The 56,545-nt window shown below is 70.7% G+C and carries 50 protein-coding genes, 1 tRNA gene and 2 pseudogenes (1 of these 53 cut by a window edge); 24 read left to right on the top strand and 29 right to left on the bottom strand.

Annotated features, from left to right (window positions below; translation table 11 throughout):
- Positions 1-611, top strand: partial view of a LacI family DNA-binding transcriptional regulator gene (locus QNO09_RS20920; RefSeq protein WP_283971745.1) — the 3' portion only. It extends 442 nt beyond the left edge of the window; the window shows 611 of its 1,053 coding nt (coding positions 443-1,053); its start codon lies off the left edge, out of view; it ends in the stop codon at positions 609-611.
- Positions 612-891: 280 nt separating this feature from the next.
- Here the strand turns inward: QNO09_RS20920 and prcA are convergent, their stop codons facing one another.
- The 6 genes from prcA to arc form a co-directional block, all read right to left on the bottom strand.
- Positions 892-1,635: a proteasome subunit alpha gene (gene prcA / locus QNO09_RS20915; protein ID WP_283971744.1), complete on the bottom strand. Its 744-nt coding sequence runs from the start codon at positions 1,633-1,635 to the stop codon at positions 892-894.
- A 68-nt stretch (positions 1,636-1,703) separates the two neighbouring features.
- Positions 1,704-2,549, bottom strand: a complete 846-nt coding sequence (gene prcB, locus QNO09_RS20910) for a proteasome subunit beta (protein WP_283971743.1) — start codon at positions 2,547-2,549, stop codon at positions 1,704-1,706.
- The gene (locus QNO09_RS20905) at positions 2,501-3,112 is read right to left on the bottom strand and encodes an endonuclease VII domain-containing protein (RefSeq protein WP_283971742.1); all 612 of its coding nucleotides are present in this window, start codon (positions 3,110-3,112) and stop codon (positions 2,501-2,503) included. Before QNO09_RS20905 ends, prcB begins: the two co-directional genes overlap by 49 nt.
- Before the next feature lie 44 nt (positions 3,113-3,156).
- Positions 3,157-3,375 carry a ubiquitin-like protein Pup gene (locus QNO09_RS20900; RefSeq protein ID WP_283971741.1) on the bottom strand — a complete coding sequence of 73 codons (219 nt, stop codon included), beginning with the start codon at positions 3,373-3,375 and terminating at the stop codon, positions 3,157-3,159.
- 178 nt (positions 3,376-3,553) lie between these two features.
- Complete coding sequence (dop, locus tag QNO09_RS20895; RefSeq protein WP_349636978.1) at positions 3,554-5,065, bottom strand: depupylase/deamidase Dop; 1,512 nt, start codon at positions 5,063-5,065, stop codon at positions 3,554-3,556.
- A gap of 234 nt (positions 5,066-5,299) precedes the next feature.
- Positions 5,300-7,066, bottom strand: a complete 1,767-nt coding sequence (arc, locus tag QNO09_RS20890) for a proteasome ATPase (protein ID WP_283971740.1) — start codon at positions 7,064-7,066, stop codon at positions 5,300-5,302.
- Positions 7,067-7,311: 245 nt separating this feature from the next.
- On the opposite strand from arc, the gene QNO09_RS20885 reads away from it, so the two are divergent.
- Positions 7,312-7,617, top strand: a complete 306-nt coding sequence (locus tag QNO09_RS20885; protein ID WP_283971739.1) for a ferredoxin — start codon at positions 7,312-7,314, stop codon at positions 7,615-7,617.
- Between the two features lie 59 nt (positions 7,618-7,676).
- Here QNO09_RS20885 and QNO09_RS20880 read toward each other — a convergent pair whose 3' ends face one another.
- The 3 genes from QNO09_RS20880 to QNO09_RS20870 form a co-directional block, all read right to left on the bottom strand.
- Entirely contained in the window at positions 7,677-8,255 is a 579-nt protein-coding gene (locus tag QNO09_RS20880; RefSeq protein ID WP_283971738.1) for a hypothetical protein, read from the bottom strand.
- A gap of 317 nt (positions 8,256-8,572) precedes the next feature.
- Positions 8,573-9,475 (bottom strand): tRNA (adenine-N1)-methyltransferase, encoded by a 903-nt coding sequence (locus tag QNO09_RS20875; RefSeq protein WP_283971737.1) that lies wholly within the window; start codon positions 9,473-9,475, stop codon positions 8,573-8,575.
- A 38-nt stretch (positions 9,476-9,513) separates the two neighbouring features.
- Positions 9,514-11,268 carry a site-2 protease family protein gene (locus tag QNO09_RS20870; protein ID WP_502962332.1) on the bottom strand — a complete coding sequence of 585 codons (1,755 nt, stop codon included), beginning with the start codon at positions 11,266-11,268 and terminating at the stop codon, positions 9,514-9,516.
- A gap of 784 nt (positions 11,269-12,052) precedes the next feature.
- Between QNO09_RS20870 and QNO09_RS20865 the strand changes: the two genes are divergently transcribed.
- Positions 12,053-13,078: a RecB family exonuclease gene (locus tag QNO09_RS20865; protein WP_283971735.1), complete on the top strand. Its 1,026-nt coding sequence runs from the start codon at positions 12,053-12,055 to the stop codon at positions 13,076-13,078.
- A gap of 54 nt (positions 13,079-13,132) precedes the next feature.
- Positions 13,133-13,804 carry a response regulator gene (locus QNO09_RS20860; protein WP_030606450.1) on the top strand — a complete coding sequence of 224 codons (672 nt, stop codon included), beginning with the start codon at positions 13,133-13,135 and terminating at the stop codon, positions 13,802-13,804.
- 84 nt (positions 13,805-13,888) lie between these two features.
- Here the strand turns inward: QNO09_RS20860 and QNO09_RS20855 are convergent, their stop codons facing one another.
- The 4 genes from QNO09_RS20855 to metH all read right to left on the bottom strand — a co-directional run bounded on the left by QNO09_RS20855 (position 13,889) and on the right by metH (position 21,937).
- Positions 13,889-15,475, bottom strand: a complete 1,587-nt coding sequence (locus tag QNO09_RS20855) for an ABC transporter substrate-binding protein (protein ID WP_283971734.1) — start codon at positions 15,473-15,475, stop codon at positions 13,889-13,891.
- A 107-nt stretch (positions 15,476-15,582) separates the two neighbouring features.
- Positions 15,583-17,187: an ABC transporter substrate-binding protein gene (locus QNO09_RS20850; protein WP_283971733.1), complete on the bottom strand. Its 1,605-nt coding sequence runs from the start codon at positions 17,185-17,187 to the stop codon at positions 15,583-15,585.
- 409 nt (positions 17,188-17,596) lie between these two features.
- Positions 17,597-18,298, bottom strand: coding sequence for an HAD family hydrolase (locus QNO09_RS20845; RefSeq protein ID WP_283971732.1), 702 nt, complete (start codon positions 18,296-18,298; stop codon positions 17,597-17,599).
- Between the two features lie 123 nt (positions 18,299-18,421).
- Positions 18,422-21,937 carry a methionine synthase gene (metH, locus tag QNO09_RS20840; RefSeq protein ID WP_283971731.1) on the bottom strand — a complete coding sequence of 1,172 codons (3,516 nt, stop codon included), beginning with the start codon at positions 21,935-21,937 and terminating at the stop codon, positions 18,422-18,424.
- Positions 21,938-22,306: 369 nt separating this feature from the next.
- Here metH and QNO09_RS20835 point away from each other — a divergent pair, with 369 nt between their 5' ends.
- From QNO09_RS20835 to QNO09_RS20820, 4 genes are all read left to right on the top strand, one after another.
- Entirely contained in the window at positions 22,307-23,080 is a 774-nt protein-coding gene (locus QNO09_RS20835; protein ID WP_283971730.1) for an IclR family transcriptional regulator, read from the top strand.
- A gap of 265 nt (positions 23,081-23,345) precedes the next feature.
- Positions 23,346-24,140: an MIP/aquaporin family protein gene (locus tag QNO09_RS20830; RefSeq protein ID WP_283971729.1), complete on the top strand. Its 795-nt coding sequence runs from the start codon at positions 23,346-23,348 to the stop codon at positions 24,138-24,140.
- Positions 24,141-24,225: 85 nt separating this feature from the next.
- Positions 24,226-25,764, top strand: coding sequence for a glycerol kinase GlpK (glpK, locus tag QNO09_RS20825; RefSeq protein WP_283971728.1), 1,539 nt, complete (start codon positions 24,226-24,228; stop codon positions 25,762-25,764).
- A gap of 8 nt (positions 25,765-25,772) precedes the next feature.
- Complete coding sequence (locus tag QNO09_RS20820) at positions 25,773-27,389, top strand: glycerol-3-phosphate dehydrogenase/oxidase (protein WP_283971727.1); 1,617 nt, start codon at positions 25,773-25,775, stop codon at positions 27,387-27,389.
- An 84-nt stretch (positions 27,390-27,473) separates the two neighbouring features.
- Here the strand turns inward: QNO09_RS20820 and QNO09_RS20815 are convergent, their stop codons facing one another.
- Positions 27,474-28,691 (bottom strand): IS30 family transposase, encoded by a 1,218-nt coding sequence (locus QNO09_RS20815; protein WP_502962331.1) that lies wholly within the window; start codon positions 28,689-28,691, stop codon positions 27,474-27,476.
- A gap of 129 nt (positions 28,692-28,820) precedes the next feature.
- On the opposite strand from QNO09_RS20815, the gene QNO09_RS20810 reads away from it, so the two are divergent.
- Entirely contained in the window at positions 28,821-29,492 is a 672-nt protein-coding gene (locus QNO09_RS20810) for a FadR/GntR family transcriptional regulator (protein WP_283971726.1), read from the top strand.
- A 156-nt stretch (positions 29,493-29,648) separates the two neighbouring features.
- Positions 29,649-30,632: a PAC2 family protein gene (locus QNO09_RS20805; RefSeq protein WP_283971725.1), complete on the top strand. Its 984-nt coding sequence runs from the start codon at positions 29,649-29,651 to the stop codon at positions 30,630-30,632.
- Between the two features lie 71 nt (positions 30,633-30,703).
- On the opposite strand, the gene mshC is transcribed toward QNO09_RS20805, so the two are convergent.
- From mshC to QNO09_RS20785, 4 genes are all read right to left on the bottom strand, one after another.
- Positions 30,704-31,933 carry a cysteine--1-D-myo-inosityl 2-amino-2-deoxy-alpha-D-glucopyranoside ligase gene (mshC, locus tag QNO09_RS20800; protein ID WP_283971724.1) on the bottom strand — a complete coding sequence of 410 codons (1,230 nt, stop codon included), beginning with the start codon at positions 31,931-31,933 and terminating at the stop codon, positions 30,704-30,706.
- Positions 31,934-32,193: 260 nt separating this feature from the next.
- On the bottom strand, positions 32,194-33,024 hold the full coding sequence (locus tag QNO09_RS20795) for an SCO1664 family protein (RefSeq protein WP_283971723.1): 831 nt from the start codon (positions 33,022-33,024) through the stop codon (positions 32,194-32,196).
- Entirely contained in the window at positions 32,988-33,575 is a 588-nt protein-coding gene (locus QNO09_RS20790) for a DUF3090 domain-containing protein (RefSeq protein WP_283971722.1), read from the bottom strand. Before QNO09_RS20790 ends, QNO09_RS20795 begins: the two co-directional genes overlap by 37 nt.
- Positions 33,576-33,653: 78 nt before the next feature.
- Positions 33,654-34,340: a histidine phosphatase family protein gene (locus tag QNO09_RS20785; protein ID WP_283971721.1), complete on the bottom strand. Its 687-nt coding sequence runs from the start codon at positions 34,338-34,340 to the stop codon at positions 33,654-33,656.
- Positions 34,341-34,401: 61 nt separating this feature from the next.
- On the opposite strand from QNO09_RS20785, the gene QNO09_RS20780 reads away from it, so the two are divergent.
- The gene (locus QNO09_RS20780; protein ID WP_283971720.1) at positions 34,402-35,397 is read left to right on the top strand and encodes a magnesium and cobalt transport protein CorA; all 996 of its coding nucleotides are present in this window, start codon (positions 34,402-34,404) and stop codon (positions 35,395-35,397) included.
- Here the strand turns inward: QNO09_RS20780 and QNO09_RS20775 are convergent.
- Entirely contained in the window at positions 35,375-36,196 is an 822-nt protein-coding gene (locus QNO09_RS20775) for a ferritin-like domain-containing protein (protein ID WP_283971719.1), read from the bottom strand. The two genes, QNO09_RS20780 and QNO09_RS20775, sit on opposite strands and share 23 nt — an antisense overlap.
- A gap of 252 nt (positions 36,197-36,448) precedes the next feature.
- On the bottom strand, positions 36,449-37,504 hold the full coding sequence (locus tag QNO09_RS20770; protein WP_283971718.1) for an LLM class F420-dependent oxidoreductase: 1,056 nt from the start codon (positions 37,502-37,504) through the stop codon (positions 36,449-36,451).
- 209 nt (positions 37,505-37,713) lie between these two features.
- Here QNO09_RS20770 and QNO09_RS20765 point away from each other — a divergent pair.
- The 3 genes and pseudogenes from QNO09_RS20765 to QNO09_RS20750 form a co-directional block, all read left to right on the top strand.
- Positions 37,714-38,814 (top strand): annotated as a pseudogene (locus QNO09_RS20765) (pectate lyase family protein); the annotation flags it as partial.
- A gap of 112 nt (positions 38,815-38,926) precedes the next feature.
- The gene (locus QNO09_RS20760; protein ID WP_283971717.1) at positions 38,927-39,910 is read left to right on the top strand and encodes an aldo/keto reductase; all 984 of its coding nucleotides are present in this window, start codon (positions 38,927-38,929) and stop codon (positions 39,908-39,910) included.
- Entirely contained in the window at positions 39,907-42,345 is a 2,439-nt protein-coding gene (locus QNO09_RS20750) for a helix-hairpin-helix domain-containing protein (RefSeq protein ID WP_502962330.1), read from the top strand. Before QNO09_RS20760 ends, QNO09_RS20750 begins: the two co-directional genes overlap by 4 nt.
- Positions 42,346-42,404: 59 nt before the next feature.
- On the opposite strand, the gene QNO09_RS20745 is transcribed toward QNO09_RS20750, so the two are convergent.
- Positions 42,405-43,106, bottom strand: coding sequence for a hypothetical protein (locus tag QNO09_RS20745; RefSeq protein WP_283971714.1), 702 nt, complete (start codon positions 43,104-43,106; stop codon positions 42,405-42,407).
- Positions 43,107-43,153: 47 nt separating this feature from the next.
- Between QNO09_RS20745 and QNO09_RS20740 the strand changes: the two genes are divergently transcribed.
- Positions 43,154-43,342 (top strand): DUF5703 family protein, encoded by a 189-nt coding sequence (locus QNO09_RS20740; RefSeq protein WP_283971713.1) that lies wholly within the window; start codon positions 43,154-43,156, stop codon positions 43,340-43,342.
- Positions 43,343-43,422: 80 nt separating this feature from the next.
- Here QNO09_RS20740 and QNO09_RS20735 read toward each other — a convergent pair whose 3' ends face one another.
- The 3 genes from QNO09_RS20735 to QNO09_RS20725 all read right to left on the bottom strand — a co-directional run bounded on the left by QNO09_RS20735 (position 43,423) and on the right by QNO09_RS20725 (position 46,113).
- Positions 43,423-44,274 (bottom strand): chaplin, encoded by an 852-nt coding sequence (locus QNO09_RS20735; protein WP_283971712.1) that lies wholly within the window; start codon positions 44,272-44,274, stop codon positions 43,423-43,425.
- A 130-nt stretch (positions 44,275-44,404) separates the two neighbouring features.
- Positions 44,405-44,638 (bottom strand): chaplin ChpH, encoded by a 234-nt coding sequence (chpH, locus tag QNO09_RS20730; RefSeq protein WP_283971711.1) that lies wholly within the window; start codon positions 44,636-44,638, stop codon positions 44,405-44,407.
- 149 nt (positions 44,639-44,787) lie between these two features.
- A complete protein-coding gene (locus QNO09_RS20725) occupies positions 44,788-46,113 on the bottom strand; it encodes a M20/M25/M40 family metallo-hydrolase (RefSeq protein WP_283971710.1) in 1,326 nt (441 codons plus the stop codon).
- 196 nt (positions 46,114-46,309) lie between these two features.
- On the opposite strand from QNO09_RS20725, the gene QNO09_RS20720 reads away from it, so the two are divergent.
- Together QNO09_RS20720 and QNO09_RS20715 are read left to right on the top strand one after the other, a co-directional pair.
- A tRNA-Leu gene (locus QNO09_RS20720) sits at positions 46,310-46,394 on the top strand.
- Positions 46,395-46,457: 63 nt separating this feature from the next.
- Entirely contained in the window at positions 46,458-46,832 is a 375-nt protein-coding gene (locus QNO09_RS20715) for a YchJ family protein (RefSeq protein ID WP_283971709.1), read from the top strand.
- A gap of 3 nt (positions 46,833-46,835) precedes the next feature.
- On the opposite strand, the gene QNO09_RS20710 is transcribed toward QNO09_RS20715, so the two are convergent.
- On the bottom strand, positions 46,836-47,537 hold the full coding sequence (locus QNO09_RS20710) for a FadR/GntR family transcriptional regulator (protein WP_283971708.1): 702 nt from the start codon (positions 47,535-47,537) through the stop codon (positions 46,836-46,838).
- Positions 47,538-47,674: 137 nt separating this feature from the next.
- On the opposite strand from QNO09_RS20710, the gene QNO09_RS20705 reads away from it, so the two are divergent.
- From QNO09_RS20705 to QNO09_RS20695, 3 genes and pseudogenes are all read left to right on the top strand, one after another.
- Positions 47,675-48,193 carry a gluconokinase gene (locus tag QNO09_RS20705; RefSeq protein ID WP_283971707.1) on the top strand — a complete coding sequence of 173 codons (519 nt, stop codon included), beginning with the start codon at positions 47,675-47,677 and terminating at the stop codon, positions 48,191-48,193.
- Between the two features lie 54 nt (positions 48,194-48,247).
- The gene (locus QNO09_RS20700; protein WP_283971706.1) at positions 48,248-49,645 is read left to right on the top strand and encodes a GntT/GntP/DsdX family permease; all 1,398 of its coding nucleotides are present in this window, start codon (positions 48,248-48,250) and stop codon (positions 49,643-49,645) included.
- Positions 49,646-49,658: 13 nt separating this feature from the next.
- Positions 49,659-49,882 (top strand): annotated as a pseudogene (locus QNO09_RS20695) (SDR family NAD(P)-dependent oxidoreductase); the annotation flags it as partial.
- A gap of 23 nt (positions 49,883-49,905) precedes the next feature.
- Here QNO09_RS20695 and QNO09_RS20690 read toward each other — a convergent pair.
- The 4 genes from QNO09_RS20690 to QNO09_RS20675 all read right to left on the bottom strand — a co-directional run bounded on the left by QNO09_RS20690 (position 49,906) and on the right by QNO09_RS20675 (position 53,877).
- The gene (locus tag QNO09_RS20690; protein ID WP_283971705.1) at positions 49,906-50,529 is read right to left on the bottom strand and encodes a cytochrome b/b6 domain-containing protein; all 624 of its coding nucleotides are present in this window, start codon (positions 50,527-50,529) and stop codon (positions 49,906-49,908) included.
- Complete coding sequence (locus tag QNO09_RS20685) at positions 50,513-51,238, bottom strand: molybdopterin-dependent oxidoreductase (protein WP_283971845.1); 726 nt, start codon at positions 51,236-51,238, stop codon at positions 50,513-50,515. Before QNO09_RS20685 ends, QNO09_RS20690 begins: the two co-directional genes overlap by 17 nt.
- A 111-nt stretch (positions 51,239-51,349) precedes the next feature.
- The gene (locus tag QNO09_RS20680) at positions 51,350-52,885 is read right to left on the bottom strand and encodes an APC family permease (RefSeq protein WP_283971704.1); all 1,536 of its coding nucleotides are present in this window, start codon (positions 52,883-52,885) and stop codon (positions 51,350-51,352) included.
- A 35-nt stretch (positions 52,886-52,920) separates the two neighbouring features.
- A complete protein-coding gene (locus QNO09_RS20675) occupies positions 52,921-53,877 on the bottom strand; it encodes a hypothetical protein (RefSeq protein WP_283971844.1) in 957 nt (318 codons plus the stop codon).
- 363 nt (positions 53,878-54,240) lie between these two features.
- On the opposite strand from QNO09_RS20675, the gene QNO09_RS20670 reads away from it, so the two are divergent.
- From QNO09_RS20670 to QNO09_RS20655, 4 genes are read left to right on the top strand one after another with little or no spacing between them, the layout of a single operon-like run.
- Entirely contained in the window at positions 54,241-55,146 is a 906-nt protein-coding gene (locus tag QNO09_RS20670; protein ID WP_283971703.1) for a DMT family transporter, read from the top strand.
- A 45-nt stretch (positions 55,147-55,191) separates the two neighbouring features.
- Positions 55,192-55,707, top strand: a complete 516-nt coding sequence (locus QNO09_RS20665; protein ID WP_283971702.1) for an NUDIX hydrolase — start codon at positions 55,192-55,194, stop codon at positions 55,705-55,707.
- 38 nt (positions 55,708-55,745) lie between these two features.
- Positions 55,746-56,138, top strand: a complete 393-nt coding sequence (locus QNO09_RS20660; protein ID WP_283971701.1) for a YidH family protein — start codon at positions 55,746-55,748, stop codon at positions 56,136-56,138.
- A complete protein-coding gene (locus tag QNO09_RS20655; protein WP_283971700.1) occupies positions 56,135-56,470 on the top strand; it encodes a DUF202 domain-containing protein in 336 nt (111 codons plus the stop codon). Before QNO09_RS20660 ends, QNO09_RS20655 begins: the two co-directional genes overlap by 4 nt.
- The last annotated feature ends 75 nt before the right edge of the window (positions 56,471-56,545 follow it).

Here is a 56,545-nt window from a genome sequence, read left to right as displayed (position 1 = left end):
ACGCCCTCACCGCGATCCGCGGCGAGGCACTGCCGCTGGTCATGCTGGACAGCGACCCGGACGGCAGCCTGGGGGCGGCAACCGTGAACCTGGACATCGCCGACGGAATCCGCCAGGCAGCGACTCACCTGCTCTCGCTGGGACACCGCCGCTTCCTCCACCTCGCGGCGGACGTCCCCTCCTGGACCTTCGACGTACGCGCCCGGGAACTGGCGGCACGGCTGGACGAAGTACCGGGCACCTCCGTCCGCACGGCCCACTCCCCCATCTCCATCAACGGAGCCGTGACCGCCGCCCAAACGGCCCTCACCGCTCCCGGCCCCCGCCCCACCGCCGTCCTCTGCGACGACGACCAACTCGCGGCCGGCACCTACAAGGCGGCCCGCCGCCTGGGCCTGCGCATCCCGGACGACCTGTCGGTCACGGGCGTCGACGACCTGGCCCTGGCCACAGCCATGGACCCGGAACTCACGACGGTCCACCTCAACGCCGAGCTCTTCGGCGAGCGCGGCATGCGGGCCCTGCTGGCCGTCCTGGAAGACCGCACACCCGAGAGCGGGGACATCCCGGTCCACCTGGTGGTACGAAGCTCCACGGCACCGCCTCGTTGACTGTGCCGCTGCGTCGGTGCCGGGGTGGGCGGGTCCGCGACCCGGCGGTGCGGGGTGCCTCCCCCAAGCTCTTCGAGCAGGGGGTACCCCCAGCGCCCACCCGTGCCACCCCAGGCGGCACGCATGCCCGCAGGCTGAGCGGACCCTTTCCGAGGACGGAGACCTCCGGCACGGCCCCGACCCACCACCCGGCGAGAAGGCGAAACAGACGCCCACCCGCACACGGCAACGCGCCCCGGCCACGAACGCACAGGCCGGAGCGCGCCACACCACGCCAGCACTACTCGGCGTCCTCCGACGCCCCCTCCGCCTCACCGCCGGCGGCACCCGCATCGAGCAACCGCGACAGCTGAGGACCGCTGATCCGCCTGAACTTGCGCTTCTGCGGACGCGTGCGGTCCAGCACCGCCACCTCCAACCGCTCCGCGGGAATCTCCCGCTCGCTGCCGTTGGTGTCGCGGGACAGCGCCTGCACCGCGAGCTTCAACGCCTCCGCGAGCGTCATGCCCTCCTGGTGGCGCTGGTCCAGATAGCTGCTGATCTGCTCGGCGTTACCGCCCACCGCCACCGAGCCGTGCTCATCCACAATGGAGCCGTCATGCGGCAACCGGTAGATCTGATCACCCTCGGGCGTCTCACCGACCTCGGCGACGACCAGCTCCACCTCGTACGGCTTCTCGGCGGCGCTGGAGAAGATCGTGCCCAGCGTCTGCGCATACACGTTCGCCAGGCCCCGGGCCGTCACATCGTCCCGGTCATAGGTGTAACCCCGCAGATCGGCGTAGCGCACCCCACCGATCCGCAGGTTCTCGTACTCGTTGTACTTGCCGGCGGCCGCGAAACCGATCCGGTCATAGATCTCGCTGAACTTGTGCAGCGCACGGGACGGGTTCTCCCCGACGAACACGATGCCGTCGGCGAACTGCAGCACGACCAGGCTGCGACCACGGGCGATGCCCTTCCGGGCGTACTCCGCCCGGTCGGCCATGGCCTGCTGGGGTGAGACATAGAACGGCGTCGACACCGGTTATCCGTCCCTCTCTTGAAGATTCCGTCGATTCACAGGACCACCCTCACGAACACGACCGCCGCCTACAGCAGCGCGGCCCGCGGCCCGTCGGGCTGCTCCAGCCGCCGCTCGAGAATCGAGCGCGCGATCTCGGAGGCCTCGGTCTCGGTGAGCCGGCGGAAGCCGTCGTCGGTGATCACGGTGACGATGGGATAGATCCGGCGGGCGACATCGGGACCGCCGGTCGCCGAGTCGTCGTCTGCCGCGTCGTAGAGCGCCTGGATCACGAGCGTCGTGGCCTCGGCCTCGCTGAGGTCGTCCCGGAACAGCTTCTTCATCGCACCGCGCGCGAAGATCGACCCGGAACCCGTGGCCGCGAAGTTCAGCTCCTCGGAGCGACCACCGGTGACGTCGTAGGAGAAGATGCGGCCCTTGCCACGGTCCACGTCGTACCCGGCGAACAGCGGCACCACCGCCAGGCCCTGCATGGCCATGCCGAGGTTGGAACGGATCATCGTCGACAGCCGGTTCGCCTTGCCCTCCAGAGACAACTGCGCACCCTCGACCTTCTCGAAGTGCTCCAGCTCCAACTGGAACAGCTTCACCATCTCGACGGCCAGCCCCGCCGTGCCGGCGATCCCCACCGCCGAGTACTCGTCGGCCGGGAAAACCTTCTCGATGTCCCGCTGCGCGATCACATTGCCCATGGTGGCCCGCCGGTCACCGGCGAGGACCACACCCCCGGGAAACGTCACGGCGACGATCGTGGTGCCGTGCGGCGCCTCGATCACACCCTGGGTGGGGGGCAGTTGCCGGTTGCCGGGCAGGATCTCCGGCTGGTGCTCGGACAGGAAGTCCATGAAGGAGGAGGACCCTGGCGTCAGGAAGGCAGCCGGTAGACGCCCGGTGCTACGAGTGTTGGCTTCCACGCGATTCCTTCCACATAAGCGGCAGCCCGCCTTATGGCATCGGGCCGATCCTTGAACTGCCCCAGTGCAGCGTTGCAGCTGAAGCACAGTACGCCTCGGACCCTACCCGTCTTGTGGCAGTGATCCACATGCTCGGGCACGGCCGACAGACAAATGCAACACACGCCTGCTTGAGAGGCGATCAGACGATCGCGTTCGGCTTCCGTGATGCCGTACTGGCGCTTCAGATGCCCTTGCCGACCCTGCACCGCCCGGCATGCCTTGCAGCGCGTTGACAGTCCGTCGGAAGCGGTCGCGTTACGGTGCCACTCGCTGTGAGGCTTGATCTCGCCACACGTCCGACAGAGCTTGTATCCAGCCGGAACGTCGACCCGCTCGCGGACCGGCTTCCCCACGGCCGCCCGGCGCCGCCGGTAGTGCGCGGCGCTGTACTCCGCCACGCACTCCCGGCAGTGCACCCGGAGGCCATCTCGCCGATTCTTGTCACGGGCAAATGCAGCAAGTGGCAGATCTCGCCGACACTTCCTGCATTGCTTCGCGTTCGGCTCGCTGGCCGCTTCCATCCCCCGCCACCTTCAAATCAAAGGCTAAAGCGCGCCATTGGCCTTCACTGCCCGCCTTTTTGCACGAAGCTTCGAACGAAATCCTCGGCATTTTCCTCGAGTACGTCGTCGATCTCGTCCAGAACCGAGTCCACGTCGTCGTTCAGTTTCTCCTGACGCTCCTTGAGGTCCTCGGAGCCCTGCGCGTCCTGCGCCTGCTCCTCGACCTCCTCGGTGGACCGGGTGGCCTTCTGCTGTCCGCCGCCGGTGTCCTTGGTCGCCATATCCCTCACCCCGCTCGGTTCGCCCGACACAGTTGCTCGGTCAAGATCAGACCCTACTCGCCGGGTCTGACAATGGCCCCGCAGTTGCTCCAACGTACGGGGACCATCTCGATGATTCCCGGACCAGGGCTTTTCCACCCTGCCCGGCCGGTTCCCGGCGAGTACCCGCTCAACGCGTTCACCCGCCCGAAAGCACCCTGACCAGGTCTTCCGCGGTGCGGCAGCGGTCCAGGAGCTCCTTGACGTGATTACGCGTTCCGCGAAGCGGTTCCAGGGTTGGGACGCGCTGCAGCGAGTCCCGGCCCGGCAGGTCGAAGATCACCGAGTCCCAGGAGGCCGCCGCCACGTCGTCCGCGTACTGCTCCAGGCAGCGCCCGCGGAAGTAGGCGCGCGTGTCCTCGGGCGGCACCGTGCGGGCCCGCTCGACGTCCCCGTCGGTCAGCAGCCGCTTCATGCGCCCGCGGGCCACCAGACGGTTGTAGAGGCCCTTCTCGGGCCGCACGTCGGCGTACTGGAGGTCGACCAGGTGCAGTCGGGCGGCGTCCCAGTCAAGGGTGTCCCGGCGTCGGTAGCCCTCCATGAGCTCCCGCTTGGCGACCCAGTCCAGCTCTCCGGCCAGGCTCATCGGGTCGTGCTCCAGACGGGTGAGGGTGTCCTCCCAGCGGGACAGGACGTCCTTGGTCTGGTCGTCGGCGTCGGCGCCGTACCGCTCCTCCACGTACTTGCGCGCCAGCTCGTAGTACTCCATCTGCAGCTGGACCGCGGTGAGCGTGCGGCCGCTGCGGAGTGTGATCAGGCGTTTGAGGGACGGGTCGTGCGAGACCTGGTGGAGGGTGCGGACGGGCTGGTCGACGGCCAGGTCGACGGCGATGAAACCGTCCTCGATCATCGACAGCACCAGCGCGGTCGTGCCCAGCTTGAGGTAGGTCGAGATCTCCGACAGGTTCGCGTCGCCGATGATCACGTGCAGGCGGCGGTACCTCTCGGCGTCCGCGTGCGGCTCGTCACGGGTGTTGATGATGGGGCGCTTGAGCGTCGTCTCGAGGCCGACCTCGACCTCGAAGTAGTCGGCTCGCTGGCTGAGCTGGAAGCCGTGCTCGTGCCCGTCCTGGCCGATGCCGACGCGGCCCGCTCCGGCGAAGACCTGACGGGAGACGAAGAACGGGGTGAGGTGGCGCACGATGTCCGAGAAGGGGGTCTCCCGCTTCATCAGGTAGTTCTCGTGCGTGCCGTAGGACGCGCCCTTGTTGTCGGTGTTGTTCTTGTACAGGTGGATCGGTTGGGCACCGGGCAGCTGGGCGGCCCGTTCCGCGGCTTCGGCCATGATCCGTTCGCCGGCCTTGTCCCAGAGGACGGCGTCGCGGGGGTTGGTCACCTCGGGGGAGCTGTACTCGGGGTGTGCGTGGTCGACGTAGAGCCGTGCGCCGTTGGTGAGGATCACGTTGGCCAGGCCGATGTCCTCGTCGGTGAGCTGGCTGGAGTCGGCGGCCTCACGGGCGAGGTCGAAGCCTCGCGCGTCCCGCAGCGGATTCTCCTCCTCGAAGTCCCAGCGGGCCCGGCGGGCCCGGTGCATCGCCGCCGCGTAGGCGTTCACGATCTGGGACGAGGTGAGCATGGCATTGGCGTTGGGGTGGCCGGGGACGGAGATCCCGTACTCCGTCTCGATGCCCATTACTCGCCGTACGGTCATGCGGCCCTCCTTGCCCGGCGGCGCCCTCGGTCGTGGGCGCCGCTCAGATACCGCTGGCGCTCGGTTGCGTGTGCGGTGCCCGTCCCCGCACTGCGCGACGTGGCGGTATGCAAGAGCCTAGAACGCCTTTGCGCTGGTGGGGAGATCATTTGCGTCATTGCGTTGCTCCAGCCGTGGCCTGAAAAACAGTCGGCTGCGGGTACCCGTCGAGGGCACCCGCAGCCGCCCTGCCTTTTACAGGTACTGACCGGTGTTCGCCACCGTGTCGATGGAGCGTCCGGTGTCCGCACCCTGCTTTCCGGTGATGAGCGTACGGATGTACACGATCCGTTCGCCCTTCTTTCCGGAGATCCGGGCCCAGTCGTCCGGGTTGGTGGTGTTGGGCAGGTCCTCGTTCTCCTTGAACTCGTCCACGCAGGCCTGGAGGAGGTGGGAGACGCGCAGGCCCTTCTGGTTCTTCTCGAGGAAGTCCTTGATCGCCATCTTCTTGGCGCGGCCGACGATGTTCTCGATCATGGCGCCGGAGTTGAAGTCCTTGAAGTAGAGGACTTCCTTGTCACCGTTGGCGTAGGTGACCTCCAGGAAGCGGTTCTCCTCGGATTCGGCGTACATGTGTTCCACAGCCGTCTGGATCATGCTCTGGACCGTGGAGGCCTTGGAGCCGCTGTGCTCGGCGAGGTCGTCGCCGTGCAGCGGGAGACGCTCGGTGAGGTACTTGCCGAAGATGTCCTTGGCCGCCTCGGCGTCCGGACGCTCGATCTTGATCTTCACGTCGAGTCGGCCGGGCCGCAGGATGGCCGGGTCGATCATGTCCTCGCGGTTGGAGGCGCCGATCACGACCACGTTCTGCAGGCCCTCCACACCGTCGATCTCGGCGAGCAGCTGCGGGACGATGGTGTTCTCCACGTCCGAGCTGACTCCGGAGCCACGGGTGCGGAAGAGGGACTCCATCTCGTCGAAGAAGACGATGACGGGGGTGCCCTCGCTGGCCTTCTCACGGGCCCGCTGGAAGACGAGGCGGATCTGCCGCTCCGTCTCACCGACGTACTTGTTCAGGAGCTCGGGGCCCTTGATGTTGAGGAAGAAGCTCTTGCCGGCGGCCTGGCCGGTCACTTCGGCGACCTTCTTGGCCAGTGAGTTGGCCACGGCCTTGGCGATGAGTGTCTTGCCGCATCCGGGGGGCCCGTACAGCAGGACACCCTTCGGTGGCCGCAGTTCGTGCTCCTTGAACAGGTCCGGGTAGAGGTACGGCAGCTCGACCGCGTCGCGGATGGCCTCGATCTGGCCGCCGAGACCGCCGATCTGCTCGTAGCCGATGTCGGGGACCTCTTCGAGGACGAGTTCCTCGACCTCGCTCTTCGGAACGATCTCGTAGACGTAGCCCGAGCGGGGTTCGAGCAGCAGGGCGTCACCGGGGCGGATGTTCACGTCCAGCAGTGGCTCGGCAAGCCGTACCACCCGCTCCTCGTCGGTGTGCCCGAGCACGAGGGCCCGCTCGCCGTCCTCGAGGATCTCCTTGAGGGTGACGATGTCACCGACGCGCTCGTACTCCATGGCCTCGACCACGTTGAGCGCTTCGTTGAGCATTACTTCCTGGCCGCGCCGGAGCTCTTCGAGCTCGACGCCGGGGCTGACGTTCACCCTGAGCTTTCGACCGCCGGTGAAGATGTCGGCGGTGCCGTCCTCGTTGGCCGTCAGGAAGACACCGAAGCCGGCCGGCGGCTGCGCGAGCCGGTCGACTTCTTCCTTGAGAGCCACAATCTGGTCACGGGCCTCACGGAGCGTGTTGGCGAGTCGCTCGTTCTGCGCGGACACGCCGGCCAGATTGGTCTGCAGCTCGACGATCCGCTCTTCGAGAATCCTCGTGTGTCGCGGAGAGTCGGCGAGCTTGCGTCGCAGGACGGCGATCTCCTGCTCAAGGTAGGCGATCTGCCCGGCCGGGTCGTCGGACCCGCGTCCCGGGCGGATGCCGCGGTTCATGTCGTCGTCGTGGGCTGCCACGGTCCTCACCTCCTCCAAGGGGAGCTGGACGCTTCCAGACCCTACCTGGGCGGGTGTCGATTGAAACCCCTAGATCACAAAGACGGTCGGGGTGTGTCCGATCTTCACCCTTGCGCTCTCCCTCACGCCAGGGGAATACCCAGCGAACATGATTGGAACCCAGCCGAGGGTAGGGTCGAACTGTTCAACACCCGCCGGAGCTGGCCGGATTCCCGGCGCGGCTCGGCGGAGAAACGGCAGGAGAGATGAGCGTGCAGCAGGTGGCCGGGGCCGACGGCGAGGAGCTGGAGGTCTGGATCGACCAGGACCTGTGTACCGGTGACGGCATCTGCGCCCAGTACGCGCCCGAGGTGTTCGAGCTGGACATCGACGGTCTGGCCTATGTGAAGAGCGCCGACGACGAGTTGCTCCAGGGCACGGGCGCGACAACGCCCGTTCCGCTCCCGCTCCTCACGGACGTGATCGACTCCGCGAAGGAGTGTCCGGGCGAATGCATCCACGTACGTCGGGTTTCGGACAGGGCCGAGGTCTTCGGGCCGGACGCAGAGTGACTACTTCTCTACGTACCGTTACTACTGTCTGATATCTCACACGCTTCGGCTCACGCCCCTCATACGCTGCGGGCCCCGGCCGGAGTGGAGCGGACGAACGAGCCGTTCTGCCAACGCCATTTCGCGTCGCTCTTCTCGTCGGGACAGCAACGCGGCACGTCGGCAGAGGAGTAGCCGAGCAGTGTGGCCGTGACGGCGCCGGAGCGGACGGCGAAGTCGGTGACGATGGTGCCGTCCTCGGGGTCGAGCAGTGTGGCCACGACCCGCGGCTTGCCGCCGTCGGCGTCGCGCGTGAGGACGTACACGCCGTCCGGCGGGGTGCCCATCGGGGAGTCGCAGTGGATCACGGCGACCGTCTCGGGTCTGCCGTCGCCGTCGAGGTCCCCGGAGGCCCGTTTCTTCACCACGGCCTTCACCGGGCCGCAGTCGAGTGGGAACGTCACCGCGTTCGGGTCGGGTGGAGTCGTGTGCGCCGGAGCGCTCTTGGTCACGGGGGCGGCCGGCTGGGCCGCCGTCGCCGCGCCGGGCTGCAGGACCGAGGAGAAGGCGACGACGCCGGCGACGGCCGTCGCGGTGGCGAGCCAGTGGATGGGACGGGTGTGGGTGTGGGCGAGCTCCGGGACGGCGGAAGACTGCACTAGGAGTGTCTCCTGAGGCTGTGCCGGTGGGGTGGCCAGCATGGTGCCACACGTCACACCGCGAGGGAACGGCGGGGTGTGCATGTCCGTTGCCTGGGAAGTCAGAAGGGTTACGGTTCCTGCCGCTGTGTCAGCGGGCTTGTGCGGTCACGGCTCCTGCCGCGGCGCGACAGGGGCCGTGACGGTCTTCGTGCAGGTCAACGGCGTCGCGCGAGGGTTCACCCGGGGCGGCAACGGAAAGGCGCCGTGGCGCAGTTCCGGTAGGGATCCGGGAACTGCGCCACGGCGCCTGTGCGTTGACGCGGTGGCGGGTCGGCTCAGCGGGCGGCGCCGCCGTCGGCGTTGGGGCCGGCGTAGTCCTCGCCGTAGGCGCCCTTGGCGGGGCGGCGGCGGCGCATGGGCGGCTCGACGCCGTCGGCGAGGCGCCGGGCGGTGAGCAGGAAGCCGGTGTGGCCGATCATGCGGTGGTCCGGGCGGACGGCCAGGCCCTCGATGTGCCAGTTGCGGATCATCGTCTCCCAGGAGGTCGGCTCGTTGAAGCAGCCGATCTCGCGGATGGACTCGACGGTCCGGGCGAGCTGGGTGGTGGTCGCCACGTAGCAGCACAGGATGCCGCCGGGCACGAGTGCCTTGGAGACGGCCTCCAGGCACTCCCAGGGGGCGAGCATGTCGAGGATGACGCGGTCGACGTCGGCGTCGGACAGGTTGTCCTGGAGGTCGCCGACGGTGAGCTGCCAGGCGGGGTGCGGGCCGCCGAAGTAGCGCTCCACGTTCGCCTGGGCGATCTCGGCGAAGTCCGCCCGGCGCTCGTAGCTGTGCAGCATGCCCTGGTCGCCGATGGCCCGCAGCAGGAAGCTGCTGAGCGAGCCGGAGCCGACGCCGGCTTCCACGACGCGGGCGCCGGGGAAGATGTCGGCGAAGGCCAGGATCTGCCCCGCGTCCTTGGGGTAGACCACGGCGGCGCCGCGGGGCATGGACAGGACGTAGTCGGGGAGCAGGGGGCGCAGCGCGAGGTAGGCGACGTTTCCGGTGGTGCGGACAACGCTGCCCTCGGGAGCACCGATCAGTTCGTCGTGCGGGAAGGAACCCTTGTGGGTGTGGAAGTTCTTCCCGGCCTCGAGCGTGAACGTGTAGTGGCGGCCCTTGGGGTCGGTCAGCTGAACCTGGTCCCCGACCTTGAAGGGCCCGCGCCTGCGGGCGGCACCGGTCGGTTCGGACATGTGACCAGCCTACCGGCCCCGGAGAGGGCCACCGACCACTAGGACGGCCTCGCCATCGCCTTGACGAAGGCGCGCTCCACGTCGGCCGCCGACAGGACGCCGTAGATCTCGCCGGTCTCCTCCACCACCAGGTACTCGGTGGCGGGGGTGGCGCGCAGGGCGTCCAGGAGTTCCTCGCCCGACAGTTCCGCCGAGACGCGCATGCCGTCGGTGAGGTCCTGGGCGAGGCCGCTGACGGCGACCCAGGGGCGGCGGTGCTCGGGCACGCCGGCGATGGCGGCCTCGCGGACGAGGGAGACGGGGCTGCCGTTCGCGTCGACGACGACCAGGGCGCGGGCGCCGGCGGAGTTGGCTCGGCGCAGGGCTTCCGAGAGGGGGGTGTGGGACTCGACCGGGACGGCACGGCGGGTGAGCGCACGGGCGCGCAGTTCGGGGAGGTGCTCGCGCAGGCGGGCCATGCGCAGGCTGTTGCCGGCGCCGGTCCAGATGATCGCGGCGAGGATGGCGGCGAGCAGGGCGTCGAGGACGGTGTCCATGCCGACGTTGTCGACGGCGTCGGTGCCGAGGGCACCGGACTGGGTCAGCAGGGGCAGTCCGATGAGCACGCAGACGGCGAGGGCGCGGCCGACCCAGGCGGCGGCGATGGTGCCCTTCATCGGCTTGCCGGTGATCTTCCACACGACGGCGCGGAGCATGCGTCCGCCGTCGAGGGGCAGGCCGGGCAGGAGGTTGAACGCCGCCACGATGAGGTTGGAGATCATCAGGCCCGCGAGCAGGACGCCCGGGACGGTGCCGGGTTCCACGGCTTGCATGGCGGCGTAGAAGACACCGGCGAGGACGAGGGAGAGCAGGGGCCCGACGAAGGCGAGCACGAATTCCCGGCCGGGGGTCTCGGCCTCCTTCTCGATCTCGGAGACGCCGCCGAAGAACTGGAGCCGGATGCGGCGGACCGGGAGCTTGAAGCGGAGGGCGGCGACCGTGTGCGCGAGTTCGTGGATGAGCACGGAGGCGTAGAAGGCGACCGCGAAGAACAAGGAGACCAGGTAGCGGGCGGCCCCGAGCTCGGGCAGCACGCGCTCCAGCTGGCCGCCGAAGACCCAGGTGATCAGCGCGGCGACGAGGAACCAGCTCGGCGCGACGTACACGGGCACGCCGAAGGGCCGCCCCATGAGCAGCCCGGCCCGCGGCTCGGGCCGCTGGGGGGCGGGGCCCTTGCCGTCGGCGGAATGCGCGAGGGGACGGTCGCCGTGGGCAGGGGCAGGGGCGCGGCCGGAAGGCTCGTGGTCGCCGGAGTCCGGCACCGGGGCCTTGTGCAACCGGTCGGTCTCGGGCCGGCCGGTGGCGGGGGCCGAGTGGGGGCCACTGGCGTAGGCACGGTCGGGGTGGGTGTCGCCCTCCGGCGGGCGACCGTCGTGCTTGCCCCGGGCGGGGGCCGCGTGGGAACCGTCGGCGGAGGCCCCGGGCGGGCTGTCGGCGGGCGCTCCATGCGGACCGTCGGCGAAGGCCCCGTGTGAACCGTCGGCGGACGCCGCGTGCGGACCGCCGCTGAACTCTCCGTGCGGGCCGTCGGCGGACGCCGAATGCGGACCGCCGCTGGACGCTCCATGCGGGCCGTCCGCTGACGCTCCGTGCGGGCCGTCGTCGGGCGCTCCGTGCGGGCCCTCCGCCGAAACCGCATGCGAACCGACGCTGGACACTCCGTGCGAGCCGTCGGTGGAAGCCGCATGCGGACCGTCGGCAGGCGCTCCGTGCGGGCCATCCGCCGAAACCGCGTCCGGGCCGTCGCTGGACACTCCGTGCGGGCCATCCGCCGAAACCGCGTCCGGACCGTCGCTGGACGCTCCGTGCGGGCCCTCCGCCGAAACCGCGTCCGGGCCGTCGCTGGACACTCCGTGCGGGCCCTCCGCCGAAACCGCGTCCGGGCCGTCGCTGGACGCTCTGTGCGGGCCCTCCGCCGAAGCCGCGTGTGGGTTCCCGGCGTAGGCGGTGGGTGGGGCATCGGTGGAGGCCGGGGGTTCGGGCTCGGTAGCGGCCGGGGGATCCACAGGGGGCGGGGGTGGGGCGGGGGTGTCGGCGGGCTCGTCGGGGGAGCCGCCGGTGGCGGGGGCCCGGTCCGGGGACGGGTCGTCCTCGCGGGCGTCCGGCCGGGTTGCCGGTGTGTCCGTCGCCGGGGCGTCGGCGGGACCGTTGGGCACGACGGGTTCTGTTCCTGGGGTGTGTGCTGCCCGGGTGGGCCGCTCAGGCGTGAAACGCCGCTCGTCCGTGGGCTGTTCGTCGGCGGGGGTCGGGTCGGCGGACCGGGCCGGAAGCCCCGTGTGGCGCTCGGCCGACTCGTCGTTGCCGGACTGCGGCCGCCCGCGCCCGCCGCTCTCGTCCACCGGTGTCCCCTCGATCGAAGCGTCTCCCGCGCCTGCCGGACGGGAGGGTCTCGAGTCGATGGTATGCGTCCGTCGAGGTGCGTTTCGCCCCGGCACCCCCGGTGTTTCCCGGACCTCCCCTCCCCTCACGGCTTCTGACCTCGCGCACGGCGCGACCGCGACTGGGTCACTGTCAGTGGCGGGCCGTATGGTCTGGGGCATGGAGACGAGCACCGAGGGCGCGGCGCAGCCCGACAGCAGCCCGGCCGCGGCGGTGGATCCGCCGGGATCGGCCGGGCCCGCGACGGCAGCAGGGGAGACGGTGGAGACGACCGCCCCGACCGGCCCCGCCGCCATAGCGCCCGCCTCGCTGTCCCCCTCGCGCGCCAGTGACTTCATGCAGTGTCCGCTGCTCTATCGCTTCCGGGTCATCGACCGGTTGCCGGAGAAGCCGAGTGAGGCGGCGACGCGGGGCACGCTGGTGCACGCGGTCCTGGAGCGGCTCTTCGACGCCCCGGCCGCCGAGCGTACGGCGCCTCGGGCCAAGTCCCTGATCCCCGGCCAGTGGGACCGGCTGCGCGAGACGCGGCCGGAGGTGGTGGAGCTGTTCGCCGACGATCCGCAGGGTGAGCGGCTGGCTCGCTGGCTGGGCGAGGCGGAGCAGCTCGTCGAGCGCTGGTTCACCCTGGAGGACCCCAGTCGGCTGGAGCCGGCCGAGCGGGAGCTGTTCGTCGAGACGGAGCTGGAGTCGGGGCTGCGCCTGCGCGGCATCATCGACCGGGTGGACGTGGCTCCCACGGGCGAGGTCCGGATCGTCGACTACAAGACGGGCAAGGCGCCCCGGCCCGAGTACTCCGAGGGCGCGCTGTTCCAGATGAAGTTCTACGCCCTGGTGGTGTGGCGGCTGAAGAACGTGATCCCCCGGCGGCTCCAGCTGGTGTACCTCGGCAGCGGCCAGGTGCTGACCTACGACCCGGTCCTCGCCGACCTGGAGCGGGTGGAGCGCAAGCTGCTGGCGCTGTGGGAGGCGATCCGGCTGGCCACCGAGACGGGTGACTGGCGGCCGCGCCCCACGAAGTTGTGCGGCTGGTGCGACCACCAGGCCCACTGCCCGGAGTTCGGCGGCACTCCCCCGCCCTATCCGCTGCCGGTGCGCGCGGCGGAGCTGCCGGTGCAGGGGGCCGGTCAAGGCGGGCCCGGCGCCGGTCCCGCCGGTGACGCGGTCGTCGCCGGTGAGGGCGGCTGAGTCCGGCGGGCCCGCGCAGGGCAGAATGGGGCCGGACTAGCGAAGGAGACTTACGTGGCCATCCGCGTCCTATTGGTCGACGACCAGCCGCTGCTCCGTACCGGCTTCCGGATGATCCTGGAGGCCGAGCAGGACCTCGCGGTCGTCGGCGAGGCCGGAGACGGCCTCCAGGCGCTCGACCAGGTGCGGGCCCTGCAGCCCGACGTGGTCCTGATGGACATCCGCATGCCGCGGATGGACGGTGTGGAGGCGACCCGGCAGATCACCGGGCCCGGGCGGGACGGTCCGGCGAAGGTTCTGGTGCTGACCACTTTCGACCTCGACGAGTACGTGGTGGAGGCGCTGCGCGCCGGGGCCAGCGGGTTTCTGCTCAAGGACGCGCCCGCCAATGAGTTGGTGCAGGCCATCCGGGTCGTGGCCGCGGGTGAGGCGATGCTCGCGCCGAGCATCACGCGCCGGCTGCTCGACAAGTACGCCACGCATCTGCCGTCGGGTGACGAGCCGGTGCCGGACACGCTGCACACGCTCACCGACCGCGAGGTCGAGGTGCTGAAGCTGGTGGCGCGCGGGCTGTCCAACGCCGAGATCGCCGCGGACCTGTTCGTCAGCGAGACGACGGTCAAGACGCACGTGGGGCACGTGCTGACCAAGCTGGGCCTGCGCGACCGTGTGCAGGCCGCGGTGTACGCGTACGAGAGTGGGCTGGTGCGCCCCGGCGCGCAGTAGCGCCCCGGTCGGCCGATACACGAGAGGGCGCCCCCCGCCGAGCGGGAGGCGCCCTTCTCCACACCTCTGCGTGCTACCGACGCGTCAGGCGTCCTTGCTGAGTTCCCAGAAGCGGAACACAGTCGACGCATCGAGGCAGTACTCCAGGCCGTAGACGCCGTCGCGGACGACCGCGTACTGCTTGGCCTGCCACACCGGCAGGACGGGGAGTTCGGCGGCGACGATGTCCTGCAGCTCGCCGTACTCCTTGTCCGTGGCGGCCCGGTTGGTCAGGGCGGCGGTGCGCGGGATGAGCGAACCGGTGATCGTGTCGTTGGTGTAGTTGTTGCTCAGCACGTTGCCCTTGCCGAAGAAGGGGGCCGTGAAGTTGTCGGCGTCCGGGTAGTCCGGCACCCAGCCCTTCACGTACACGCCGTACTTGCCGGCGGCGATGTCCTTCTCGTACTGGCCGAACGGGACGGACTTGACGCTCGCGTCGAACAGGCCGCTGGCGTTGAGCTGGCCGGCGATGGCGGTCAGCTCCTGGTCGGTGGCGGGGCCGTAGCGGGACGGGGTCGACCAGAGGGTCAGCTTCACCTTGCGGGTGATGCCGTCCTCGCGCAGCGCGGCCTGGGCCTTGGACCGGGAGGGGCGGGCGCCGTAGGTGTCGAAGAAGGCCGTGTTGTGGCCTGCGATGCCCGCCGGGATGATCGAGTACAGCGGGGTGGCGGTGCCCTGGTAGACGTCCTTGATGAGGGCCTCGCGGTCGAGCAGGTGGGCGATGGCCTTGCGGACGCCGAGCTTTCCGGCGACCGGGTCGTCCATGTTGAACACCAGGTGCTGGACCTCGGCGCTGCTGCCCTCGACGACCTCGACGCCGCCGGTGCCGTCGTCGGCCTTCTCGGTGTCCGCGATGTCGCCGGCGGTGAGACCGCGGTAGGCGATGTCGACGTCGCCCTTCTGGATGGCCTGTTTCAGGGCCGTCTGGTCACCGTCGAAGAACTTGAGCGTCACGCCGGTGTTGTTCACCTCGGCGGTGCCCTTGTAGTTCTCGTTGACGGAGAAGACCGCCTGACCGTCGTCGAACGAGTCGAGCTTGTAGGGGCCGGAGCCGACCGCCTCGCCGTCCTTGCGGAGGCCGTCCGGGTCGTACTGGCTGTGGTCGACGATGGAGCCGGCGCCTGAGGCGATCTTGCTCGGGAAGGTGGCGTCGGCCGTGTTGAGCCGGAAGACGACCGTCTTCTCGTCCGGCGTCTCGACCTTCTCCAGCATGGGGAACATGATCGCGGGCCCGTCGGGGTCGTTGATCTTCAGCATGCGGTCGAAGGAGAACTTGACGTCCTTCGAGGTGAGTTCGTTGCCGTTGCTGAACTTGAGGCCGTCCTTCAGCGTGCACGTGTAGACCGTGGTCCCCGTGTCGGTGAAGGCGCAGGTCTCGGCGGCCTCCGGCTGAGGTTCCGTGGCGCCCTTGGAAAAGCTCAGCAGGGACTGGAAGACGTTGTTGAACAACAGCCAGGAGCCGGGGTCGTAGCCGGAGGCCGGGTCCGTGGCCAGGATGTCGTCGGACATCCCCACCACCACGTTGGAGCCGTCCCCCGCGGAGTCTCCGCTCTCCGTGCCACAGCCGGTCAGCAGTCCGGAGGCGAGGCCCGCCACGATGGGCAGAGCCGGCCACTGGTTGCGTATCTTCACGTGTGTGCCTTGTCGTCGGTTCTCGAGAACCCCCGGAGCGTGTTCCTGGCTCCGGGGCACGGCTCCCCGGGGTCTCGGTCAGGGGCCCCGGGGATCCAGCGGGTCCGTCAGCCGCTCACACCCCGCCCGAGTTCCCACAGCTGGAGCGTCGAGGCGGAGTTGAGGGCGTACGCGGTACCCGTGATGTCGTCGCGCGCGGCGACGTACTGCTTGCCCTGCCACAGGGGCAGCATCGGCACGTCACTCGCGACGATGTCCTGAATGTCCGTCAGGCTGGTGGAGGCGGACAGTCGGTCGGCCTCGCGGCGGGACTCCGGGATCAGGGTGTCGCGGATCTGCCGGTTGTCGTACGGCGAGCCGAGGGTGTTGTCGGCGTCGAGGAACGGTGCGAGGAAGTTGTCGGCGTCCGGGAAGTCGGGGAACCAGCCCATGCCGTAGACGTCGTACTCGCCCTTCTTCTCGGCCGGGCGGAACGTGTCCCACGGGGTGCCCTTGATGCCGACCTCGAACAGCCCGCTGGAGTTCAGCTGGTCGCGCAGGACCTCGAACTCCTTCTTGGTGGCGGGGCCGTAGTGGTCGGTCGTGTAGTGCAGCGTGAGCTTCACCGGGGTGCTGATGTTCGCCTGGTTGAGCAGGGAGCGGGCCTTGGTGACGCTCGGCTCGCCGTACTTGTTGAAGAACGAGTTGGAGTGGCCGGTGACGCTGGCCGGGACGAGCGAGTACAGCGGCTCGGCCTGGGAGCCGTAGACCTTGGAGATCAGGGCGCTGCGGTTGACGACCTGGGCCATCGCCTGGCGCACGGCCTTGGACTTCACGCTGGGGGCGTCGGTGTTGAAGCCGAGGTAGCGGATCTCCAGGCCGGGCATTTCGACGAGGTCGACATCGGTGTCCGCGTCGCCCGAGAGCTCGCGGATCTGCTCCGGCGACATGGCGCGGGCCATCAGGTCGATGTCGCCCTTGTCCAGCGCCTCGCCCATGGCCTCGGCGTCCTTGAAGGAGACCATGTCGACCTTGTCGTTGTTCACCTCGAGGGTCCCCCGGTACTCGGGGTTCCTGGTGAACTCGGCCTCGACCAACTCGCCGTTCTCGACGTCGGCCTTGAGGGTGTACGGGCCGGAGCCGTCCAGCTCGAAGCCGTCGCGCAGCTTGTTCTTCGGGTAGTCGTCGGGGTTGACGATGCCCGCGACCGGGGTCGACAGCTTGTACGGGAACGTCGCGTCGGCGGTCTTGAGGTGGAAGATGACCTCGCGGTCGCCCTGCGTCTCGACGGTGTCGACGGTGGACAGCAGTGCGAACACGCCGCTGTCGGCCTTGAGGGAGCGGGCGCGGTCGATGGAGTACTTCACATCGGCCGCGGTGATGGAGTCGCCGTTGGCGAACTTCAGGCCGTCGCGCAGGGTGCAGGCGTAGCGCTCGTTGCCGGTGTCGGTGAAGCCGCAGCGCTCGGCGGCCTCCGGTACCGGCTCGCCCTCGCCGCGCGGCTGGATCATCAGGGTCTGCACGGTCTGGCGCAGGATGTTCCAGGTGCCGACGTCGTAGGCGTACGCCGGGTCGAGGGGCGCCGGGGCGTCCTTCGAAGCGGTGAACCGGTCCGTGGTGCCGACGACGATCGCGCCGCTGTCGCCGCTCCCGCTGCCGGACCCGCCGCAGGCGGCGAGCACCGGCGCGAGCAGGCCGATCACGGCCGGCAGCACCAAAGTCTTGCGGTTCATGCTCGAGTTTCTCCAGAGCTGTCGACTCCGTGTACCCGGCATGCAGGGGTGGCGCAGCGGATCACGGGGGTGGGGCGATGTTCTCGCGACGAGATTAGTCGGGGCCGGCAGGAGGGTTCGCAACGGCCGGAGTTGAGCACCCATCACGCTGCGGAACCGGGTGCGGACACACCGAAAACCCGACAGTGGAAGCATTGGTGCAGCGTTTCATCAATCGGGACACAAGGGCGCGCCCGCAGCCCCCCGGAGGGGGTGCGCAGCACATGGCGGAACCGCTGTCGAGCCCGGACCGCGTGGGGAACGTCACACGCGTAAACAGGTTCGAGGGTACGGGAATTCGCGGCTCCGGGGGAGTTCGAATTCGCCTTCGGAATTGCCGTTCTAACGCCGCTGCACGCTGGGTGAACGCCTAGCGCATTTCCGTCATCAGCCCGTGCAGAAATGTCAGGTTCACCTCTTCGAGGGAGGTGACGACCGTGCGGCGCAGGGAGGGGGCGATGGGGGCCACGGAGGGCACGGCCACGACCTGGCAGCCCGCGGCCTCGGCGGAGGCGACTCCGGTGGCGGTGTCCTCGATGACGGCGCACCGGGCCGGGTCGGCGCCGAGCCCGGATGCGGCGGCCAGGTAGGGGTCGGGGTGGGGCTTGGTGCGCGGCACCTCGTCGCCGGCCACCGTGAGGCTGAAGTGGTGGGCGCCCAGCGTGGTCAGCACCCGGTCGATGATGCGCCGGTGCGAGGCGGAGACCAGGGCGGTGGGGATCTCGTACTCGTACAGCTCGGCCAGCAGCCGTCCGGCGCCCGGCATCAGCGGCAGGGCGCGGCCGATGCGCGCCTCGAAGCCGTCGTTCAGGAGCACCGTGAGTTCGTCGAGGGTGATGTCGGCGCCGGTGGCCTCGATGAGGAAGCCCGCGCTGCGGGTCATGGGGCCGCCGACCACGACATGGCGCCAGGACTCGTCGAGCGTGTGACCGAGGGAGGCGAAGACCTCGACCTCGACGTCCCACCAGAAGCCCTCGGTGTCCACCAGGGTGCCGTCCATGTCGAGCAGCACGGCTTGCAGTGCTGAACCTTCGGCCGTCAGGGTGCCGAGCGCGGGGACCGTACTGGTCATCCACGTACCTCCTTGAGGGACGTTCAGGCCGGTTCCCTGGAGGGAACCGGCCTGCGGTGGACCGACCAGTCTACGTCGTGCGCGGACGAAACGCTTCTTTTGGCCCGGGCGCCCGGAAGGGGCTCAGCGGGCGTTGAAGTACTTCGCCTCCGGGTGGTGGATCACGATGGCGTCCGTGGACTGCTCCGGGTGCAGCTGGAACTCCTCGGACAGCTGGACGCCGATGCGCTCCGGTTCGAGCAGGTCGGCGATCTTGGCCCGGTCCTCCAGGTTGGGGCAGGCGCCGTAGCCGAGGGAGAAGCGGGCGCCGCGGTACTTGAGCTCGAACATGCCCTGCATGCCGTCCGGGTCCTCGCTCGCGAAGCCGAGTTCGGAGCGCACGCGGGCGTGCCAGTACTCGGCGAGCGCCTCGGCCAACTGCACGGACAGTCCGTGCAGTTCGAGGTAGTCGCGGTAGGCGTTGGCCTCGAAGAGCCGTGCGGTCTCCTCGCCGATGCGCGAGCCGACGGTGACGACCTGGAGGCCCACGACGTCGACCTCACCGGTCTCCTCCGGGCGGAAGAAGTCGGCCAGACACAGGCGGCGGCCCCGGCGCTGGCGAGGGAAGGTGAAGCGGGTGCGCTCGTTGCCCTGCTCGTCCAGGATGATCAGGTCGTCGTCCTTGGAGACGCACGGGAAGTAGCCGTAGACCACGGCCGCCTCCAGCAGGTTCTCCGTCTGGAGCCGGTCCAGCAGGCCGCGCAGCCGGGGCCGGCCCTCGCTCTCGACGAGTTCCTCGTAGGAGGGGCCCTCACCGGTGCGGGCCTGCTTGAGGCCCCACTGGCCCTTGAACAGGGCGTCCTCGTCGAGCCAGCTCGCGTACTCCTTGAGCTGGATGCCCTTGATCACGCGGGTGCCGCGGAAGGGCGGCTCGGGGACGGGGTTGTCGGTGGCCACGTCGGAGCGGACGTGCCCCTCCTCGGGGCGCTCCTCCACGGCGGCCGGGGCCGCCGCCCTGACCCGGCGCTGCTTGAGCTCGGGCAGCTTCGCGCCGGGCACGCCCCGCTTGACGCCGATGAGGGCGTCCATCAGGCGCAGGCCTTCGAAGGCGTCGCGGGCGTAGCGGACCTCGCCCTCGTAGATCTCGTGCAGGTCCTGTTCGACGTAGGCCCGGGTGAGGGCGGCGCCGCCGAGGATGACCGGGAAGTTCGCCGCCAGACCGCGCTGGTTCAGCTCCTCCAGGTTCTCCTTCATGATCACTGTGGACTTGACCAGCAGACCGGACATGCCGATGACGTCGGCCCGGTGCTCCTCGGCGGCGTCCAGGATCGCGGAGACCGGCTGCTTGATGCCGAGGTTGACGACGTTGTAGCCGTTGTTGGTCAGGATGATGTCGACGAGGTTCTTGCCGATGTCGTGCACGTCTCCGCGCACGGTGGCGAGCACGATGGTGCCCTTGCCGTCCTCGTCGGTCTTCTCCATGTGCGGTTCGAGGTGGGCGACGGCCGTCTTCATGACCTCGGCGGACTGGAGGACGAACGGCAGCTGCATCTGGCCGGAGCCGAACAGCTCGCCGACGACCTTCATGCCCTCCAGGAGGGTCTCGTTGACGATGTCGAGCGCGGTCCGCTCTTGGAGGGCCTGGTCGAGGTCCGCTTCGAGGCCGTTCTTCTCGCCGTCGATGATGCGCCGCTTCAGGCGCTCGTCCAGCGGCAGGGCGGCCAGCTCCTCGGCCTTGCCGGCCTTGAGGGACTTGGCGGTGGCGCCCTCGAACAGCTGCATGAGCTTTTGCAGCGGGTCGTAGCCCTCGGCGCGGCGGTCGTGGATGAGGTCAAGGGCCGTCTTGACCTCCTCCTCGCTGAATCGGGCGATCGGCAGGATCTTGGAGGCGTGCACGATCGCCGAGTCCAGGCCGGCCTTGACGCACTCGTCGAGGAAGACGGAGTTCAGCAGGATGCGGGCGGCCGGGTTGAGGCCGAAGGAGATGTTGGACAGGCCGAGCGTGGTCTGCACCTTCGGGTGGCGCCGCTTGAGCTCGCGGATGCCCTCGATGGTGGCGATGCCGTCCTTGCGGGACTCCTCCTGGCCGGTGCAGATGGTGAAGGTCAGGCAGTCGACGAGGATGTCCTCCTCGTGGATGCCCCAGTTGCCGGTCAGGTCGTCGATGAGCCGCTCGGCGATCTCGACCTTCTTCTCGGCGGTGCGGGCCTGGCCCTCCTCGTCGATGGTGAGCGCGATGAGGGCGGCGCCGTGCTCCTTGGCGAGGGCCGTGACCTGGGCGAAGCGGGACTCGGGGCCGTCGCCGTCCTCGTAGTTCACGGAGTTGATCACGGCCCGGCCGCCGAGCTTCTCCAGGCCGGCCCGGATGACGTCGACCTCGGTGGAGTCCAGCACGATCGGCAGCGTGGAGGCGGTGGCGAAGCGGCCGGCCAGCTCCTCCATGTCGGCGACGCCGTCGCGTCCGACGTAATCCACGCACAGGTCGAGCATGTGCGCGCCCTCGCGGATCTGGTCGCGGGCCATCTCCACGCAGTCGTCCCAGCGGCCCTCCAGCATGGCCTCGCGGAACTTCTTGGAGCCGTTGGCGTTGGTGCGCTCACCGATCGCCAGGTAGGAGGTGTCCTGCCGGAACGGCACGGTCTGGTACAGGGAGGCCGCGCCCGGCTCGGGCTGCGGGCTGCGCTCGCTCGGGGCGACGTCCCGGACGCGCTCGACCAGCCGGCGCAGGTGCTCGGGGGTCGTGCCGCAGCAGCCGCCGACGAGGGAGAGGCCGTAGTCCCGGACGAAGTTCTGCTGGGCGTCGGCCAGGCCCTCGGGGTCGAGCGGGAAGTGGGCGCCGTCCTTGGTGAGGATGGGCAGGCCGGCGTTCGGCATGCAGAGCAGCGGGATGCGCGAGTGACGCGTCAGGTAGCGCAGGTGCTCGCTCATCTCGGCCGGGCCGGTGGAGCAGTTCAGGCCGATCATGTCGATGCCGAGGGGCTCCAGCGCGGTCAGTGCCGCGCCGATCTCGGAGCCGAGCAGCATGGTGCCGGTGGTCTCGAAGGCCATGGAGCACAGCAGGGGCACCTCGACGCCGACGGCCTCCATGGCCCGGCGGGCGCCCAGGACGGACGCCTTGGTCTGGAGCAGGTCCTGGGTGGTCTCCACGAGCAGCGCGTCCGCGCCGCCGGCGAGCAGGCCCTCGGCGTTGGCCTGGTAGCCGTCACGGATCGTGGCGTAGCCGACGTGGCCGAGCGTGGGCAGCTTGGTGCCGGGACCGACGGAGCCGAGCACCCAGCGCGGGCGGCCGTCCCGGGCGGCGTACTCGTCGGCCACCTCGCGGGCGATCCGGGCACCCGCCTCGGACAGCTCGTGCACCCGGTCGGCGATCTCGTACTCGGCGGCGGCGGTGTGGTTGGCGCCGAAGGTGTTGGTCTCGACGCAGTCCACGCCGACCGCGAAGTAGGCGTCATGGACCGAACGGACGATGTCCGGCCGCGTCAGGTTGAGGATCTCGTTGCAGCCCTCGAGATTCTCGAAGTCCTCGAGCGTGGGGTCCTGCGCCTGGAGCATGGTGCCCATGGCTCCGTCGGCCACGACCACGCGGGTGGCCAGGGCTTTTCGGAGCGCGGACACACGGGTCCGGCTGTCTGCGGAAGGGGTCGGCGGCAACGAGGCCATGTAAAGGGCTCCCTCAAATGCGACGGCTGTCGGCTTTGCGGCTTCCCGGACAGCCTGAGGGCTTCCGGGGAAGGGCGCACCGCGCCAGCGTAACCGGGAGTGGGCTTGGATGGACAGCGCGTCCACGAGCCGGACGCGGCCGTACGGCCGGCAGCGGCAGCGCCTCGGATTCCCCGACCGTGACCGGTGCGCGTCGCCCGGGCAGGACGGGGCGCGGGAGACGTCCGGCGCGCCGGCCGGTCATGGCGTGCAACAAATGGCGACGTGCCATTAGCGAGAGGTCGGCATCGACCGGTAGTGTTCGACATTGCCGAACGAGGGCTGTGGTGCCGCTTGTCGGCGGTCGAAGGGGACGGAGGCAGTACGGCGATGGCACGGAACATCCAGTCGCTCGAACGGGCGGCCGCGATGCTGCGGCTGCTCGCGGGCGGCGAGCGGCGGCTCGGCCTGTCGGACATCGCCTCGTCGCTGGGCCTGGCCAAAGGCACCGCCCACGGCATCCTGCGCACCCTCCAGCAGGAGGGCTTCGTGGAGCAGGACGACGCGTCCGGGCGCTATCAGCTGGGCGCGGAGCTGCTGCGCCTGGGCACCACCTACCTCGATGTGCACGAGCTGCGGGCGCGCGCCCTGGTGTGGACCGACGACCTGGCCCGTTCCAGTGGCGAGAGCGTCTACCTGGGCGTCCTGCACCAGCAGGGCGTGCTGATCGTGCACCACGTGTTCCGGCCCGACGACAGCCGGCAGGTCCTGGAGATCGGGGCCATGCAGCCGCTGCACTCCACGGCCCTGGGCAAGGTGCTGTCGGCCTACGACCCGGTGGCGCACAGCGAGGCCCTGGAGGCCGACCGCAAGGCCTTCACCGACCGGACCGTGTGCGAGCCGGAGGACTTCGAGCACCTCCTCGACGTCACGCGCGCGCGGGGTTACGCGGCCGACGTGGAGGAGACCTGGGAGGGTGTGGCCTCCCTCGCCGCCCCCATCCACGACCGGCGGCGCATGCCGGTCGGCGCGGTCGGCATCACCGGCGCCGTGGAGCGGCTGTGCCGGTCCGAGGAGGAGGGCGCGCTGCGGCCCGAGCTGATCGCGGCGGTACGGGACTGCGCCCGCGCGGTCTCGCGCGATCTGGGCGCCGGGCGGTTCTGACGGCACACGAGTGGACCGGGGCGTCGTACGGCGTTCCGGTCCTCGGCATGTCCGCGCTCACCTGCGGCAAAGATCCTTGAGTCCGGGGCGATCAGTAACGATCGTGTTTTCGACAACACAGCTCTTGACGTGCTCGTAACGCCGAAGCAAGACTCCCGTCCATCGGTCGACATTGTCGAACAGCTACCGGCAATACGCGCTAGAGTGTGACAAGGCCAGGCCGGTATCGCACTTCACCCCTGGACGAAGGACAAAGGAGTCGCGGGTGTCCAGCTCCGACATCTTCATCGGCGAGACCATCGGTACCGCCATACTCATCCTGCTCGGCGGCGGCGTCTGCGCCGCCGTGACGCTCAAGGCTTCCAAGGCCCGCAACGCCGGCTGGCTCGCCATCACCTTCGGGTGGGGCTTCGCGGTGCTCACGGCCGTCTACACCGCGGCGCCGCTGTCCGGCGCCCATCTGAACCCGGCCGTGACCGTGGGCATCGCGATCAAGGACGGCGACTGGAAGAACGTCCCGGTCTACCTGGCCGGACAGATCCTCGGCGCCATGATCGGTGCCGCCCTGGTCTGGATCGCCTACTACGGACAGTTCCACGCGCACCTCACCGACCGCGAGGTCGTCGGCGGTCCGGGCGCGCAGGACACCGCGGTCAAGGCCGTCGAAGCCCAGGAAAAGGGCGCCGGCCCCGTGCTGGGCGTCTTCTCCACCGGCCCCGAGGTCCGGGTCGCCTGGCAGAACGTCGCCACGGAGATCATCGGCACCATCGTGCTGGTCCTCGCCGTGCTCACCCAGGGCCTGAACGACAACGGCAACGGCCTGGGCACCCTGGGCGCCCTGATCGTCGCGCTCGTGGTGGTCTCCATCGGCCTGTCCCTCGGCGGCCCGACGGGTTACGCCATCAACCCGGCCCGTGACCTCGGTCCGCGCATCGTGCACGCCCTGCTGCCGCTGCCCAACAAGGGCGGCTCCGACTGGGGCTACGCCTGGGTTCCGGTGGTCGGCCCGCTGATCGGCGGGGCCATCGCCGCAGGCATCTACAACGTCGCGTTCGCCTAGGAGCGGCATTCATCCCCGCTTCGCGAAACTCTCGGCACGCGCCGTACGTAAAGCCCCATAAACACGGAACTTTCCAGGAGACACAGTGACCGACGCGCACACCGCCGGCCCCTTCATCGCCGCCATCGACCAGGGCACGACCTCCAGCCGCTGCATCGTCTTCGACCGGGACGGCCGGATCGTCTCGGTCGACCAGAAGGAGCACGAGCAGATCTTCCCGAAGCCGGGCTGGGTCGAGCACAACGCCACCGAGATCTGGACCAACGTCCAGGAGGTCGTCGCCGGGGCCATCGAGAAGGCCGGCATCACCCGCGACGACATCAAGGCCATCGGCATCACCAACCAGCGCGAGACGACCGTGCTGTGGGACAAGAACACCGGTGAGCCCGTCCACAACGCCATCGTCTGGCAGGACACCCGCACCGACGCCCTGTGCCGTGAGCTCGGGCGCAATGTCGGCCAGGACCGCTTCCGCCGCGAGACGGGCCTGCCGCTGGCCTCCTACTTCGCCGGCCCGAAGGCCCGCTGGCTGCTCGACAACGTCGACGGGCTCAAGGAGCGCGCCGAGGCCGGCGACATCCTCTTCGGCACCATGGACAGCTGGGTCATCTGGAACCTGACCGGCGGCACCGACGGCGGCAAGCACGTCACGGACGTCACCAACGCCTCGCGCACCATGCTCATGAACCTGCACACCATGCAGTGGGACGACAAGATCTGCGAGTCCATCGGCGTCCCGAAGCAGATCCTGCCCGAGATCCGCTCCTCCGCAGAGGTCTACGGCGAGATCACCGGCGGCAAGCTGGGCGACCTGCTCGGCGGCATCCCCGTCGCCTCCGCGCTCGGCGACCAGCAGGCGGCCCTGTTCGGCCAGACCTGTTTCGCCGAGGGCGAGACCAAGTCGACCTACGGCACCGGCACCTTCATGGTGATGAACACCGGTGACAAGATCATCAACTCCTACAGCGGCCTGCTGACCACCGTCGGCTACAAGATCGGCGACCAGGACACGGTCTACGCCCTGGAGGGCTCGATCGCCGTCACCGGTTCGCTGGTGCAGTGGATGCGCGACCAGATGGGCCTGATCTCCACCGCCGCCGAGATCGAGACCCTCGCCCTGTCGGTCGAGGACAACGGCGGCGCCTACTTCGTGCCGGCCTTCTCCGGCCTGTTCGCCCCGTACTGGCGCTCCGACGCCCGCGGTGTGATCGCCGGTCTGACCCGGTACGTCACCAAGGCACACCTCGCGCGTGCCGTCCTGGAGGCGACCGCCTGGCAGACGCGGGAGATCGCCGACGCCATGACGAAGGACTCCGGCGTGGAGCTGGCCGCCCTGAAGGTCGACGGCGGCATGACCTCCAACAACCTGCTGATGCAGACCCTCGCCGACTTCGTGGACGCCCCCGTGGTGCGCCCGATGGTCGCCGAGACCACCTGCCTCGGCGCCGCCTACGCCGCCGGTCTCGCCGTCGGCTTCTGGAACAGCACCGACGACCTGCGCGCCAACTGGCGGCGGGCCGCCGAGTGGACCCCCCGCATGGACGCGGAGACCCGCGCCCGTGAGTACAAGAGCTGGCTCAAGGCCGTCGAGCGGACCATGGGCTGGCTCGAGGACGAGGAGTAAGAAACAGCATGACCACCAAGTCCACCCTGCAGTCCGTGCCTGCCCTGGGGACGCACCCGGCCTCCGGCTCGAACCCGAGCCGAGCCGAGACCAGGGAGCAGCTTTCCAAGGCGTCGTACGACCTTCTCGTGATCGGCGGCGGCATCCTGGGCATCTCCACCGCCTGGCACGCCGCGCAGTCCGGCCTCAGGGTGGCTCTGGTGGACGCCGGCGACTTCGCCGGTGCCACGTCCTCCGCCTCCTCCAAGCTCCTCCACGGCGGTCTGCGCTACCTGCAGACCGGCGCGGTGAAGCTGGTGGCGGAGAACCACTTCGAGCGCCGTGCGGTCTCCCGCCAGGTGGCTCCCCACCTGGCGAACCCGCTCACGTTCTACCTGCCCGTGTACAAGGGCGGGCCGCACGGCGCGGCGAAGCTCGGCGCGGGCGTCTTCGCCTACTCCGCGCTCTCCGCGTTCGGTGACGGCGTCGGCCACCTGCTCTCGCCGGCCAAGGCCGCGCAGGACGTGCCTGAGTTGCGCACCGAGAACCTCAAGGCCGTGGCCGTCTACGGCGACGACCAGATGAACGACGCCCGCATGGCGCTGATGACGGTGCGCGGGGCCGTGGAGGCGGGCGCGGTCGTCCTCAACCACGCCGAGGTGACGGGCCTGCGCTTCACCCAGGGCCGCGTCACCGGTGCCGAGCTCAGGGACCGCCTGTCCGGCGACGAGTTCGGCGTCAACGCCCGGCTCGTGCTGAACGCGACCGGTCCGTGGGTCGATCACCTGCGCCGGATGGAGAACCCGAACGCGGCTCCCTCCATCCGCCTGTCCAAAGGCGCGCACCTGGTCCTGAAGCGCACCTCCCCCTGGAAGGCCGCGCTCGCCACCCCGATCGACAAGTACCGCATCACCTTCGCCCTCCCCTGGGAGGACATGCTGCTGCTCGGCACCACCGACGAGGTGTTCGACGGCGACCCGGCGGACGTGTCGGTCACCGAGCAGGACATATCGCAGATCCTCGACGAGGCCGCCTTCTCGGTGCGCGACCAGCAGCTGAACCGCGACCTCATCACCTACGCCTTCGCGGGTCTGCGCGTGCTGCCGGGCGGCCCCGGCAGCACCGCCAAGGCCAAGCGCGAGACGGTGGTGACCGAGGGCCGGGGCGGCATGCTGTCCGTCGCGGGCGGCAAGTGGACCACCTTCCGCCACATCGGCCGGACGATCATGAAGAAGCTGGAGGCGCTGCCGGGTCACCCGCTGGGCGACGACTTCGAGCCGATCAGCGCGCTGCCGAAGAAGCTGCCGCTGCCCGGCATCGCCAACCCGCGCGCGGTCGCCCACCGGCTGCTCACGGACGGGCCGGCGCCGGGCCCGCGCATGGCGGCCGACACGGCCAGGCACCTGGCCACGCACTACGGTTCGCTGGCCTTCGACATCGCCCGCCTGGCCAACGAGAGCCCCGAGCTCGCCGAGCGCGTCCACCCCGACGCCCCGGAGATCTGGGCGCAGGTCGTCTGGGCCCGGGACCACGAGTGGGCCGAGACGCAGGACGACGTGCTGCGCCGCCGCACGACGCTGACGATCCGGGGTCTCGCCACGGACGACGTCCGCGCCAAGGTGCAGGACCTGCTCGACAAGAAGTAGGAACGGCCCGGGGGCACCCGGTGCCGGAAGGGGCGGCTCCACGCGGCGGTTTCCAGGGGTCGTCGCAACACGTGGTCGTGTTGATCAGGCCGTGAGCAGTTTATGCAGGCGCTCGGCTGGGGTTTCCCAGCCGAGCGTTTTGCGTGGGCGGCCGTTCAGCTCTGCGGCGACGGCGTCGAGGTGCTCGCGGGTATGGACGGCGAGGTCAGTGCCCTGGGGGAAGTACTGGCGGAGCAGGCCGTTGGTGTTTTCGTTGGAGCCGCGCTGCCATGGGCTGGCCGGATCGCAGAAGTAGACCGGGACGTCGGTGGTGAGGGTGAAGGAGCCATGGGCGGCCATCTCTGATCCCTGGTCCCATGTCAGGGACCGCCTGAGGTGGGAGGGCGGCGTCTGGACCGTGGTGACCAGTGCGTTGCGGACGCTCTCGGCGCCGTGGTCCGCGGGCAGATGCAGGAGCATGACGTAGCGGGTGGCGCGTTCGACCAGGGTGCCGATGGCCGACTTCCCGTCCTTGCCGATGATCAGGTCGCCCTCCCAGTGGCCGGGCACGGCCCGGTCCGCCGCCTCCGCCGGCCGTTCGCTGATCATGACCATGGGAGTGGCGTATCGCGGCTGGCGTTGCTGGGCCTGGCGGCGGGGCCTGCGCCGGGCACGCCCGGTGCGCAGAGCGCGGGTGAGTTCTCGGCGCAGCTCACCCCGGCCCTGGACGTAGAGGGCCTGGTAGACCGTTTCGTGGACCACGTGCATCTCCGGCCGCTGGGGGAACTGTGCCCGCAGAGCCTGGCAGATCTGCTCCGGGCTCCACCGTATGTCCAGGTGGTCCTGGATGAAGTCCCGCAGCTGCGGGTTCTCGCCGATCTTCCCGGGCTTCGGACGGGGCCGGCGGGCATCGGCGCGGGCCTGGGCCGTGTGCGGACGGTACTGGCCGCTGACCGGGTGGCGGTTGCGGCGGATCTCCCGGCTGACCGTGGACGGGCTGCGGCCCAGCTCCGCGGCGATCGCCCGCACGGTCGCCTTCTCCCGCAGCCGGTCGGCGATGTGGATGCGGTCCGCCTCACCCAGGTACCGAGACGGCCCGGAAGGCGCTGCCACCACGTTGATCGGTGGCAGCGCCTTCCGGTTTCCGTATGCGTGACGCCCGTTGCGCCACTTCTGGCCGGTCCGCACGTCGATCCCGACGATCCGGCATGCTTCCCGGTTGCTCACACCCTGCCGCATGAGCCGGGAGTATGCCTCCCGCTCCCGGGTGAGCTTCTTTCTGCCCTGAGGCTTCGTCCGGTCCTTACGGATCTCGAAGTCCATCGCACCCCTTGAACTGGGGTGTTGCAACGACTCCTAGAACCCAAGCGCCGACGGAGCCGCCCCTTCCGCTTTCCCGACCCCCATAATGGCCTGATACGTCGGAGGTCTGCAGCGACAGGGAGGTCGACCATGCCAGTGACCGACGAGGCGATCGAGAAGATCAAGGGAATGATCGTCTCCGGCGCGCTGCGCCCGGGCGACCGGCTGCCCAAGGAGAGCGAACTCGCCGCCGACCTCGGGTTGTCCCGCAACTCCCTGCGGGAGGCCGTGCGCGCCCTGTCGCTGATGCGGATCCTGGATGTCCGGCAGGGCGACGGCACCTATGTCACCAGTCTCGACCCGCAACTCCTGCTGGAGGCGCTGAGTTTCGTCGTCGACTTCCACCGCGACGACACGGTCCTGGAGTTCCTGGCCGTACGCCGCATCCTGGAACCGGCCGCGACCGCCATGGCGGCCGTGCGGATCAGCGAGCAGCAACTGGACGCGCTGACGGCCCAGCTGGACAAGCTCGGCGAGGCCCCGTCCGTGGAGGATCTCGTCGCCTGCGACCTGGAGTTCCACCGGGGCATCGTGCACGGCTCGGGCAACTCCGTGCTCTGTTCGCTCCTCGACGGGCTGTCGGGCCCCACCACCCGGGCCCGGATCTGGCGCGGCCTCACCCAGGAGGACGCCGTCGCCCGCACCCTGCGCGAGCACCGGGCGATCCTCGCCGCACTGCGCGACCGGGACGCCGAGGCGGCGCGCTCGTGGGCGACCGTGCACATCGCGAGCGTGGAGCAGTGGCTGCGCTCCACGCTGTGACCGGCGCCCGCGCATCGCCCGGAAGCGTGCGGGGTGTTCGGGGGCGGATCGCGGGGCAGTGATGGGGCACTCCCCCTGCAAGGGGGCTGCGGGCGCCCCCGCGGCACGCCGTAAGGTTGGGTGGTCAAGCGAGGGCACGTCGGAAGGAGGCGCTGGGTGATCGAGCTCGAGGGGGTTCCCGAGCTGGTCGACCCGGTCATGGTGGCCGCGTTCGAGGGCTGGAACGACGCCGGCGACGCCGCCTCCACCGCGGTCGCGCATCTGGACAGGGAATGGAAGGGCGAGGTGTTCGCGGCGCTGGACGCCGAGGACTACTACGACTTCCAGGTGAACCGCCCCACGGTGTTCATGGAAGCGGGCGTCCGCAAGATCACCTGGCCCACGACGAGGCTGTCGGTGGTCCGGGTCGGCGGTGACAAGCCGCGCGACCTCGTCCTCGTCCGGGGCATCGAACCGTCCATGCGGTGGCGTTCGTTCTGCAACGAACTGCTCGGCTTCGCGCACGAACTGGGGGTGGAGCTGGTGGTCGTCCTGGGCGCCCTGCTGGGCGACACCCCGCACACCCGCCCGGTTCCGATCAGCGGGACGACGTCCGACCCGGACCTGGCCCGCCGCATGGATCTGGAGGAGACCAAGTACGAGGGCCCCACGGGCATCGTCGGTGTCCTCCAGGAAGCCTGCACGCACGCGGGTGTCCCGGCCGTCTCGCTCTGGGCGGCGGTGCCGCACTATGTGTCGCAGCCGCCGAACCCGAAGGCCACGCTGGCGCTGCTGAACCGCCTGGAGGACCTGATCGACGTGCGCATCCCGCTGGGCGAGCTGCCCGAGGACGCGCGCGCCTGGCAGGTCGGCGTGGACCAGCTGGCCGCCGAGGACAGCGAGGTCGCCGAGTACGTCCAGTCGCTGGAGGAGGCCCGGGACACCGCCGAGCTGCCGGAGGCGTCGGGCGAGGCGATCGCCCGGGAGTTCGAGCGCTACCTGCGGCGCCGCGACGGCGGCGGACCACCCGCCACCGGCGGTCACGCCACGGCGGACGGCAGCGACAGCACGTCGTACCTGCGGGACAACCCGGGCGGCCGCACCCGCCCGCCAAAGCCGCCGAAGCCGGGTACGGACGACGACGAGTCGTCGGAGGACTGAGGGCACCACACGAACCGTGGGGCGTCTCCCGGCCGGGAGACGCCCCACGGTTGGTTCTGTCCGCTTCCCGGCTAGAGCGCCACGCCCAGCAGCGCGTCCACGGCCCGGGAGGCCACGCCGGGCGCGCCGATGTCCGTGCCGCCGCTCTGCTCCTGGAGCGCGACCCAGCGGTCGACCGCGGTCAGCGCGGCCGGGGCGTTCAGGTCGTCGGCGAGGGCCTCGCGGATCTCCTCGACGAGCGTCTGTGCCGGCGGCCCGTCGGGCCGGGACACGGCGGCCCGCCAGCGGCCGAGCCGTGCGACGGCGTCCTGGAGGACCTGGTCGGTCCACTCCCAGTCGGCGCGGTAGTGGTGGGCGAGCAGCGCGAGCCGGATGGCGGCCGGGTCGACGCCGTCGTACCGCAGCCTGGAGACGAAGACGAGGTTGCCCTTGGACTTGGACATCTTCTCGCCGTCGAGGGCGACCATGCCGGCGTGCACGTACGCCTTGGCCATGGGGAACTCGCCGGTGAGGGCCTGGGCGTGCGAGGCGCCCATCTCGTGGTGCGGGAAGGCCAGGTCGGAGCCGCCGCCCTGGATGTCGAAGCCCATGCCGAGGTGGTCGAGGGCGATGGCCACGCACTCGATGTGCCAGCCGGGCCGGCCGCGCCCGAGCGATCCGCCGTCCCAGCTGGGCTCGCCCTCGCGGGCCGCCATCCACAGCATCGGGTCGAGCGGGTTCTTCTTGCCCGGGCGGTCCGGGTCGCCGCCGCGCTCGGCGGACAGCAGCCGCATCGCCGCGGCGTCGAGGTTCGAGACCTTGCCGAAGTGCGGGTCGGACTCGACGGAGAAGTAGACGTCACCGTCGAGTTCGTAGGCGGCACCGGCGTCCCGGAGCCGCTCGACGAGCGGGACGATCCCGGGTATGGCCTCGACGGCGCCTATGTACTGCCGCGGCGGCAGCATCCGCAGGGCCGTCATGTCCTCGCGGAAGAGGGCCGTCTCCTTCTCGGCGAGCGCGGCCCAGTCGATGCCGTCGCGCTGCGCCCGCTCCAGGAGGGGGTCGTCGACGTCGGTGACGTTCTGGACGTAGTGAACCTGCCGCTTGGTGTCGAGCCACACGCGCTGCACGAGGTCGAACGCGTTGTAGGTCGCCGCGTGTCCCAGGTGGGTGGCGTCGTACGGGGTGATGCCGCAGACGTAGATACGGGCGACGGGACCGGGGTCGAGGGTGACGAGGCCGCCGGTCGCGGTGTCGTGGATCCTCAGGTCGCGGCCCTGACCAGGCAGGGCGGGGACCTCGGAAGCGGGCCAGGCATGCATGCCATGAGCCTAACCGGACTGGAGTTCCAGATACGAACGGGAGCGGGCCACTCGGCCGAGAAGGCGCTCTTGCGGTGTCCCGGGTGCCTGTGCTGCTCGGGGGTGTTTCGAAAATCCCGCACAGCACCCACGGCGCCCGGCACGCGCTCTCGCCGCACCGGCCGAAACCCCAAGTACGTCCAGTACGAGGGCCTTCGTCCGGCACGCCGAGAGCACGCACCGGACACCGCGGGCACCGCACAGGACTTTCGAAACACCCCCTAGACGGGTGGCCAGGGGATCGCCGGCCACTCACCGCTCGGCTCCGGGTGGGTCCCCGAGGCGAGCAGGGCGCCGACCCGCGCGCGGGTGGCGTCGATCTCGGCGCGGGTGATCAGCGGTTCGAGCCGCGCGGCCAGCGTCCCGCCCTCCGCCAGGCCCTTCCGCAGGCCTTCGAGGGCCTCGACGGCCTCCTGCGGCAAGGGCTCCCCCGCCCAGCCCCACAGCAGGGTCCGCAGCTTGTTCTCGGCGTTGAACGTGACCCCGTGGTCGATCCCGTACAACCGTCCCTCACCGGTGGGCAGCAGGTGGCCGCCCTTGCGGTCGGCGTTGTTGATCACGGCGTCGAGCACGGCGAGCCGCCGCAGCCGTTCGTCGTCGGCGTGCACGAGCAGCGCGGTGCGTCCCTCGCCGACCTCGGCGAAGCCGATCGCCTTCCAGCCCGGCTCCGGTTCCTCGCCGTCGACCAGGGCGAGCAGTCGCGCCTCGGGCGTCACCTCGATCCACAGCTGGCACATGCCCTCGCCGTAGGGCCCGTCGCGCAGCACGGTGGGCGGCACCAGGCCCCAGCCCGTCGCCTCGGAGACCTCGTACGCGGCGACCTCGCGCTGGGCCAGCGTGCCGTCGGGGAAGTCCCACAGGGGCCTCTCCCCCGTGATCGGCTTGTAGACGCAGGCCGCGTCCCGGCCGTCGTGGGACACCGTGCAGTACAGGGCCGCGTTGGAGGCCTCCCGGATGCGTCCGCGGACGGTCAGTTCGCCCCGGGCTAGCAGCTCGGCGGCGTCGGGCGGCGGCGTCACGCTCCGCGGCGGTATCCGTTCTGGCGCGGACATACGTGTCCTTCCGGGTCGAGCGGGAGGCTGCACAGCGGGCACGGCGGCCGCCCGGCGTTGACGACGTCGAGGGCGCGCTTGGCGAAGGCCCTGGCCTGCGCGCCGGTGAGCCGGACGCGCAGCATCGGGGGCCCGTTCTCCTCGTCCTGGAGCAGCCGCTCCTCGGCCTCGGCGAGGTCCTCCGCGGTCTCCGCGTCGAGCTCCACGAGCGCCTGCGCCTCGACGATCATGAGCTGCTCGTCGCCGTCCCAGGCGAGCGCCATGGTGCCGACCCGGAATTCCTCCTCGATGGGGGTGTCCAGCGGGGCGGTGTCGGTGTCCGGGGGTGCGACGGCGGGGACGTGGGCGCTGCCGCCGCTACGGCGTACGACCTCGTCGAGCAGTTCGTCCATGCGTTCGGCGAGCGCGGCGACCTGGGTCTTCTCCAAGGCCACGCTGGTCACGCGGGAGCCGGCGGAGGCCTGGAGGAAGAACGAACGGCGCCCGGGCAGTCCGACCGTGCCGGCCACGAAACGCTCCGGATGGTCGTAGAGGAACACCTGACGGGACACGTCCTGTCTCCATGGGGATCGTGGGAAACGTATGAGCACGGCACTGCTGCGACCGCTTCACCCTACTGCGGCGAACGATCACGGTGCGCCCGCACCGCCCCCGACTTCGGCCTCCGTGCCCGGCGGTTCCTCGCGCGGCGCCAGGGACGTGAAGTCTCCGGTGTCGCCGAGCCGGACGAGGAACGGCCGCAGTCGTGTGTAGCGGATCGCGGTGATGGAACACGGTTCTACGGAAATCCGCTGGAAGAGGTCCAGGTGAAGTCCGAGTGCGTCGGCGACGAGCGACTTGATGATGTCGCCGTGCGAGCACATGAGGTAGACGGCGTCGGCGCCGTGGTCGCGCTCCACGCGCGCGTTCCACTCGCGGACCGCCTCGGCGGCGCGCGTCTGCATGGTCCGCATGGACTCGCCACCGGGGAAGGCGGCCGCGGAGGGGTGCGCCTGCACCACCTCCATCAGGGGTTCGTCCGTGAGTTCGGCGAGTTTGCGTCCGGACCAGTCGCCGTAGTGGCACTCGCCGATGCGCTCGTCGGTGTGGGGGTTCAGGTCGGGGCGGGCGTCGAGCAGCGGCCGGATCGTTTCCTGGCAGCGCTGGAGCGGGCTGGCGACGATTTCGGCGAGGGGCAGTGCGGCCAGCCGCCCGGGGAGCGCGGCGGCCTGCGCGGCGCCGCGCTCGTCGAGGGCGACACCGGGCGTCCAGCCGGCGAGCAGTCCCTCGGTGTTGGCGGTGGAGCGTCCGTGCCTGACCAGGATCAGCGTGGGCATGCGCTCCAGCGTAGGCGCACGCGCGCGTGCGGTGTCGTTCGAGTGACGGGAGACTCGCTTCGTGATCGTCGACTGTGCCATCTACCGCGACGGACAGCGGACGGGAGGGCCCGAAGATCTCTCCGACGCCCTGGGTGAGGCCCGCACGGCGGGCGGATTCGTGTGGATCGGGCTGCACGAGCCGACGGAGGACGAGTTCGACCATGTGACCAGGGAGTTCGGGCTGCACCCGCTGGCCGTCGAGGACGCCCTCAAGGCCCATCAGCGGCCCAAGCTGGAGGTGTACGACGACTCGCTCTTCGTGGTGCTCAAGCCGGTGGCGTACGAGCCGCGGAGTGACACCGTCTCGTCCGGCGAGATCATGATCTTCCTGGGTGACTCGTTCGTGGTGACCGTCCGGCACGGCGAGGGCTCCCCGCTCAAGGCCGTCCGCGGGCGGCTGGAGCAGGAGCCGGAGCTGCTCGTCAAAGGCCCCACGGCCGTGCTGTACGCGGTCGCCGACGCAACAGTCGACCACTACCTGGACGTGGCGACCGAGTTGCAGACCGACCTGGAGGGCCTGGAGGCGGAGGTGTTCTCGCCGGACGGCGGGGGCACGCGGAACACGGCGTCCCGGATCTACGACTTCAAGCGGCAGGTCCTGGAGTTCCGCCGGGCGACCGGGCCGCTGGCCCCGCCGATGAGCCGACTGGCGGGCACGGCGTCGACCGGTGTGACCGTGCCGTTCGTGGACGACCGGGCCCGGCCGTTCTTCCGGGACGTCAGCGACCACCTGACGCGCGTGAACGAGTCGGTGGAGAACCTGGACCGGTTGGTGTCGGACATCCTCTCGGCGCACCTGGCGCAGATGAGCGTCCGGCAGAACGACGACATGCGGAAGATCTCCGCGTGGGCGGCCATGGCCGCGATCCCCACGATGCTGGCGGGAATCTACGGCATGAACTTCGAGCACATGCCCGAGCTGCGCTGGGTCTGGTCCTATCCGGCCCTGCTCGTGCTGATGGCCACCCTGGAGGTGATGATCTTCCGGCTGTTCAAACGCCGCGGGTGGCTGTAGCCGGGCCGGGTCGGGTGACATCGGGCTCCGGGGTCGCGGGGCCGCCGAGGACGTTGCGGCGCTCGGGCGTCGTCAGCGACACCATCCGGCGCCAGCCGCCCATGCGCTCGTAGGCGTACATCGCGTGAATGCCCGCGGCGAGCACGGCCGACTTGGCCTTGGGCCAGCCGAGGATGCGGCCCATGTGCGCCATGACGGCGAGGCTGACGTCCCGGTAGATCCGGGTCTCGGCGAGCGCGCACTCGCGCAGGGTGCGCCGGATGGCCCGGTCGTGGCCCGCGGAGGCCAGGCGCAGCAGTTCCTCGTGGCAGTAGGCGAGGTGGTTGTCCTCGTCGTGGGAGATCTGCTTGAGGGCGCGGCCGATGTCGGGGTGGTCGGCGAAGTGCTTGCGGAGCTGGTCCATCTGATCGGTGGCACGCTGTTCGGTGACCCTGCTGTGCGAGAGGTAGGTGACGATGTCCTGGACCGTGAGCGGCTCGTCGCGCCGCAGCTGCGCGTGGGCGACACCGATGCCGTTCTTCTCCAGGAGCATCGTGTAGTCGGTCTCCGGCGGGACCGGAACCGGGTGGAGTCCGCGCTTCTTCAGCAGGGCGTTGAAGATCCGGCCGTGCTTGTCCTCGTCGGCGCCGTGCCGGCTGATCTTGGGGGCGAGTTCGCGCTCGGCCTCGGGCACGAGCGCGGCGATACGGGCGTTCTCCCAGCCGCCCTGGGACTCGCCACTCGCGGCGATGGAGCAGAACAGCGCGAAGGACTCGTCGTTGTCGAGGATCTCCTGGAACAGACTCTTGGCCGAAAGCATCGTGGGCACCTCTCCCGCGCGCGTGGGCGAACTGCGGCATTCCGCAGGTCGCCGCGAAGAACGAGTCAAGTGCGGGGCCGGGAGTGCCGCAACAGGGGTGAGGGACAACTCCACCGAATGGCGGACACCGGGGCGGGTGTGCCGGGCCGGGCGAGGCGCTGTGCCGTAACCGGCGGCGGCCCCGCGCGTTGTTCCGCGTGACGGCCGTGGCGGGGAAGACCCCCGAGCCCCCACCACGGCCGCTGAAAGCTTCTAGGCGAGCCCGGCGCGCTCCAGGGCCTCGGTGCCGGCCCTGAGGGACGCGAGCCGCTCGTCGAGCGTGAAGCCCGCCGGCGCGAGGGACAGGGTGGTGACCCCGGCCGCGGCGTAGGCCTTCATCCGGTCCGCGATGCGGTCCACGGAACCGAGCAGGGTCGTCTTGTCGATCAGGTCGTGCGGGACGGCGGCCGCGGCGCCCTGCTTGTCGCCGGAGAGGTACTTGCTCTGGATCTCTGCGGCTTCCCGCTCGTAGCCCATGCGCTGGGCGAGCTGGTTGTAGAAGTTCTGCTTGGGGCTGCCCATGCCGCCGACGTACAGCGCGGTGTAGGGGCGGAAGGTGTCGGCGAGCCCGGCCACGTCCTTGTCGTCGCCGACGGCGAGCGGCAGGGTCGGGCAGACGTCGAACCCGTCGAGGGTCTTGCCGGCCTTCTCGCGCCCGGCGCGCAGATAGGCGATCGTCGTGTCCTCGAGGTGCTCGGCGGCCGGGAAGATCAGCAGGGCGCCGTCGGCGATCTCGCCGGTCTGCTCCAGGTTCTTGGGACCGATCGCGGCGATGTACAGCGGGATGTGCTCGCGCTGCGGGTGCACGGTCAGCTTGATCGGCTTGCCGGGGCCGCCGGGCAGGGGCAGGGTCCAGTGCTGCCCCTCGTACGACAGGCGCTCGCGGGTCATGGCCTTGCGGACGATCTCGACGTACTCGCGGGTGCGGGCCAGCGGCTTGTCGAACTTGACGCCGTACCAGCCCTCGGAGACCTGCGGGCCCGAGACGCCGAGGCCGAGGCGGAAGCGGCCGCCGGAGAGGGAGTCGAGGGTGGCGGCGGTCATGGCGGTCATCGCGGGCTGACGGGCCGGGATCTGGAAGATGGCGGAGCCGACGTCGATGCGCTCGGTCTGGGCGGCGACCCAGCTCAGTACGGTGGCGGCGTCGGATCCGTAGGCCTCGGCGGCCCAGCAGACGGCGTAGCCGAGCCGGTCGGCCTCCTGGGCGACGGCCAGGTTGTCCGCGTCCATTCCGGCACCCCAGTAGCCGAGGTTGATACCGAGCTGCATGCCGCATCCCCTTACTGATCAGTAACGTGCCTTGTCCGGGCACCTTAGCGCGGGGGCGGGGGCGAGGTACACGGTCACGGCCCCGCAGTCGTTTAGATGAGTGAACAGAAATCATGGACGCGGCCATTGACGCGTCCACAGCACGTTCGTACCTTTCGCTGGAAAGCGCTTTCCGTCACCACCGTCCGAAGACGAACGGAGAGGCAAGGATGAAGCGAACACTCCCCCTGAGGCTCCACGCCGCGCTGGCCACGATGGCCCTCGCCGCCGGGACCGGCACTCTCGTGTCGATGCCCGAGGCGTCGGCGGCGACCGGCGGCGCCACCGGCTACGCGAGCCAGAACGGCGGAACCACCGGCGGCGCCGGAGGCCGGACGGTGCGGGCGACCACCGGCACGGCGATCCACCAGGCCCTGTGCGGCCGGGCGAGCACCAGCACCCCCCTCACCATCGAGGTGACCGGGACCATCAGCCACGCCAACACCAAGAAGGTCTCCGGCGGCAGCTGCGACACCGCCGACGGTGTGATCGAGCTCAAGAAGGTGAGCAACGTGACCATCGTGGGGGTCGGTAGCGGCGCCGTCTTCGACCAAGTGGGCATCCACATCCGCGAATCGAAGAACATCATCGTCCAGAACGTGACCGTCCGGAATGTCAAGAAGTCCGGCTCTCCCACGTCCAACGGCGGGGACGCCATCGGCATGGAGCGCAACGTCCGCAATGTGTGGATCGATCACACCACCCTGGAGGCGTCGGGCGGTGAGTCGGAGGGCTTCGACGGCCTGTTCGACCTCAAGGACAACACCCAGTACGTGACCCTGTCCTACAGCGTCCTGCGCAACTCCGGCCGCGGCGGCCTCGTCGGGAACAGCGAGAGCGACCGGTCGAACGGCTACATCACCTACCACCACAACCGGTACGAGAACATCGACTCCCGCGCCCCGTTGCTGCGCGGCGGCATCGCGCACCTCTACAACAACCACTACGTGCGCCTCAACGAGTCCGGCATCAACTCCCGGGCCGGCGCCCGCGCCAAGGTGGACAACAACTACTTCGAGGACTCGAAGGACGTCCTGGGCACCTTCTACACCGACGAGGCCGGCTACTGGCAGGTCGGGGGCAACATCTTCGACAACGTGACCTGGTCCGCTCCCGGCCGCGAGAACCATCCGGCCGGACCCGACCCGAAGTCGAACACCACCGTCGGCATCCCGTACGCCTTCCGTGCGGACGCCGCCGGCTGCGTGCCGGCCGTCGTGAGCCGAACGGCGGGCGCGAACAAGGGGCTTCAGGTGTCGGACGGCACCTGCTGACCGAGGACACCCGGCACCGTCGGATCGGGCGACCTCACGGTCCCGCTCCCGGAAATCGGTGGTCCACAGCCACCCACACCGTAGGTTCTGGCCAGTAATCTCGGCGTTCATGGAGCAGAGGCAACTCGGTCGCACCGGCCTTCGTGTGTCCCGGATCGGGCTCGGCACCCTGACCTGGGGGCGGGACACCGACGAGCACGACGCCGCGGACCTCATGAAGACCTTCTGGGAAGCGGGCGGGACCCTCGTCGACACCGCGGACGTGTACGGCGACGGTGAGGCCGAATACCTCCTCGGAAAGCTCATCGACGGCCTGGTGCCCCGCCGCGACCTGGTCATCTCGACCAAGGCGGGCAGCGTTGCGGACCCCGACCGCCGCTTCGACGGGTCGCGCGGCCATCTGCTCTCCGCGCTGGACGGCTCGCTCGCCCGGCTCGGCACCGACCATGTCGACCTGTGGCACGTGCACGCGTACGACCCGGACACCCCGCTGGAGGAGACCCTCCAGGCTCTCGACCTCGCGGTCTCCAGCGGGCGTGCCCGTTACGCCGCCGTCTCCAACTTCTGCGGCTGGCAGCTGGCCAAGGCCGCGACCTGGCAGCTCTCGGCTCCCGGCAGGACCCGCCTCGCCGGTACGCAGCTGGAGTACTCCCTGCTCCAGCGCGGTGTGGAGCGCGAGGTGCTGCCGGCCGCGCTGGATCTGGGCATAGGCCTGCTGCCGTCCTCGCCGCTCGGGCGCGGGGTGCTGACGGGCAAGTACCGGGGCGACTCGATGCCGCCGGACTCGCGCGGCGCCTCGGAGCATCTCGCGCCGTTCGTCGCGCCGTATCTCGACGACACGGCGAGCCGCATCGTGGACGCCCTGGCCACCGCGGCCGACGGACTGGCGGTGACGCCGCTCCAGGTGGCCCTGGCGTGGGTCCGCGACCGGCCGGGGGTGGCCGCGCCGATCGTCGGCGCGCGCAACGCGCAGCAGCTCACGGCGGCGTTGTCAGTGGAGACCCTTAGTCTTCCTGACGAGATCTGCCGGGCGCTCGACGATGTGTCGGCGCCCGTGCACCGCTATCCCGATCACGACTGGAGCACGCTGTGAGCACGGAGCCCGAGACCACGGAGGACACCGAGCCGGGGACGCCGGGCGCCGAGAGCACACCGGCCGGAGCTGCCCGGATCGGCCGAGGCGAGGGCGGCGAGGGCGGCGCCGAGCAGGGGGCCGAAGCGGGCGCCGGGGAGGGGGGCGGCACGGAGAGTGCCGAAGTGGGCGCCGGGGAGGGGGCCGAGCCCGCGGGGGCTGAAGCCGCAGACGGGCATGAGTCCGGCACCGAGGGCAGTGAAGCGCTCGATGGACAAACGTCCGACACCGAGGGCGCTGCAGCAGGCGCCGGGCAAGAGTCCGAAACAGAGGCCGCTGCAGCAGGCGCCGGGCAGGAGTCCGGCTCCGAGGCCGCTGCAGCAGGTGCCGCGCAGGTGTCCGAGGCCGAGGCCGAGTTGCGGGCCCAGCAGGCCGAGCGGGAGCGCATCGAACAGCGCAAGGCCGAGAAGAAGGCGCCCGTCGAGGCCGGCACCAAACTGAGCGGCAAGGCCGCCGACCTGCTCGCGGCCGTACGGGCCGTAGAGAGCGGCGAGAAGCCGGTGGCCACCGTGTTCGAAGAGCCCCGCCCCGCCCCCCGCCGCTCCGCCCCCGAGCCGGAACGGCGGCCCCAGCCGGTGGCGTCCGAGCCCGTCACCGCCCCAGTGGCTCCCGCGCCGGAGGCGGTCCTGTCCGTGAAGCGGGTGCTCGGCGAGGGCGGGGCCCCCGAGGTGCTCGCGCCGCAGATCGCCGCCGCGCTCGGCGAGGGAGCGGACGAACGGCTGCGCGCCGACCCCTGGCAGTTGCTGCGGATCCCCGGCGTGCGCCCCGAGCAGGCCGACGGTTTCGCGCGGGCCCTGCTCGGAGCCGAGTGCGGCCCGGACGACGAGCGGCGGGGCCGGGCCCTCACCGGTTGGCTCCTGGAGCAGGCGGCGCTGGCCGGGCACACCGCCCTGGAGATGTCGGCGCTCCTCGCCGCCCTGGCCCAGCGGGGCGTCCCGGAGCCCGACGGTGCCGTGCAGGACGCGATCGCGGAGGGCGAGGCCCTGGTCTTCCAGGACGCGCTGGAGGAGAAGGCCGCCGCCCCGGCCCGGAGCGACGAGGAGGGCGCGGCGGAGGACGAGGAGCGCCCGGTCCGTGTCCTGGTCGGACTGGAGCGGTACGCGCTGGCGGAGGAGAGCCTGGCCGACGGTCTGGCCCGGCTGGTCAACTCGGTGCCCAAGCAGGACGGTTCGGCCGAGGACTGGGAGCGGGCCGCCGCCGCTGCCCAGGGGTCGACGGCGGAGCTGATCCGCGCGGTCGCCGGTCAGGGCCTGGTGCTGCACACCGGCGGCGAGGCGGCTCTGGCCGAGCCCGCGGCGCTGCTGAACACCGCGCGGTCCCTCGGGCTGCGGGCCTGGGCTGCCGCGCACGGTCCGATCGGCCGCAACCGCTTCGCGGCCCTGCTGCGCCGGTCCGGCCCGGCAGCGGACGGCCCCGAGCGAGCGGACGAGACACCCGGCGGCGCCCCCGTGGCCACCGTCGCCGGACTGCTCTCCGGCCTCGAAGGGCCCGGCCGGGACGCGGACGGGGCCCTCGATCTCGATCTGCTCGTCGTGCTCGACGCGCCGCAGCTGGATGTCGAGGCGGCGGCGCTGCTGACGGAGTCGCTGCCGGACGGGGCGCGTCTGGTGCTGGCCGGGGATCCGGCGGTGCTGTGGTCCGTGGGACCGGGCCGGGTGTTCGCGGATCTGCTCACGGCACGGATCTGTCCCCAGGTGGCCTCACGGCGGCCGGATCCGGGGCCGCTGGGCGAGTTGGTCTCCGGTATCGGCATCGGCGAGCTGAACCAGGTCGAGGCCCCCGGCAAGGAGGTCGTGATCGTGCCGGTGCGGGACGCGGGCGAGGCCGTGCACCGGACGGTGCAGCTCGTCGTGGACTCGGTGCCGCGGGCGATCGGCGTACCGGCCGACGAGACCCAGGTGGTCACGCCGGGGCACGGCGGAGCGGTCGGGACGCGCGTACTCAACGCGGCGCTGAAGGAGCGGCTCAACCCCGGCCCGGGCCGCTTCGGCGGCTTCGACCCCGGCGACCGGATCGTCTACTCCCCCGTCCCCGGGCGTGCGCTGCCGGGCCGGGTGGTGAAGGCGGATGCCGAGGGGCTGCATCTGTCGTGCGAGGGCGAGGCCGTCGTCGTGCCGAAGGAGCGGGTGGAACAGACCGTGCGGCACGGTTGGGCGCTGACCGCGCACCAGGCCGTGGGGAGCCGGTGGCCCGCGGTGGTCGTGGTGCTGCCCGGTGACGCGGCGCAGGCGCTCAGCCGGCCGTGGGTGTACACGGCGTTCGGGCGGGCCGACCGGCATCTGTCCGTGGTGCACGGCGTGGAGCAGGCGCTCCCCCGGGCCGTGGCCGAGGTTCCGGCGAAGCCGCGGACCACCCGGCTTCCGGTGCTGCTCGCACCGCAGATCAGCGGTACGTGACGGGGTGGTGGTCACGGGCCGGGCCCGTGACCACCACCCCGGGGCCGCCTGCGGTGCGCTCAGCGGCGGTCCGCTTCCAGCGGTTCCAGGTCCTCGTCCTCGTCCAGGTCGCCGACGAGCTCGTCCTCGAGGTCTTCCTCGTCATCGTCGACGTCGTCGATCTCGTCGTCGAAGACGGCGCTGACGTCGAAGCGGCAGACCACCTGCTCCGCGTCGACCTGTTCGAACGGTGCCTCCAGCCACTCGCCGGGTTCGGCCGGCTCGTCCGCCGCCGTCACCCAGAGCGTGGAGTCGCCCTCCTCCAGCCCGAACTCCTTGTGCCGGGAGGCGATCTCGTCGGGTTCGAACTCGCCGAACAGCAGCCCGAGAGCGCCGTGCACCGTTCCGGAGGCCGGGGCGCCGTCATCGCCCTCCGCCGAGTCGATCCGCTGTGCGTGCGCCAGCAGCCGCTGAGGCTCGGCGACGGCGTAGTCACGACGGATCAGCACGCTCAGCGCGTTCGGTTCCTCGGGACCGGTGTACGGGGGCAGCGCGTCCTCCGCCCCGGGGATCTCGAAGGGCGTGACCTCGTCGTAGCGGTCGTAGAGCAGTTCGTCATACACCTCTGCGGCCGCGGCCAGCTGGTTGAACGCCTCGTAGACCGCCGGGTCGTCCTCTCCCGACCGGCGTTCGACCGCGGCCAGGTGGCGGTCGAGCGCGGTCTTGACCGCCTCGGCGGCGGCGCGTACCTCGGCAGCGGTGGGCTGCGCAGCATCAGACATAGTGCAGACGCTATCCGTACCTGGCCCCAGCCCGCACAATAGATGCGATGCCGGAATACGAATTTGTCGATGTGCACGTCCCTCGTGGGGTCTCCCGCAAGGAAACGGCACGTCTGCTGACCGACCACGCGGAGTACGGAAACTGGGAGTTGTACCGTCTGAGCCTGCTGCGCGACGGCAGCCGCAGGGTGCGGTTGCGTCGAAGGATCATCCGCCAGGTGCGGGCCACGTGGTGAGCTGAGACGGGCACGGGGAGAAATACATGACGGAGCGGGCCCCGCCTCCGCGGGGCCCGCTCCGTTTCCGGGGGGCCGTGTCAGGCCGAGGCGCGCGCCTTGCGGTAGAGGATCGCGCCCGCCAGCAGCGCGCCCGCGCCGGCCGGAAGGGCGAGGCCGAGCGGCAGATCGCTGCCGGTGCTGGCGAGCTGGGCGTCGCTCTTCGGCTGCGTCAGGAACTGGCCGTCCGGCTGGTTCCCGTGCGAGGAACCGCCAGGGGTCCCGAGGGCGGTGGCGGGCGGAGTGCCCGGGGTTCCGAGGTCGCCGGGGTGACCGGGGGTTCCGGAGCCGCCAGGGGTTCCGGGGTCGCCGGGGTGACCCGGCGTGCCGGGATCACCCGGATTGCCCGGGTTACCGGGGGCGCCCGGGTGGCCGGGATCCCCCGAGCCGCCCGGCTGACCGGGGGTCTCGTGACCGCCGCCGGGCGGGGTGCCGTGGTGGCCGACGCCACCGTTCGAGCAGCCGTTGCCCGTGCTGGGGTTGCCGACGCCGATGACGTCGACACTGTTGCCGCAGACGTTCACCGGCACGTGGACCGGCGCCTGGACGTGGTTGCCCGAGCCGACGCCGGGCGAGTCGGTGGCGTGACCGCCCGCGTGCGAGCCGCCGTGGGCGCCGTGTTCGCCGTATCCCCCCGACGACGACCCACCGCCCTGGTTGGCGCACGAGTTGCCGACCGACGGGTTGAGCACCCCGATGACGTTGACCGTGTTGCCGCAGACGTTGACCGGCGCGTGCACCGGCGCCTGCACCGAGTTCCCGGACAGCACGCCCGGCGACCCCGAAGCGGCGCCCTGGGCGCCCGAGTCGGCGTGCGCGGAGCCGCCCGCGGCGGCGATCACGCCGGTCGCGGCCGCCACGGTCATCAGACCCTTGCGGGTAGCCTGTCGCATTGCTGAATACCTGCCTTCGACCGTGTCTCGAATTCTTCTCGAATTCCTCGAAAGAAGCGTTCGGTCCCGGAGCGCATGGCACGCGCTCCGGGACCGATGGCTTGGAATCCCCCTCAGCGAGGGGAAAGCATCACTGGTTGATGCAGGTGTTGCCGAAGGCGGGGTTCAGCAGCCCGATCACGGAGACCGTGTTGCCGCAGACGTTCACCGGGACGTGAACGGGCACCTGGACAACGTTGCCGGACAGGACGCCCGGGGAGTGCACGGCGGCACCCTGGGCACCCGAGTCGGCGACGGCCATGCCCGCGCCCGCGAGAACCAGCCCACCGGTGGCAGCCGCAGCAGCGACGACCTTCTTGATCATTATTCCTCCTAGTTGGCAAAGCGACCCATCTTGCGATCGCATTACCTGTAACGAGGAGGGAGTAATGAGGCTACGAGCTTATCGTCGCATTCACTCTTCCCAGTAGATTCCGTACGCGCGAGCGAATAGGGCCACCGGCCGGGGCGGTTTCAGGACGCGTCGATGAAGCGGTCGAGCACCCGCACGCCGAACCGCAGGCCCTCCACCGGCACCCGCTCGTCCACGCCGTGGAACATGCCGGCGAAGTCCAGCTCCGGCGGCAGCTTCAGCGGCACGAAGCCGAAGCCGCGGATGCCGAGGTCGTCGAAGGACTTGGCGTCCGTCCCGCCGGAGAGCATGTACGGGATCGCCTTGGCCGTCGGGTCCTCGGCCACCAGCGCCGACTGCATCGCCGCCACGAGCGCGCCGTCGAAGGTGGTCTCCACGGCCTTGTCGGCGTGGACGTCCTCCCGCCGCACGTTCGGGCCGAGGATCCGGTCGAGGTCGGTGAGGAACTCCTCCTCGTGTCCGGGCAGGAAGCGTCCGTCGACGTGGGCGGTCGCCTCGCCCGGGATGACGTTGACCTTGTAGCCGGCGCCCAACTGCGTGGGGTTGGCCGTGTTGCTGAGGGTCGCGCCGATGAGCTTGGCGATGCCACCGAGCCTGGCGAGGGTCGACTCCATGTCCTCCGGGTCGAGCTCCGTACCGAGCGCGTCACCGAGTTCGTCGAGGAAGGCACGGGTGGTCTTCGTGACCCGCACCGGGAACGTGTGCCGCCCCAACCGCGCGACGGCCTCGGACAGCTCGGTGATCGCGTTGTCCCGGTGGATCATCGATCCGTGCCCGGCGGTGCCCGCCACGGTGAGCTTCATCCAGTGCATGCCCTTCTCGGCCGTCTGGATCAGATAGAGCCGGCGCTGCTCGCTCACGGTGAACGAGAAGCCGCCCACTTCGCTGATCGCCTCGGTGACGCCCTCGAACAGGTCGGGGTGGTTGCGGACGAGGTGCTTGGCGCCGTACGTGCCGCCGGCCTCCTCGTCGGCGAGGAACGCGAGGACGATGTCGCGCGGGGGCTTGCGTCCGCTGCGCAGCCGGTCGCGGACGACCGCGAGGGTCATCGCGTCCATGTCCTTCATGTCGACGGCCCCGCGGCCCCACACACAGCCGTCGGCGACCTCGCCGGAGAAGGGGTGGTGGGTCCAGTCGTCCGCGTTGGCCGGTACGACGTCGGTGTGGCCGTGGATCAGGAGCGCGGGCCGGGAGGGGTCCTCGCCCTCGATTCGTGCCACGGTGGAGGCGCGGCCCGGGTGGGACTCGAAGATCTTCGGTTCGAGCCCGACCTCGGCGAGCTTCTCGGCGACGTACTCGGCCGCCTTCCGCTCGCCCGGACCCGAGTGGTCGCCGTAGTTGCTGGTGTCGATCTGGATCAGCTCGCGGCAGAGGTCCACGACCTCGTCCTCGCCGGTGACGCTCCTGGCCGTGTCCGTCTCGCTCACGTGCTTCCTCCCGCTGTCACTGCTGGTGGGTCCCCCTCATCCTCCCTCTCCCGCGCCCGCACCCCAAGGGCACTCCCGGGCCGTCACGGGCCGTTCACGCCTCGCGGGGGCGCGGACGGGGGGTGATCGGCCACCCTGGAAAGCCTGGTAATGTTTACGTCGTCGCCGCGGGGAGGACCCGCGCGACAGACACCTTGTCCGGGTGGCGGAATGGCAGACGCGCTAGCTTGAGGTGCTAGTGCCCTTTATCGGGCGTGGGGGTTCAAGTCCCCCCTCGGACACATGAAGCTGAGGGCCGTGACCGCGAGGTCGCGGCCCTCGGTCGTTGCCGCGGAAAGGTGACCATGACCAGGCGTTCCTGTCCTTGCGGGCTCCCCCAGGACTACCAGGCGTGCTGTGGCCGGTACCACTCGGGTGCGGCTGCCGCACCGACCGCACAGGCGCTGATGCGGTCGCGGTACTGCGCCTTCGTGAAGCGGGACGCCGGGTATCTGCTGCGGACCTGGCATCCGCGGACGCGGCCCGGGACGCTGGAGTTGGACCCGGGGACGCGGTGGACGGGCCTGGAGATCCTGGGGACGACGGACGGGTCCGCGTTCCACTCCACCGGCGGCGTGGAGTTCCGGGCGTCGTACCGGGGCGGTTCGCTGCACGAGCGGAGCCGGTTCGAGCGGGTCGACGGTGCCTGGGTGTACGTCGACGGGGAGTTTCCGGCGTAGCCGCTACGGCGCCAGGATGTCGAGTTCCTGGAGGGCGCCGACCGTGATCTGGCGGGTCAGTTCCTCCGCCCGGACCGCGTCGCCGGCGCGGACCGCCTCGGCGACCTGGACGTGCAGGGTGACGGCGGCCGGGTCCGGGTCCTCGAACATCACGTCGTGCTGGGTGCGGCCGGTCAGGACCTCGGCGACGACGTCCCCGAGCCGGGCGAACATCTCGTTGCCGGACGCGTCCAGGATGACGCGGTGGAAGGCGACGTCGTGCAGGAGGTACCCCTCCAGCTTGTGGCCGCGCGAGTGGGCGACCATGCCGAGGGCGCACTCGGTGAGTCGCGCGCACTGCTCCGATGTGGCGTGCCGGGCGGCGAGACCGGCCGCGACCGGTTCGATCGCCGAGCGCAGCACCGTGAGGGACCGCAGCTGCCCGGGGCGGTCGGCACCCGCCAGACGCCAGCGGATGACCTGCGGGTCGTAGACGTTCCACTCGGACTTCGGGCGGACCGTCACTCCGACGCGGCGGCGCGATTCGACCAGGTACATGGACTCCAGGACGCGGACCGCCTCGCGCATCACGGAGCGTGACACATCGAAGCGCTGGGCGAGCTCGTCCGTCCGCAGCACGCTGCCCGGCGGATACTCACCCGCCGTGATCTCCGGTCCGAGGGTGTCCAGTACACGGCCGTGCAGCCCCCGGTCCGATGTGCTCATGCACTCAGCGTACGGGGTAGATCACGCAGCCAAAAGTCAGACTTATTCATCACTGCCTCTTGAATTAGTCGTACCTAATGGGTTTCAGTTGCGTCGACATCAGGTGTCGACCTCGGACAGCAGACAGTGAGGCAGCGATGAACACCCCCCATGTCGTCGTGGTCATGGGCGTAGCGGGCACCGGCAAGACCACCATCGGTCCCCTGCTCGCGGCCCGGCTCGGCGTTCCGTACGCCGAGGGCGACGACTTCCACCCGTCGGCCAACATCGCCAAGATGTCGGCCGGTACCGCGCTCACCGACGAGGACCGCCTGCCCTGGCTCGACGCCATCGGCGCGTGGGCGCACGGGCGGGCCGGGCTCGGCGGGGTGGTCAGCTGCTCGGCGCTGAAGCGGTCGTACCGCGACCGGCTGCGGGCCGCGGCTCCCGGCGTGGTCTTCGTACACCTCACGGGTGACCGCGCGCTGATCGAGGACCGGATGTCACACCGGCAGGGGCACTTCATGCCCACGGCACTGCTCGACTCCCAGTTCGCCACGCTCCAGCCCCTTGAGGCGGACGAGGCGGGAATCGGTGTGGATGTCGCGGGCGGCCCGGAGGAGATCACCGAACGGGCGGCGCACGCCCTGGCGGCCCTCCCCGAGCCCTCCCGGTAACCCCCGGCGCCTTCTCCCTCCCTCTCCCCTCCTCCCCAACACAAGGGAACCACCGTGACCAGACTCAGCGTCGAGATGCTGGCAGCGGACGCACCCGAGCCGATCACCTCGGCCGGTCACGCTCAGCTGGGCATCGCCGTCCTGGCGGGCATCGCCGTCATCGTCCTGCTCATCACCAAGTTCAAGCTGCACGCCTTCCTGTCGCTGACCATCGGGTCGCTGGCGCTCGGAGCGATCGCCGGGGCGCCGCTGGACAAGGTGCTCCTCAGCTTCAGCGCCGGCCTCGGTTCCACGGTCGCCGGTGTCGGTGTGCTGATCGCCCTCGGGGCGATCCTCGGCAAGATGCTCGCGGACTCCGGCGGCGCCGACCAGATCGTCGACACCATCCTCGCCAAGGCCGGCGGGCGGTCGATGCCGTGGGCGATGGTGCTGATCGCCTCGGTGATCGGGCTGCCGCTGTTCTTCGAGGTCGGCATCGTGCTGCTGATCCCGGTGGTGCTGATGGTCGCCAAGCGCGGCAACTACTCGCTGATGCGCATCGGCATTCCGGCGCTCGCGGGCCTGTCCGTGATGCACGGACTGGTGCCGCCGCACCCCGGTCCGCTGGTCGCGATCGACGCGGTCGGGGCCGACCTCGGCATCACGCTGGCGCTCGGCGTCCTCGTCGCCATACCCACGGTGATCATCGCCGGTCCGGTGTTCTCCAAGTACGCGGCCCGCTGGGTGGACGTGCCGGCCCCCGAGAAGATGATCCCGCAGCGCGCCTCCGGGGAGCTCGACAGGCGCCCCGGGTTCGGTGCCACGCTCTTCACGGTGCTGCTTCCGGTGATCCTCATGCTCGCCAAGGCGCTGGTCGACATCGTCGTGGACGACCCCGAGAACCCGGTGCAGCGCGTCTTCGACGTCATCGGCGCCCCGATGATCGCCCTGCTCGTCTCGGTACTGGTCGGCATCTTCACGCTGCTGCGGCCCGCCGGTTTCTCCAAGGAGCGGATCTCGCCGCTCGTCGAGAAGAGCCTCATGCCGATCGCGGGCATCCTGCTGATCGTCGGCGCGGGTGGCGGCTTCAAGCAGACGCTGATCGACACCGGTGTGGGCCGGATGGTCCTGGACATCTCCGAGAACTGGTCCATCCCGGCGTTGCTGCTGGCCTGGCTGATCGCGGTGGTGATCCGTCTGGCGACGGGTTCGGCGACGGTGGCCACGGTTTCGGCGGCCGGTCTGGTCGCCCCGCTGGCGGCCGACATGTCGAGCACGCACGCCGCCCTGCTGGTCCTCGCCATAGGCGCCGGCTCGCTCTTCTTCAGCCATGTCAACGACGCCGGGTTCTGGATGGTGAAGGAGTACTTCGGGCTGAGTGTCGGCCAGAACATCAAGACCTGGTCCGTCATGGAGACGATCATCTCGGTGGTCGCCGGCGGCCTCGTCCTGCTGTTGTCCCTGGTGATCTAGGAGAGTCGCGGCGATGACGGCTCATCCCCTCTTCGGCATCGGCGGCCGTACGGCCCTGGTCACCGGCTCCGGCCGGGGCATCGGACTCGCCCTCGCGCGCGGTCTGGCGGGGCCGGCTGCCCGGTCGTCCTGAACGGGCGCGACCAGGACCGGCTCGCCGAGGCCGCCGCCGAGCTTCCGGGCGACCGGGTGCACACGGCCGCGTGCGATGTGACCGACGGATCATCGGCGGCCTCGGTGGACCCCTCAGGGCGACGTGCTTACGGGCGCCACAAGGAGTGCTCCCGGTTCGCCCAGTCTCTGCTCACCCTGCCCGTGCGCATGCCCCTTCTGGACTCCGGGTCCGCCAGGGCCATGCCGATGTGGCCGGCCAGGACGATGCCGATGGTGAGGGCCAGCCAGTCGTGGACGAAGGTGGCGCTGGTGCGCCAGAGGATCGGGGTGAGGTGGGTGAACCACATCATCAGGCCGGTGGCGAGCATGACCAGTGTGGCGCCGGCGATCCAGGTCGCGTAGATCTTCTGGCCGGCGTTGAACTTGGCGGCGGGGCGCGACGCGTGGCGCTTGTCGCGGTGCAGGGCGGCGCGCAGCCAGGTGCGGTCGTGCGGGCCGAAGCGGTTGAGGCGGCCGAGGTCGGCGCGGAAGGCGCGGGAGGCGAGTCCGGCCAGGACGGGGACGGGCAGGGCGAGGCCCGACCACTGGTGCAGGGTGACGACGAGCGCGCGGCGGCCGACGAGTTCGGCGAGCTGGGGGATGTAGAGGCAGGCCGCGGTGACGACGCAGAGGCCCATCAGCGCGGCCGTGGTGCGGTGGATCCAGCGCTGCGCAGGGGTGAAGCGGCGCACATCGGCCGTGGCCGACGGCGCGTCAGCTCGTAGGCTCATCGTCCCGTCCGTTCGAGCGGCCCACCCAGGCGTCGACGTCGTAGCCGCGCTCCTCCCAGTAGCCCGGCCGGACCTCGTCGGTGACGGTGATGCCGGAGAGCCACTTGGCGGACTTGTAGAAGTACATGGGCGCCACGTAGAGGCGGACGGGGCCTCCGTGGGAGTGGCCGAGGTCCTTGTCCTGCATGCGCAGGGCGACCAGGACGTCGGCGCGGCGGGCCTGGTCGAGGGTGAGGCTCTCGGTGTACGTGCCGTCGAAGCAGGTGAAGCGGACGGCCTTGGCCGTGGGGCGGACCCGGGCCGCGTCCAGGATCCGGGACAGACGTACGCCCTCGAAGGGGGTGTCGGGGACGCGCCAGCCCGTGACGCACTGGACGTCGCGGACCATGCGGGTCTGGGGCAGGGCCTTGAGGCCGTCGAGGGTGTAGGTCGTGGGGCGGTCGACCAGGCCGTCCACGGTGAGGCGGTAGCTGCGGGCGTTCTTGCGCGGGACGGACGAGGCGACCGAGTAGTAGCGGAAGCCGCCGCCGTTCGGGAGCAGGCCGGTCAGGCCGGTGGGGTCCTTGTCGGCCGCGCCGCCGAGGAAGCCCTCCAGCCCGCGTTGCAGCGGGGGTGCGGCGACCACGCCGACGGCTCCCAGGGCGAGGGTGCCGAGGAAGACGCGACGGCCGATCGGGGTGCCCCGCTCTTCGGGGTGTTCGTCGTTCACACCCTGGTGTACGTCCTCGTTCACGTGCCCATTCGAGCACCCGCGGCCCCGGTGCGACAGGGATCGCGGGTGCTCGTCAGATTTCCGTAACCACTTCTTACGCGGGCCTCGTCAGGAGGAGGCCGCCTTGTCCAGCTGGAACGCCTCGTTGCCGAGGCCGATCCGGGCGTGCTTCTCGGGGGCGCGGGCGCGCAGCACCAGGCCGAGGACCACACCGGCGAGCGCGGCGAGGCCGATGACGCCGGGCAGCACCCAGCTCAGCGACGAGTCGGGGCCGGCGCCGACCAGCACCTCGAAGTCCTTCACCGTGTAGACGGCGATCACCAGCAGGGCGATGCCCGCCAGCGCGGACGTGACCAGCCGCCAGGCCTGGGCGCCGGCGGCGCCGCGGCGGACGAAGAAGACGACGACGGACAGGGACGCCGCCGCCATCAGCACGATCACGCCGAGGGCGCCGATGTTGCCGAACCAGGTGAACAGCTGCAGGACGGGTGTGGTCGGGTCGCCGGCCGGCTTGTCGTCGGCGACCGCGAAGGCGGCCACGACCACCACGGCCACGGCGGTCTGGAGCAGCGAGCCGGTGCCCGGGGCGCCGCTGCTGCCGCTGGTGCGGCCGAAGGCGGCGGGCAGCAGGCCTTCGCGGCCCATGGCGAAGGCGTAGCGGGCGACGACGTTGTGGAAGCTGAGCAGCGCGGCGAACATGCCGGTGACGAACAGGACGTGCAGGACGTCCGTGAAGGTGCCGCCGAGGCGGGACTCGGTGAGGAAGAACAGCAGCCCCGCGCTCTGCTTCTGGGATGTGCCGACGATGGCGGAGGGGCCGGTGGCCACGGTGAGGGCCCAGCTGCTCAGCGCGAAGAAGACGGCGACCCCGCCGACGGCGAGGAACATCACGCGCGGCACCAGGACGTGCGGGCGGCTGGTCTCCTCCGCGTACACCGGGGCCTGCTCGAAGCCGAGGAACGCGGCGATGCAGAAGCACAGCGCGGTGCCGACGCCGGCGCCGGTGAGGGTGTCCGGGTTGAAGGCGTGCAGGGACAGGCCCTCCTTGGCGGGGTCGGCGATCGCGGCGATGTCGAAGATGACGACCAGGAGCACCTCGATGACCAGCAGCACGCCCAGCACCCGGGCATTGACGTCGATCTTGAGCCAGCCCAGCAGCCCGACGGCGAGCGCGGCCACGAGGGCCGGTATCCACCAGGCGATGTCCACGTCGGCGTAGGTGGCGAGGAGGCCGGAGACCTCGAAGCCGAAGATGCCGTAGATGCCGACCTGGAGCGCGTTGTAGGCGACGAGGGCCACCAGGGCGGCGCTCGCGCCGGCGGTGCCGCCGAGGCCCCGGGAGACGTACGCGTAGAAGGCGCCCGCGTTGTGGACGTGGCGGCTCATCTCGGCGTAACCGACGCTGAACAGGATCAGGACGATGCCGAGGAGGACGAAGAGCAGCGGCTGGCCGACGATGCCCATCACCGCGAATGTAGTGGGCATGACACCCGCGACCACCATGAGGGGGGCGGTCGCGGCGAGGACGGAGAGCAGCAGCCCTCCGGTCCCGAGCCGGTCGGCGCGCAGGGCGCGCTCCTGCCCCTTGAACGTACTGATGCCGCCGGATGCGGCTGGGCTCGTTCTCGAACTGTCCGTGGTCATCGGGGTAAGCGTCCTCACTCTTCGGGGCGGGGGTGTCAGGCCGTGCCGAGCGCGCCGGCGCGGGCGGCGGCGAAGGCGGTGTGCGGGTCGCGGTCCGGGTACGACCAGGGGGCGGGGGTCGCGTAGCGGCCGATCCGGTGGAACAGGGCGGCGGCCTCGGCGCCCCGTCCCTCGCAGACCTTGGCGTGGGCGAGGAAGTTCAGGTCGACCAGCCGCCGCGGGTGTCCCTCCAGCTCCCACTCCAGCCACCAGTCGAAGGCGGCCTTCATGACCTGCCGGGCGCGGCGCCCCGCCCAGTGGCCGGAGGCGGCCGGGTCGGCGGGTTCGTGTCCGGCGGCGGCCAGCACGCGGTAGCGCTCGGCGTGCGCGATGACCGGCAGGATCGCGAGCGGGGAGTCGGCGGGTGCCTGTTCGGCGGCCCAGTTGGCGAAGTCGTAGACCTCGTGCAGCGGGTCCGGGCCGGCCTCGGTGCGGCGGTCGGCGAGCCGGGCGACCATCAGGTGGTGGGCGTGGTGGTGGTCGGCGTACCGGCCGCGGACCGCTTCGAAGCCGCGGATCACGTCCTGGTCGCTGCCGACCGCGCACTCCAGCATGAGCAGGCCCAGCCACGGGGTGGGGTCGGCGGGGGCACGGGCCGCGGCGGCCTGGCAGTGCTCGCGGGCGCGGACCGGCTTGGCCTTGCCGTGCAGGACGCGCCGGACCTCGGCGAGGGCGAGCAGCACGGAGGCGTCGGCGGACTCGGGTTCGGCGAGCAGCCACTCCCGGGCCCATGCGGCGCAGTAGGACTCGCGCGCGAGGACGGTGACGCGGTGGCCCCGCCGGTCCCAGTCGTCGCCGGTGTGCGCCAGCAGGGAACGGGCGCTCTGCCAGCGGCCCTGTGCCAGTGCGGCACGGGCGGCCACGAGGTCGGCGTCGTCGAGGGCCTCGTCGAAGGCCTGCGCCGCACGTCTGCGGCCGCGGCCGCGGCCGAGGGGAGGCGGGGGTGGGGACACCGCGAACTTCCTCACGCGCTCTTCTTGTGTTCCGGCTCACGGCGGCAGAGGGAGCGCGTATGAGCGCAGCGCCATGAACTGATCACACACAGCCAAGCCGCAGCCAAGGGTCGCCGTCAAGGGCCGCAAGGACGTTACACGCGTCAACTGCCGTTACTCGTGAGCGAATTGTGACCCGACAGGCAGGGGAGGCCGACGTGACAGTGATCCGATTTTTCCCTTTCGCCCTTTGTGACCCACGTCATGGCGCGGGCTGTCATCGCCCCCGACGATGGCATGACGTACGGGCGCGCCGGGCGGAGCCGGCCGGTACTGTCGGCCCCTACGCAACCGTGACCCGACCTGACGATCGAGGTACACCGCGTGTCGGTTGTAGTTCTGGCGCTCGCCCTGGGCGCCGCGTGCTGTCTGGGCTTCGGATTCGTCCTCCAGCAGAACGCGGCTCAGCGGGCCCCGCTGAGCGACTTCCTCTCCTTCCGGCTGCTGATCGACCTCGCGAAGGTGCCGCGCTGGCTCGGCGGCATCGCGCTGATGGTGGTCGGCATGGGGCTCGGCGCCGCCGCACTGGGGCAGGGTGAGCTGTCGCTCGTGGAGCCGCTGCTCGCGACGAACCTGCTCTTCGCGCTCGCCCTCTCCCGCCGGCAGACCCGGCAGCCGCTGGGCCGCCAGGGCTGGGCCGGCCTCTTCCTGCTGGCGGGCGGGGTGACCGCGTTCATCGTGGCGGGCCGGCCGGAGGGCGGTGCCGCGACGTCCGATCCGGTACGGCAATGGGTGATCATCGGGGTCATGATCGGTCTCGCCCTGCTGCTGACGGCCCACGGCAGGCGGTCCCGGCTGAGCTCCGGCCCGGTGCTGCTGGCACTGGCCGCCGGGCTGCTCTACGGCGTGCAGGACGCGCTGACCCGGGTCAGCGGGCAGAAGGTCTCCGAGGGCGGCCTCGCCGCGCTGCTCACCGGCTGGGAGCCGTACGCGGTGCTCGCGCTGGGCGTCACCGGGCTGGTCCTCGTGCAGAGCGCGTTCGAGACCGCGTCCCTGCGCGCGTCGCTGCCGGCCCTGACCGCGGCCCAGCCGCTCGCCGGGATCGTCTGCGGCGTCGGCTTCCTGGGCGACCGGCTGCGCACCGACGCGGCGGCCCTGGGCTGGGAGGCCGGTGGTCTGCTGGCCGTGGTCGCCGGGATCGTGCTGCTGGGTCTGCATCCGGCGATGCCGCAGGGGGCACCGGAGCGGGCACGGGTGGCCGCACCCGCGGTGAGCCCCGCCTCGCCCTGACGGACCGCGGCCCACGGCGGGCACGCGCCCTGCTTGGATGAGGGCATGAGCGCTGCTGACGAGATCCTCGACATCGTCGACGAGAACGACCGGGTCGTCGGGCGGTTTCCGCGCGGTGAGGTCTACGCCCGGGGCCTGCGCCACCGCTGCGTGTTCGTCCAGGCCCGGGACGCCCGGGGCCGCGTCTTCGTGCACCGGCGCACGCCCACCAAGCTGGTCTTCCCCTCCCTGTACGACATGTTCGTCGGCGGAGTCGTCGGCGCGGGCGAGTCCTACGACACCGCGGCCCTGCGGGAGGCCGAGGAGGAACTGGGCGTGACCGGCCTCCCCCTGCCCCGGCACCTCTTCAGGTTCCTCTACGACAACGGCTCCGGACAGAGCTGGTGGTCGGCGGTCTACGAGGTTCGCTGCGAGCTTCCCGTACAGCCGCAGGCCGAAGAGGTGGCCTGGTACGACTTCCTGCCCGAGAGGGAGGTCGAGCGGCGCCTGGACGACTGGGAGTGGGTGCCGGACGGCCTGGCGGCGTACGAGCGGCTCAAGGCGTTCCGGTCGGCCGGCTGACGCGGAGCCGGGCCGGGCTCCCGGGTAGGGTCGCGCACGTGATCGAGTTCGTGCGGAACGTCCGATTGTGGTTCGCGCCCGCCGAGGTCCGGGAGGACGGCGAGACGCCCGACTACCGGTTCTCCCTGGCGAACGAACGCACCTTCCTCGCCTGGCTGCGCACCGCGCTCGCGCTGATCGGCGGCGGCTTCGCCGTGGACCAGTTCCTGCCGGATCTGCGCTGGGGCTGGCGGGTCGGGCTGGCGCTCGCCCTGCTGGCGGCGGGCGTGCTCTGCTCGCTGCGGGCCGTCAACCACTGGGTGCGCTGCGAGCGGGCCATGCGCCGGGGTGAGGATCTGCCGGTGTCGCGGTTCCCGGCCCTGCTGAGCCTCGTCGTCGCCGTCGTGGCGGTCGCCATGGTCCTGGTGGTGCTCGTGGGGTGGGAGGGGTGAGCGCCCCGGCCGCACGGCGGCGGGACCCCGACCGCGATCCCGGACTGCAGCCCGAGCGGACCCGGCTCGCGTGGCGGCGTACGACGCTGTCGGGGACGGTCGTCGCCGTGCTCGCGGTGAGGACCGCGCTGCACGGCGGGGTGTCGGCGGCCTCGGCCGTCTCGTGCGCTCTGTGCTGTGTGCTGTGGCTGGGCTTCCTCGGCATCGCCCACCGCCGGATCCGCATCCTCGCCGCCGCGTCGAGCCCCGTGGCGTTCGCGCCCCGGCACGCGACGGCGGCGATGCTGTGCACGGTGGCGATGGCGGCCTGCGGCGCCGCCCTCGTCCTCTAGGCCGCTTCTGATGGATCTCCGCGGCGTCGCGACGCCCGGCACGCTCCCCCGTTCTCGGCTTCGCTCGAACGGGAG

Source organism: Streptomyces sp. 378 (assembly GCF_030124145.1).
GTDB lineage: Bacteria > Actinomycetota > Actinomycetes > Streptomycetales > Streptomycetaceae > Streptomyces.
The sequence above is the reverse complement of the archived record's forward strand: the minus strand, read 5'-3'. Positions and strand labels throughout refer to the sequence as shown.

What these genes read in the sequence shown, in the direction of transcription:
- QNO09_RS20820 (WP_283971727.1), top strand. Translation starts at nt 25,773, where the DNA reads ATGACCACCAAGTCCACCCTGCAGTCCGTGCCTGCCCTGGGGACGCAC.
- QNO09_RS20865 (WP_283971735.1), top strand. Translation starts at nt 12,053, where the DNA reads ATGGAGACGAGCACCGAGGGCGCGGCGCAGCCCGACAGCAGCCCGGCC.
- QNO09_RS20835 (WP_283971730.1), top strand. Translation starts at nt 22,307, where the DNA reads ATGGCACGGAACATCCAGTCGCTCGAACGGGCGGCCGCGATGCTGCGG.
- QNO09_RS20715 (WP_283971709.1), top strand. Translation starts at nt 46,458, where the DNA reads ATGACCAGGCGTTCCTGTCCTTGCGGGCTCCCCCAGGACTACCAGGCG.
- QNO09_RS20885 (WP_283971739.1), top strand. Translation starts at nt 7,312, where the DNA reads ATGAGCGTGCAGCAGGTGGCCGGGGCCGACGGCGAGGAGCTGGAGGTC.
- QNO09_RS20690 (WP_283971705.1), bottom strand. Translation starts at nt 50,529, where the DNA reads ATGAGCCTACGAGCTGACGCGCCGTCGGCCACGGCCGATGTGCGCCGC.
- QNO09_RS20735 (WP_283971712.1), bottom strand. Translation starts at nt 44,274, where the DNA reads ATGCGACAGGCTACCCGCAAGGGTCTGATGACCGTGGCGGCCGCGACC.
- dop (WP_349636978.1), bottom strand. Translation starts at nt 5,065, where the DNA reads ATGACCGTACGGCGAGTAATGGGCATCGAGACGGAGTACGGGATCTCC.
- mshC (WP_283971724.1), bottom strand. Translation starts at nt 31,933, where the DNA reads ATGCATGCCTGGCCCGCTTCCGAGGTCCCCGCCCTGCCTGGTCAGGGC.
- QNO09_RS20815 (WP_502962331.1), bottom strand. Translation starts at nt 28,691, where the DNA reads ATGGACTTCGAGATCCGTAAGGACCGGACGAAGCCTCAGGGCAGAAAG.
- QNO09_RS20770 (WP_283971718.1), bottom strand. Translation starts at nt 37,504, where the DNA reads ATGCAGCTCGGTATCAACCTCGGCTACTGGGGTGCCGGAATGGACGCG.
- QNO09_RS20900 (WP_283971741.1), bottom strand. Translation starts at nt 3,375, where the DNA reads ATGGCGACCAAGGACACCGGCGGCGGACAGCAGAAGGCCACCCGGTCC.
- QNO09_RS20740 (WP_283971713.1), top strand. Translation starts at nt 43,154, where the DNA reads ATGCCGGAATACGAATTTGTCGATGTGCACGTCCCTCGTGGGGTCTCC.
- metH (WP_283971731.1), bottom strand. Translation starts at nt 21,937, where the DNA reads ATGGCCTCGTTGCCGCCGACCCCTTCCGCAGACAGCCGGACCCGTGTG.
- QNO09_RS20775 (WP_283971719.1), bottom strand. Translation starts at nt 36,196, where the DNA reads ATGCTTTCGGCCAAGAGTCTGTTCCAGGAGATCCTCGACAACGACGAG.
- QNO09_RS20850 (WP_283971733.1), bottom strand. Translation starts at nt 17,187, where the DNA reads ATGAACCGCAAGACTTTGGTGCTGCCGGCCGTGATCGGCCTGCTCGCG.
- QNO09_RS20905 (WP_283971742.1), bottom strand. Translation starts at nt 3,112, where the DNA reads ATGGAAGCGGCCAGCGAGCCGAACGCGAAGCAATGCAGGAAGTGTCGG.
- QNO09_RS20795 (WP_283971723.1), bottom strand. Translation starts at nt 33,024, where the DNA reads ATGTCCGCGCCAGAACGGATACCGCCGCGGAGCGTGACGCCGCCGCCC.
- QNO09_RS20785 (WP_283971721.1), bottom strand. Translation starts at nt 34,340, where the DNA reads ATGCCCACGCTGATCCTGGTCAGGCACGGACGCTCCACCGCCAACACC.
- QNO09_RS20665 (WP_283971702.1), top strand. Translation starts at nt 55,192, where the DNA reads ATGAGCGCTGCTGACGAGATCCTCGACATCGTCGACGAGAACGACCGG.
- QNO09_RS20680 (WP_283971704.1), bottom strand. Translation starts at nt 52,885, where the DNA reads ATGACCACGGACAGTTCGAGAACGAGCCCAGCCGCATCCGGCGGCATC.
- QNO09_RS20705 (WP_283971707.1), top strand. Translation starts at nt 47,675, where the DNA reads ATGAACACCCCCCATGTCGTCGTGGTCATGGGCGTAGCGGGCACCGGC.
- QNO09_RS20875 (WP_283971737.1), bottom strand. Translation starts at nt 9,475, where the DNA reads ATGTCCGAACCGACCGGTGCCGCCCGCAGGCGCGGGCCCTTCAAGGTC.
- QNO09_RS20760 (WP_283971717.1), top strand. Translation starts at nt 38,927, where the DNA reads ATGGAGCAGAGGCAACTCGGTCGCACCGGCCTTCGTGTGTCCCGGATC.
- QNO09_RS20710 (WP_283971708.1), bottom strand. Translation starts at nt 47,537, where the DNA reads ATGAGCACATCGGACCGGGGGCTGCACGGCCGTGTACTGGACACCCTC.
- chpH (WP_283971711.1), bottom strand. Translation starts at nt 44,638, where the DNA reads ATGATCAAGAAGGTCGTCGCTGCTGCGGCTGCCACCGGTGGGCTGGTT.
- QNO09_RS20745 (WP_283971714.1), bottom strand. Translation starts at nt 43,106, where the DNA reads ATGTCTGATGCTGCGCAGCCCACCGCTGCCGAGGTACGCGCCGCCGCC.
- QNO09_RS20845 (WP_283971732.1), bottom strand. Translation starts at nt 18,298, where the DNA reads ATGACCAGTACGGTCCCCGCGCTCGGCACCCTGACGGCCGAAGGTTCA.
- QNO09_RS20810 (WP_283971726.1), top strand. Translation starts at nt 28,821, where the DNA reads ATGCCAGTGACCGACGAGGCGATCGAGAAGATCAAGGGAATGATCGTC.